The organism is Saccharothrix sabaoui (genome assembly GCF_051756985.1).
Lineage (GTDB): Bacteria > Actinomycetota > Actinomycetes > Mycobacteriales > Pseudonocardiaceae > Actinosynnema.
In genome coordinates this window covers 1-48,544 of the sequence record NZ_JBPKJK010000061.1, presented here as the reverse complement: position 1 = coordinate 48,544, position 48,544 = coordinate 1, and the positions used below count along the sequence as shown (strand labels likewise).

At 73.5% G+C, this 48,544-nt stretch carries 25 protein-coding genes; 13 read left to right on the top strand and 12 right to left on the bottom strand.

Translation table 11 applies throughout. The annotated features are described in order from the left end of the window. Positions 1–39: 39 nt before the first annotated feature. The 5 genes from ACR807_RS20345 to ACR807_RS20325 all read right to left on the bottom strand — a co-directional run bounded on the left by ACR807_RS20345 (position 40) and on the right by ACR807_RS20325 (position 3,754). Positions 40–384 (bottom strand): hypothetical protein, encoded by a 345-nt coding sequence (locus ACR807_RS20345; protein ID WP_438922939.1) that lies wholly within the window; start codon positions 382–384, stop codon positions 40–42. Positions 385–400: 16 nt separating this feature from the next. Next, positions 401–1,039 (bottom strand): Fic/DOC family protein, encoded by a 639-nt coding sequence (locus ACR807_RS20340; protein ID WP_438922938.1) that lies wholly within the window; start codon positions 1,037–1,039, stop codon positions 401–403. After that, complete coding sequence (locus ACR807_RS20335) at positions 1,036–1,626, bottom strand: type II toxin-antitoxin system antitoxin SocA domain-containing protein (protein ID WP_438922937.1); 591 nt, start codon at positions 1,624–1,626, stop codon at positions 1,036–1,038. Before ACR807_RS20335 ends, ACR807_RS20340 begins: the two co-directional genes overlap by 4 nt. Positions 1,627–1,671: 45 nt before the next feature. Further along, positions 1,672–3,090 carry a collagen-binding domain-containing protein gene (locus tag ACR807_RS20330; RefSeq protein WP_438922936.1) on the bottom strand — a complete coding sequence of 473 codons (1,419 nt, stop codon included), beginning with the start codon at positions 3,088–3,090 and terminating at the stop codon, positions 1,672–1,674. Positions 3,091–3,187: 97 nt separating this feature from the next. Then, complete coding sequence (locus tag ACR807_RS20325; protein WP_438922935.1) at positions 3,188–3,754, bottom strand: SMI1/KNR4 family protein; 567 nt, start codon at positions 3,752–3,754, stop codon at positions 3,188–3,190. A 153-nt stretch (positions 3,755–3,907) separates the two neighbouring features. On the opposite strand from ACR807_RS20325, the gene ACR807_RS20320 reads away from it, so the two are divergent. The 5 genes from ACR807_RS20320 to ACR807_RS20300 all read left to right on the top strand — a co-directional run bounded on the left by ACR807_RS20320 (position 3,908) and on the right by ACR807_RS20300 (position 7,587). Continuing rightward, complete coding sequence (locus tag ACR807_RS20320) at positions 3,908–4,231, top strand: type VII secretion target (protein WP_438922934.1); 324 nt, start codon at positions 3,908–3,910, stop codon at positions 4,229–4,231. A 1-nt stretch (position 4,232) separates the two neighbouring features. After that, the gene (locus ACR807_RS20315; RefSeq protein ID WP_438922933.1) at positions 4,233–5,411 is read left to right on the top strand and encodes a C40 family peptidase; all 1,179 of its coding nucleotides are present in this window, start codon (positions 4,233–4,235) and stop codon (positions 5,409–5,411) included. Positions 5,412–5,415: 4 nt separating this feature from the next. Continuing rightward, on the top strand, positions 5,416–5,799 hold the full coding sequence (locus tag ACR807_RS20310; protein WP_438922932.1) for a YbaB/EbfC family nucleoid-associated protein: 384 nt from the start codon (positions 5,416–5,418) through the stop codon (positions 5,797–5,799). A gap of 22 nt (positions 5,800–5,821) precedes the next feature. Next, positions 5,822–6,310, top strand: coding sequence for a YbaB/EbfC family nucleoid-associated protein (locus ACR807_RS20305; RefSeq protein ID WP_438922931.1), 489 nt, complete (start codon positions 5,822–5,824; stop codon positions 6,308–6,310). 65 nt (positions 6,311–6,375) lie between these two features. Then, positions 6,376–7,587 carry a SatS C-terminal domain-containing protein gene (locus tag ACR807_RS20300; protein WP_438922930.1) on the top strand — a complete coding sequence of 404 codons (1,212 nt, stop codon included), beginning with the start codon at positions 6,376–6,378 and terminating at the stop codon, positions 7,585–7,587. A 54-nt stretch (positions 7,588–7,641) separates the two neighbouring features. Here ACR807_RS20300 and ACR807_RS20295 read toward each other — a convergent pair whose 3' ends face one another. After that, positions 7,642–8,703 (bottom strand): adenosine deaminase, encoded by a 1,062-nt coding sequence (locus ACR807_RS20295; protein WP_438922929.1) that lies wholly within the window; start codon positions 8,701–8,703, stop codon positions 7,642–7,644. Positions 8,704–9,110: 407 nt separating this feature from the next. Between ACR807_RS20295 and ACR807_RS20290 the strand changes: the two genes are divergently transcribed. Then, on the top strand, positions 9,111–10,310 hold the full coding sequence (locus ACR807_RS20290) for a hypothetical protein (RefSeq protein ID WP_438922928.1): 1,200 nt from the start codon (positions 9,111–9,113) through the stop codon (positions 10,308–10,310). A gap of 265 nt (positions 10,311–10,575) precedes the next feature. Here the strand turns inward: ACR807_RS20290 and ACR807_RS20285 are convergent, their stop codons facing one another. From ACR807_RS20285 to ACR807_RS20260, 6 genes are all read right to left on the bottom strand, one after another. After that, positions 10,576–11,850, bottom strand: coding sequence for a thymidine phosphorylase (locus ACR807_RS20285; protein WP_438922927.1), 1,275 nt, complete (start codon positions 11,848–11,850; stop codon positions 10,576–10,578). Continuing rightward, positions 11,847–12,236 carry a cytidine deaminase gene (locus tag ACR807_RS20280; protein ID WP_438922926.1) on the bottom strand — a complete coding sequence of 130 codons (390 nt, stop codon included), beginning with the start codon at positions 12,234–12,236 and terminating at the stop codon, positions 11,847–11,849. Before ACR807_RS20280 ends, ACR807_RS20285 begins: the two co-directional genes overlap by 4 nt. Next, a complete protein-coding gene (locus ACR807_RS20275; protein WP_438922925.1) occupies positions 12,229–13,494 on the bottom strand; it encodes an ABC transporter permease in 1,266 nt (421 codons plus the stop codon). The genes ACR807_RS20280 and ACR807_RS20275 overlap by 8 nt, the downstream gene beginning before the upstream one ends. Further along, entirely contained in the window at positions 13,491–14,561 is a 1,071-nt protein-coding gene (locus tag ACR807_RS20270; protein WP_438922924.1) for an ABC transporter permease, read from the bottom strand. The genes ACR807_RS20275 and ACR807_RS20270 overlap by 4 nt, the downstream gene beginning before the upstream one ends. Continuing rightward, entirely contained in the window at positions 14,561–16,108 is a 1,548-nt protein-coding gene (locus ACR807_RS20265) for an ABC transporter ATP-binding protein (protein WP_438922923.1), read from the bottom strand. The genes ACR807_RS20270 and ACR807_RS20265 overlap by 1 nt, the downstream gene beginning before the upstream one ends. Before the next feature lie 120 nt (positions 16,109–16,228). Next, complete coding sequence (locus ACR807_RS20260) at positions 16,229–17,365, bottom strand: BMP family lipoprotein (RefSeq protein WP_438922922.1); 1,137 nt, start codon at positions 17,363–17,365, stop codon at positions 16,229–16,231. 415 nt (positions 17,366–17,780) lie between these two features. Between ACR807_RS20260 and ACR807_RS20255 the strand changes: the two genes are divergently transcribed. The 7 genes from ACR807_RS20255 to ACR807_RS20225 all read left to right on the top strand — a co-directional run. Then, a complete protein-coding gene (locus tag ACR807_RS20255) occupies positions 17,781–18,281 on the top strand; it encodes a YbaB/EbfC family nucleoid-associated protein (protein ID WP_438922921.1) in 501 nt (166 codons plus the stop codon). Between the two features lie 17 nt (positions 18,282–18,298). Continuing rightward, positions 18,299–19,951, top strand: coding sequence for a WXG100 family type VII secretion target (locus ACR807_RS20250; protein WP_438922920.1), 1,653 nt, complete (start codon positions 18,299–18,301; stop codon positions 19,949–19,951). 3,599 nt (positions 19,952–23,550) lie between these two features. After that, positions 23,551–44,931, top strand: a complete 21,381-nt coding sequence (locus ACR807_RS20245; protein ID WP_438922919.1) for a hypothetical protein — start codon at positions 23,551–23,553, stop codon at positions 44,929–44,931. A gap of 238 nt (positions 44,932–45,169) precedes the next feature. Next, positions 45,170–45,598 carry a succinate dehydrogenase, cytochrome b556 subunit gene (gene sdhC, locus ACR807_RS20240; RefSeq protein WP_438922918.1) on the top strand — a complete coding sequence of 143 codons (429 nt, stop codon included), beginning with the start codon at positions 45,170–45,172 and terminating at the stop codon, positions 45,596–45,598. A 2-nt stretch (positions 45,599–45,600) separates the two neighbouring features. After that, complete coding sequence (locus ACR807_RS20235; protein WP_438922917.1) at positions 45,601–46,011, top strand: succinate dehydrogenase hydrophobic membrane anchor subunit; 411 nt, start codon at positions 45,601–45,603, stop codon at positions 46,009–46,011. Positions 46,012–46,033: 22 nt separating this feature from the next. Continuing rightward, complete coding sequence (gene sdhA / locus ACR807_RS20230; RefSeq protein WP_438922916.1) at positions 46,034–47,785, top strand: succinate dehydrogenase flavoprotein subunit; 1,752 nt, start codon at positions 46,034–46,036, stop codon at positions 47,783–47,785. Next, positions 47,785–48,544 (top strand): succinate dehydrogenase iron-sulfur subunit (locus ACR807_RS20225; protein WP_438922915.1); only part of this gene is annotated, 760 nt, incomplete at its 3' end. The genes sdhA and ACR807_RS20225, both read left to right, overlap by 1 nt.

Here is a 48,544-nt window from a genome sequence, read left to right as displayed (position 1 = left end):
CCCGGACGAGGTTCTCGGTTTTACGTGACCTGCGTCACATCAGTACCAGCTGTTCTCCTCCGCGGTGGCGCTCGTCTCGGCCTCGGCGGTGGCCCGGTGGGACACCGCGGCGACCGCCTCCGCCAACTCCTTGCGCACGTCACCGCCGTTCTCGGTCTCGACGACGACCACGATCTCGCTCTGCCCGGCGCCGTCGTCGACCACGGTCAGCTCGCCGCGGTAGCCGTTCTCGTCCCACGTCACGACCCGGCGGTCGTGGTCGACGCCCGGGGTCGTCGCGGACAGTCCGGGCAGGTGCTGGGGCAGGCTGCCGGGGCGCGCGAGGAAGCCGAACAGCTCCTGCGCGGCCATCCCGACCGGCGCCCGGTACTCGTAGCTGGTCATGCCGCCGGGTACCCCGTCAGGCGGGCCCCAAGACCCCGTCGAACACCGCGCGCAGGGCGTCCGGCGGCCCGGTCATGCCCTCCCGGCACGCGTCCGCGAACGCCACCGGGTCGAGCCCGGCGACCGCGACGTGCCACCCCGCCTCCAGCGCGAGCTGGGCGAAGAACGCCCGCTGCGCGCGACCGTTGCCCTCCCGGAACGGGTGCAGGGCGTTGACCTCGGCGAAGTAGAACGTGAACCGGTCCAGGAGCCGCTCCCGGTCCAGCCCGCGCAGGTACAGCTCCTTGCGCAGCTCCTCGAACAGCCACCCGGCGTACCGCTCGACGTGCTGCCACCCGGCGAACGGGACCGTCCGGGCGATGTTCACCCGCCTGAGCTCCCCCGCCCACGGGTACAGGTCGCCGAAGACGTGCCGGTGGAACGCCCGCAGGTGCGCCAGGTCGTAGGGGCCGGGCAGCGGCCGGATCTCCAGCTCGCCGATGCGGATCGCGCTCAGGCGCGCCTCGGCCTCGTCGCAGGTCCGCTTGTCGGTCAGGCCGAGCTTGTTGAGCAGGACCCCCGTCACCGGGTCCGCGTACGGGTCGTCGTGGGGCGCGTAGTCCTGCGCGCCCGCGCCGTTCCGGGGCCTTTCGGCGGGTGGGTCGTCGAGGGTCACGACCCGCGCAGCGCCTCGATCTCCCGGGCGATCGCCTCGTCCACCGTCAGCTCGCCGGCCGCGATGGCGCGCATCGACGCCACCGTCTCCTCCGGCACGTCCAGCCCCTCCAGGCGGACGCTCGCGACCGCGTCGGCGAACGCCTGGTCGGGGGTGCGGGTCAGGCGGCGGAAGTAGCGGGCCATCACGTCGTGCCGCAACGCCTCGTCGCTGGGCTCGGACTCCGGCAGGTCGCCGCGCGCCACGCGCCACGGTTCCTCCGCGTGCGCCATGTCGCTCAGCTCGTGCCTGCTGAAGTGGCCGTAGCGCTGCACGACCGAGCCGACGACCGCGCGCCCCCGCTCGTCCAGCGCGCCGGGGTCGCCCTCCTCCCAGGCGAAGACCTCGGAGCGGCCCTGGTGGCGGTGGTAGACCTCGGGCACGACCGGTCCGCGCCGCCACGCCTCGATCCGCGCGTCGAACAGCGGCTCGTCGTGCTCGGCCAGGTGCCACGCCTGGGCGTAGTAGAGGAGCTTCTGGAGCTTCATCGGCGACTCGGGGCCGGTCGCGGCGAGCACGGCCGCGGCCACGTCGTGGACGTTCGCCATGCCACCTCCGCAGGGCTGTGAGCTGGGAGTACCGATTCTACCGGATCACCGGTCACGGCGGGGGCGGCCGGTCGCCGCCAGCACGGCCGCGCCTGCCAGCACGAGCAGGCCGCCGAGCAGCGGGAACCCGCTGAGCGGGGAGCCGGTGGTGGCCAGGTGGCCTGACGCGGGTGCGGTGGGCGTGACGGGGGCGGGCGTGACCGGGGCGGGGGTGGCCGGGGTGGGGGTGACGGCGGCCGGGTGGCTGCTGGAGGGGGTGGCCGTCGGCGGGTGGGTGGTGGTCGGGGGCTCCGTCGAACCGGTCGTGGTCGGCTGCGTCGTGGTCGGCTGCGTCGTGGGCTGGGCCGTGGTGGTCGGCTGCGTCGTCGTGGGCTGCGTCGTGGTCGGCTGCGTGTCGCAGGCCACGCGGTCCGCGAACGGCGCGTAGTGGATCTCGCCGCCACTGGCCCCGGCCGAGCCGTGCACGAGGGTGCGCACCACCACCGCGCCCTCGACGTTGGCCGAGCTGTCGTCGACCAGGGTCGCGTTCGGCGCGTACACCGTCCCCCACACGGTCGGCGTGCCGGCGGGCAGCGTGATCGTCCCCGAGGTGGTGAAGTTCCACAGCACGTGCCGCGACGGCCCGTTGCCCTGCCAACTCACGTTCGGCACCGACCACGAGTAGTCGCCGGTCGCGGCGACGTTGACGACCAGCCACGCCTGCTCGCCGGGCTGGAGCGCCCCGTTCAGCGGGTTGACGTTGTCCAGCGCCGCCACCTGCTCCGGGGTCAGCGTCAGCACGTTCCCGCCGGGCCGGAGGCCGATCGTGGCGGTGGGGTCGACGCCGTTCCAGGGCGCCTGCCCGTTCTGGTCGCGCAGCACGACGGTGGACGGGCAGGCGGACAGGTCGGCGTTGACCGCCCGGTAGGCGGCGAACAGCGCGGGGAAGTCGAACCCGCTCGGCCCGCCCACCGACCCGGCGGGCTGCGCGGTCTGCACCACCACGGCGGGCCGGGTGCCCTGGTCGCCGCCGGACGGCACCACGAACGTCACACCGCCCGAGGGCAGCACGCCGGCCGCCGACAGGTCGCCGATCTTGGCGTACGACCGGTCGAGCACGTTCAGCAGCGAACCGGGCGCGCTGTTCGCGAAGTCGGCCCGGCCGCCGACGACGAGGCTGGTCGGCCGGTCGTCACCGGGCAGCGTGTGGGTACCGGGGTTGTTCGCCCCCACCTGGTAGGTGCGGAACCGGAGGTCACCGCCGATCGCGACCGGACCCTCGGTCTCGTTCTCGTGCAGGACCGCGTCGCCCTCGACGAGCACCAGGAACCCGTGGCTCGGGTCGAGCGCCACGTCGTCCGGCGCCACCGGGCGCACCGGGTTGACCGCGGCGGCACGCGGGTGGGCGGGTGCCCACCCGATCGCGGCGACGGCGACGGCGAGCGCCGCGGCGAGACCGACGACTCCGGTGCGACTGGTGCGCATTCTCGGCTCCCGGGGAGGACGACGACTCCAGGGAGCCAACCGCGGCCCACGCGCGGCGGCTCGTCGGCACGCACGCGGGTTCACCCTCAGGTGTGGACTAGTTCGTGCGCCAGCCCAGCCTGCCGTCGGCGGTGACGAGCGGTTCGCAGTGCCCGAGCGGGCCGCGGTGCTCCAGGGCCGTGGCGACCAGGTCCAGCATCTCGTCGATGCTCGTCCACTCCGGCTTGAGCATCTCGCCCGCCTCGCGGTCCCACTCCACCACGCAGCCGGACAGCACGCCGGGCCGCAGGTCCACGGCCAGGGCGTCGCCGCAGCCGTCGAACGCGATCGGCAGCCACTTCGGGTGGAACCCGGTGGTCGGCGACCCGGCCTCGGTGTCGAGCTCCTCGGGCCGGAACGGCTCCTTGAGCCGCCAGGAGCGCAGCGAGTTCGACGGGCCGAGCGGCGTGTAGAACGGCGGCAGGACCTCGGCGAACGCCAGGTCGACGGTGCCGCCGCAGACCGTCCACCACGCGCGCAGGTCCTCGGGCGGGTCCAGGCCGGTGGCAGCGGACAGCGCCTCGACGGCGGCGGTGCCCTCGGGGGGCACGAACACCGATCCGGTCGAGGGGGCGTGGTCGTCCAGCCACGCCACGATCCGTTGCCAATGGCGCAAAACACCCACCCGTACATGATCAGGTCGCGATACCCCGGCGCGGTACCGCTCATCGGGGCACGATCCGCCGGAACGCCGCACGGGCGGGACCGGCATCGGGCAGGATCGTGGCCGCAGGGCGCCCTTCCGGGGCGCGAGAGGGCATCGCAGGGGGACGCGAACGTGGAACGGGGTTTCGGCGTCGACACCGCGGCGCTGTCGGCGTACGGCAGCGCTGCCTCGGGGTTGGCGGGCGAGGTCGGCGAGGTCGGTACGTCGACGTTGGCGGGCACGACGTCGTTGGCCGCCGGCAGCTTCGGCCGGATCGGCGACGAGGTGGGCCTGGGCGCGGCCTTCCAGCGGGCGGCGCAGGCCCAGGTGGACGGGGTGGCCGCCGCGGCGGCCGGGTTGACCGGGTTCGCCGACGCCGTGCGGAAGTCCGGCGAGGCGTACGTGGAGCAGGAGGCGCGCACGAGCGCCGACCTCGGCCGGACCTACCGGGTCTGACGTGGACGTCGGAGGTTTCCTCGCGGGCCTGGTCCAGCCGATGGAGGACCACCTGGCGCGGCTGGAGGGCGACACCGGCGGCGCGTCGGGCGCGGCCGACGCCTTCGGGCGGGCGTCCTCGGCGCTGGCCGAGGTCGACGGCCGGCACACCGGCGCCGCGAACGCCGCGCTGGCCGGCTGGTACGGCGAGAAGGCGAACGCGTTCCAGGAGCGGGTGTCCGCGTTCTCGACCGGCGTGGGCGCGCTGGCCCGCAACGCGACGACCACCCAGCAGGCGGTGACCACCGCCGTGGACGCGGTCACGTCCGGGCGCGCGGCGATCCGGGGGTTGATCGACGAGTTCACCGGCTGGGCCTGGCCCCGGCTCGCGGCGGCCGCGGCGGCGTCGGTGCTGGGCGGGATCGGCGCGGTGCTCGCGGTCGCGGCCGAGGTGACCGCCAAGGCGCGTGAGTACGAGGGGAAGACCGGCCGGGAGCTGGAGCGGGTCCGCACCGAGCTGACCGCCGCGGTCACCCGGTTGCAGGGGCTCCAGCAGCCGGACTTCGCCGGGCTGGGCGCGCCGTTGGGCGCGGAGAGCGGCGGGACCACGTCCACCTCGTCCGTCGGCGACGCCGGCGGCGGCAACAACGGCAACGGCAGCAACAACGGCAGCGGCAGCGGTAATGGTGGGAGCGGCGGCGGCAACGGGGCCGGTGGGGGTTCGGGTGGCGGGTCCGGTGGCGGTTCGGGCGGGGGTGGTGGCAGCGGGCCGCGGTTGCCGGTGGCCATCCCGCCCCAGCCCGGGACCGGCGTGGGCGTGAACCTGCCGGACGGCAGCTCCGCCGAGGCGCCCAACGAGACCGCGGCGCGGGCCGTGCGCAACGCGCTGTCGGCGCTGGGCACCCCGTACGTGTGGGGTGGCGCGAACCCGCCGCAGGGCACGGACTGCAGCGGCCTGACGCAGTGGGCGTACGCGGGCGCCGGGTTCGACCTGCCGCGGCCCGCGTCGTCGCAGGCGATGGGCGCGTCCGTGCCCGCCGACCAGCTGCTGCCCGGCGACCTGGTGGTCTGGGACGGGCACGTGGCCATGGTCATCGGCAACGGGCAGATGGTGGAGGCGGGCGACCCGGTGCAGGTGGGCGCGATCCGCACCGGCAACAGCGGCATGTCCTTCTACGGCTTCTACCGACCGACGGGCTGACGACGTGGACGAGGTGGACGGGGTGGGGAGGGCGGCCCGGCGGGTCGCGGACACCGGGCGGCGGGTCGCCGAGCACGTGGCGCGCACCGGGCCGGTGCTGGGCCGTGCTTCGTCGCCGGACGGCGCGGTCACCGTGGTGGCCCCGCCGGGGGGACCACCGCGCGAGGTGCGGGTGTCGCCGGCGGCGCTGGGCATGGGGCCGCGCGCGTTGGCCGACGAGATCCTGCGGGTGTCGCGGCGGGCGTCGCGGGACGCGGCGAGCCGGGCGCACCGCTCGCTGGAGCGGGTCGCCGGGCCGGAGGCGCTGGCCGCGCTGGCCGGGATCGGGTTCGAGCCCGGCCCGGAGCGCGGTGCCGACGACGACCTCGACGGGGGTTACCTGCGATGAGCTTCGACGGGAGTGGCCCGCGATGAGCGCGGAGGAGCGGCTGGCGGCCGCGGAGACCCTGACCTCGGTCCTCGCGCGGACGACGGGCAGCGCGGAGCACCCGTCGGGGCTGGCGCGGGTCACGGCGACGGCCAACGGCGACCTGGTGGCCCTCGACCTGCACCCGGCGGCGTTGGCGCGCGGACCGGGGGCGGTGGGCGCGCTGGTCGTGGAGACGGCGGCGCTGGCCACCGACGCGGCCGTGCAGAAGAGCTACGACGAGCTGGCGAAGTCGCTGGGTGACGGCGTGGCGATGGCGGTGGAGGCGTTCGCCGGACCGCCGCCGTTCGCGGTGCGCGGGAACCCGAACCGGGCGCGGGAGGCCGTGCCCACCGCACCCCCGGTGAGCCCGCCCGGCCCGCCGCCGCCCTGGGCAGGTCAGGTCGGGCGGGCCCCGCGACGGGGACGACCCGTCGAGCCGGAGGACGACGACGACTACTTCGCCGACCCTTTCCGTGGTCAACGGCAGTAGCCGGTGATCGACCCCGTAGTCTTGCCCCCGCATCGCAAAGGGGCATGGCGTGACCGGGAGGTCGGATGGCACAGGACATCGTCCCGATCGAGCTGGGGTTGACCCAGGGTGATGTCGTCACCCTGTGGGCCCCACGCTGGCGGGAAGAGGGCGAGGAGTGGGAGGCGTTCCTCGGCCACGAGGAGGACCTGTACGTCTTTCCCGACGCCGCCCACCTGGCGGCGTTCGTGCGCACGGCCGAGGAGCACGACCTGACCGACCACCCGGCGTGGCACGTGGTGCCCGCGCTGACGGTCGGTGAGCTGTCCCCGGACGACAACCACCAGTTCGACCTGGTCGGCGTGCCGGAGCTGGTCGCCGAGGAGCCCGACACCTGGGTGATCGGCGAGCTGGCGGACGTGATCTCGATCGTGCGGTCGCTGGCGGACGTGTGCGAGCTGGAGAAGGTGCACGAGATCCTGGACTCGGCGGAGGGCTTCGCGCTGCTGCCGCAGGGCACGCTGCCGTTCACCGGCCGCGAGGGCCAGGCGCTGTGGACCGAGATCGCCCAGGTCGTCTCGGACAAGTGGGACGAGGTGCTCGACGCGATCGACGAGGTCGTGACGACGCCCGACGTCGACGAGACGGTGCTGAAGGTGGCGCAGGAGGAGCTGGCCGCGTTCGAGGAGGCCAACGCCGCCGCCACGGCCGGGTCCGACGAGGACGACGAGGACGGCGACGACGAGCCGGTCGGCTTCTGGGGCGAGGTCGGCATCGACCCGATCAAGATCATCAGCGGCGCGGGCGAGTACTACACGCTGCGCTGCTACCTGGACGACCAGCCGGTGTTCCTGGGCCGCAAGGGCAAGATCGACGCGTTCGGCTCGCCGCGCGCGCTGGCCCGGTTCATCGTCGAGGCCGACGACAACGACATGACCGAGGTCTCGACCTGGGGCGAGCTGGTCACCAAGGCGACCGGCGGCGACCTGGAGGTCGAGGTCGACCCGGACAACGTCTACGTGCTCACCGGCCTGGACGAGGACATCGCCGACGGTCCGGACGCGGTGGACCCGACGCAGCTCGACCTGGTCGTGGAGCTGCTGGAGGACACCGGCGAGTGGGCCCACGACGACACCGTGAAGGTGGCGCTCAACGGGTCCGAGCGGCTGGGGTGGCTGGTCAACTACGTGCTCAAGCCGGACCCGACGCGACTGGCGCCCAGTGCGCCGTTCGACGACGAGGTGACGGCGTGGCGCGCGCTCGTGGCGCAGTTCGAGGACCGGTTGAAGGTCCACTAGCCGGGTGGTGACGCGGAACGGGGGGCGGCCTTGCGGGGTCGCCCCCCGTTCGCGTCAGACCAGCGCGTCGTAGGCGGGGTTGATCACGTTCCGGATCAGCGCGCGGCGCTCGTCGTGGGTGATGAACGCGGCCTTCGCGGCGTTGACCGCGAAGGTGCGCAGGTCCTCCCAGCCGAAGCCGAAGTGCTCGACCGCGGTGGCCAGCTCGCCGGTCATCGAGACCTGGCTCATCAGGCGGTTGTCGGTGTTCACGGTGACCCGGAAGCCCAGCTCGTGCATCCGCTTGATGGGGTGCTCGGCGAGGGAGCGCACGGCGCCGGTGTGCACGTTCGACGTGGGGCACATCTCCAGCGCGACGCGCCGGTCGCGCACGTAGGCGGCGAGGCGGCCGACCTCGTCGCCCTTGATGTCCTCGGCCAGGCGCACGCCGTGCCCGAGGCGTTCGGCGCCCGCGAGCTGCACGGCCTCCCAGGCCGACTCGGCGCCGGCGGCCTCGGCGGCGTGGATGGTGAAGTGCGCGTTCTGCTGCCGCAGGTACTCGAAGGCGGACAGCTCGCGGCTCGGCGGGAACCCGGCCTCGGGGCCCGCGATGTCGAAGCCGACGACCCCGGCGTCCCGGTAGCGGACGACCAGGTCGGCGACGCGCTGCCAGCCGTCGTTCTGGCGCATCGCGCAGAGCAGCGCGCCGACGCGGATCGTGCGGCCGGCGGCCTCCTCGCCCTTGCGGAAGCCCTCCAGCACCGCCTCGACCGCCTGCTCCATGCTCAGGCCCTTGGCGGTGAACAGCTCGGGCGCGAACCGGATCTCGGCGTAGACGACGCCGTCGGCCGCGAGGTCCTGGACCGCCTCCGCGGCGACGCGGACGAGCGCGGCCTCGTCCTGCATGACCCCGCAGGTGTGGGCGAAGCCCTCCAGGTAGCGGACCAGCGAGCCGGAGTCGGCGTTGTCGCGGAACCACCCGCCCAGCGCGACGGGGTCGGTCGTGGGCAGGCCCTGGTGGCCGGAGGCGTCGGCGAGTTCGATCACCGTCTGGGGTCGGAGGCCACCGTCGAGGTGGTCGTGCAGCAACACCTTCGGTGCGCTGCGGAGGGCCTCCTGGTTAAGCGGGGTCGGCATGGCCGTCACCGTATACGGGTCCGTCGGGTGACACGTCGTGTCGTTGCGGGCCGTGGTGATCTTGAGCCGGTATGATCACGGCTTTGACTCGGACGGGTGTGTGCAGAACCACTCGATCAGGTTCGTTTGGTTGTTGTGCAGTCGTGATGCAGAACTTTCCGCTACCTCGACCAGGGGTTCAGTCACTCGCACGGCGGATGCTCACGCGACGCAGTCAGGCACCGTCTGGCGGTTACCTTCGGGTAGGGTCGGTCGTTGTAACTCGAACGGACTACACGGAAGGTCTCTGCGGGCGGTCCCCCTCGGGGGCTGGTACAGCTCCGCGCCCCAACCTGGTTAGGCTCCCGGAGGTCTCCCCTCCCCTGGACGAAGGCACCCGAGCCGTGAACGAGAACAGCAACTCCACGATGTCCTTCGATCGGATGCGCAACATGCTCACGCGCGCCGCGGAGATCCGTGAGAGCGAACAGCAGCAGATCTTCGACGCACTGGACGAGATCCACGCGCGGATGTCCCCGCTCGAGTCGCTGGGTTCCGTTCGCAAGCGCCTGTCCGAGCTGCCCGACCGGACCGAGGTCAGCGTGCTGGCCGAGCGCCTGGACGAGGCGCTCGCCCGGCTGGAGGCGCAGGACAACGCCGTGCAGGGCATCGGCCGCGCCGTGGACGGGCTGGTCGACAAGCTCGCCAAGCCGTTCGCGCAGCTCGACGGCCGACTGGACGGGGTGGCCGGTCGGTTCGAGGGCGTCGCGGGCCGGATGGACGGCCTGGAGGACAAGCTCTCCCACATCCACAAGCGCATCGACGACCTCGACTCGCACCTGGAGAAGCAGGACACCAAGGTCGACCAGGTCCCGAACGCGATCATCGCGCCGCTGCGCGAGCGCATCGAGGCCCTGGAGGTCGCGCTGCGCGGTCGCCTGGACGAGGTCGACGAGGGCGTGCACGAGCACCTCGACGGCACCCGCGAGGCGCTCCAGCGGTCGCTCACCGACTCGACGAACGCGCTCCACGGCCGCATCGACGAGACCCGCGACAACATCAACAACACCCGCGACGGGCTGCACGGGGCGCTCACCGAGACGCGCGACTCGCTGCACTCGTCGCTGGCCGACACGCGCAGCACCGTGACCGGCAAGCTCGACGAGGCGCGCGAGGCGCTGCACGCGGCCCTGGACGAGACCCGCGACCAGGTCGACGCGACGGACCGGCTGGAGGCGCTGGCGCAGCGCCTGGAGCAGGTCACCTCGCGCCTGGACACCATGACCACGCGGCTCGACTCCGTGGAGGACGACTTCGCGACGCGGCTCGGCGAGCTGTCGGGCGTCGTGGAGCAGGGCATCGCCCGGGTCGAGGGCACGGTGTCGGCGCGTCCCGACTCGGAGTCGCTCGCGTCCATGGTGCGCCGCAGCAACCAGGAGTCGGAGCTGCGGATCGGCGGTCAGCTGGACGAGGCGATGGCCACGTTCGCGGAGCTGATCCTGGGTGGCGGCTCCCCCACCCCGCCCCCGCCGCCCACCGCGCTGCCCCGGCCGCAGCGGCGGACCCGGAAGAACGGGCCCAAGTCGGACGTCCGGGACGACGACGACCTCACGGCCGAGGGTGCTTGATCCGCATGGGGTGACGTAGTTCGGGTGCAAGGCTTTGCAGGGGTCCCCTCCCAGGGGGCCCCTGCTTTTATTTTGCCCTGGGGGTCTGACAATTTTTGTTTTGGTGCTGGTGGGGGCGGTGGCGGGGCGGGAGAAAAGAAAAAGAGGAAGAGTCCTCGCCGGACCGGCAGGCCGCCGAGGAGGGTGGGGCGCTCGCGTTCTCCCCGCACGGCCTGCCGGAGGCAACCGCGCGGGGAGAACGCGAGGGCCTGGGGTGCGGCTGCGCTCAGCCCCGGATCGTGTCGATCAGCAGGGGGGTGGGGGTGGGTGCCTCGTCGCCCACGCGGTGGGCGTCCGCCAGGGTGGCCAGGGCCGCGGGGAGGGCGTCCGGGGTGTCGGTGTACAGCTCCAGGAGGGGCTGGTCCGCCTCGACCCGGTCGCCCGGCTTGGCCAGGCAGAGGATGCCCGCGCCGGCCTGGACGGGGTCTTCCTTGCGCGCCCGGCCCGCGCCCAGGCGCCACGCGGCCACGCCCACCGCGTAGGCGTCCAGGGTGGTCAGGTAGCCGGTGGCACCCGCGGTGACGACGTGCTTGTGCTTGCCGCGCGGGAGGGGGGCGTCCGGGTCGCCGCCCTGGGCGCGGATCATGCGGGCCCACGTCTCGTACGCCTCGCCGGAGGCGAGCACGGCCCGCGGGTCGGCGGTGACGCCCGCCCTGGCCAGCATCTCCTCGGCCAGGGCGACGGTGAGGTCGACCACGTCCCGCGGGCCCCGGCCCTGGAGGACGTCCACGGACTCCTCCACCTCGACCGCGTTGCCGACCGCCCGGCCCAGGGGGACGGACATGTCGGTGAGCAGGGCGGAGACCTCCAGGCCGTGGTCCACGCCGATGGAGACGAGGGCGTCCGCCAGGGCGCGTGCGCGGGCTTCCGTCTTCATGAACGCGCCCGAGCCGACCTTGACGTCCAGGACGAGGGCTTCCGCGCCCTCGGCGATCTTCTTCGACATGATCGACGAGGCGATCAGCGGGATGGCCTCGACGGTGCCGGTCACGTCGCGCAGGGCGTAGAGCTTCCGGTCGGCGGGGGCGAGGCCCTCGGTCGCGGCGCAGACGACGGCGCCGACGGTGCGCAGCTGCGACTGGATCTCGTCCAGGGTGAGCTGGGCGCGCCAGCCCGGGATGGACTCCAGCTTGTCCAGGGTGCCGCCGGTGTGGCCGAGGCCCCGGCCGGAGAGCTGGGGGACGGCCGCGCCGCAGGCCGCGACCAGCGGGGCCAGGGGGAGGGTGATCTTGTCGCCCACGCCGCCGGTGGAGTGCTTGTCCACGGTGGGGCGGCCCACGTCGAGGTGGAGCCGGTCGCCCGAGTCGACCATGGCGCGGGTCCAGCGGGCCGTTTCGCGGGCGTCCATGCCGTTGAGCAGGATCGCCATGGCGAGGGCGGACATCTGCTCGTCCGCGACGCGGCCCTTCGTGTAGGCGTCGACCACCCAGTCGATCTGGTCGTCGGACAGGGCCTCGCGGTCGCGCTTGGTCCTGATGACGTCCACGGCGGTGTGGCTCACGGCAGGTCTCCGGGTCCGAAGGCGTCCGGCAGGACACCGGTCATCGGTGTGATGCCGGACGGGGTGTCGATCAGGCAGGTCGGGCCGCCCAGCTCGTAGATCACCTGGCGGCACCGGCCGCACGGCATGAGCAGCTCGCCCGTGCCGCTGCGGCAGGCCAGGGCGACCAGCCTGCCGCCGCCGGTGAGGAACAGCTGGCCCGCGAGGGTGCACTCGGCGCAGAGGCCGACGCCGTAGGCGGCGTTCTCGACGTTGCAGCCGGTGATGACGCGGCCGTCGTCGCAGACGGCCGCGGCGCCCACCTGGAGGTTCGAGTAGGGGCAGTAGGCGGCCTGGGCGGCCTCCACGGCCTTGGCGCGGAGGGCGTCCCAGTCGATGTCAACCACGGCGGTACACCACGCCGTCCGCCGCGGGCATCCGGAGCCGTTGGGACGCCACGGCCAGCACGATCAGCGTCACCACGTGCGGGGCGTAGGTGGTCAGCTCGGACGGCACCTCGTCGACGCTGTAGTACACCGCGTAGAGCAGGCCGGCGGCGACGAAACCGCCTGCGGCGGCGAACCAGCGGCGGCGGACGAGCTGCCAGACGACGATGACCACGAGGAGCAGGACCGCGCCGTAGACGAGGGAGAGGAACGTCTGGCCGCCGGAGCGCAGCTGGAGGCCGTCGGCGTAGCCGAACAGGGCCGCGCCGCCGAGGAGGCCGCCGGGGCGCCAGTTGCCGAAGATCAGCGCCGCGAGGGCGATGAAGCCGCGGCCGTTGGTCTGGCCCTCCAGGTAGCCGGGCTGGCCCGGGTTGAGCACGAGGGCCGCGCCGCCGATGCCGGCCAGGGCGCCGGAGGCGATGACCGCGACGTACTTGTGCAGGTAGACGTTGACGCCGAGGGACTCGGCGGCCACCGGGTTCTCGCCGCACGAGCGCAGGCGCAGGCCGAAGCGGGTCTTCCAGAGGACCAGGTAGCTGGCGACCACCAGGGCGATGGCGAGCATGGTCAGCGGGGAGACGCCGGTGATGAGGCCGCGCAGGATGCCGGCGACGTCCGAGAGGCCCACGCGCTGCTGCGCTTCGAGGTCGGCGAGCCAGTCGGAGACGCCCGGCGCGGAGTAGGTGTCGAACTTCGGCACGGCCGGGGACTCGCGCGGGTTGTTCGACAGCGGGAAGAAGATCAGCGTGGAGAGGTACTTCGTGAGGCCCGCGCCGAGCAGGTTGATGGCCACGCCGGACACGATGTGGTTCACGCCGAACGTGACCGTGGCGACCGCGTGCAGCAGGCCGCCCAGCGCGCCGAAGACGGCGGCGGAGACGAGGGCCGCCCAGGGACCCCACTGGTAGCCGGCCCAGGCGGCACCCCAGGTGCCCATGATCATCATGCCTTCGAGGCCGATGTTCACGACGCCCGCGCGTTCCGCCCACAGGCCGCCGAGGGCGGCGAGCAGGATCGGGAGCGCGAGGCGGACGGCGGTCTGGATGGTGCCGGTCGAGGTGAGCTGCGGCACGCCGGTCAGGTAGGACGTGGTCGAGAGCAGCACGACCGCGCCGGCCACGCCGAGCGCGCCGACCGCCCAGCCGGGGATCTTCCGGGACTTGCGGGGCGGCGGGACCGTGGCAGGTGCCTCGGAGGGGTTCATCAGGGAAGTACTCACGCCGCACCCACCGTTCCGAGCTGCTTGCCGACCTGGCGCTGCTGCGCGGCCAGTTCGAACCGCCGCACCACCTCGTAGGCGACGACGACGGAGAGGACGATCGCGCCCTGCATGATCGTCACGATCTCGCGGGGCACCCCGACGTTGTCCAGGGCGAGGCCCGACTTGTCGAGGAACGCCCACAGCAGGGCGCCGAACGCGATGCCGCCGGGGTGGTTGCGGCCGAGCAGCGCGATGGCGATGCCCGAGAACCCGAGACCGGCGGGGAAGTTCAGGTTGTACGTGTGGTCGCGGCCCAGGATCTCGGGCATCGAGACCAGGCCCGCGATGCCGCCGGAGAGCAGCATCGCGACGAGGACCATCTTCTTGGCGTTCACGCCGCCCGCGGCGGCGGCCGTCGAGGACTCGCCGGAGGCGCGCAGCTCGAAGCCGAAGCGGGTGCGGTTCATCATCACCCAGTAGCCGATGCCCAGCGCCGCGGCGAGGAAGACCAGGCCGAACACGGTGCCGGACGAGCCGAAGGGGATGCCGGGCACCCAGCCGCTCTCCGGGATCTCCGGGGTGCGGATGTTGTTGCCGCGCAGCTCGCCGAACACGTCGTCGCCGATCAGGTAGGCCGCGAGGCCCAGGGCGAGGCCGTTCATCATGATCGTCGAGATGACCTCGTTGACGCCGCGGGTCACCTTGAGCACCGCCGGGACCGCGGCCCACAGCGCGCCGACGGCGGCGGCGGTCAGGATGACCGCCAGGGCGTGCAGGCCGGGCGGCAGGACGATCGAGCCGCCGACGACCGCGGCCACGACGGCGGCGACCCGGTACTGGCCCTCGACGCCGATGTTGAACAGGTTCATCTGGAACCCGATCGCGACGGCGAGCGCCGCGATGTAGTAGGTGCCGGTGCTGTTGACGATGTCGACGGCGGTGGTGCCCTCGCCGACCTGCGACACCATGACCCCGAACGCCCGCAGCGGGTTGGCGCCGGACACGACCAGCGCGATGCCGCACAGCAGGGCGGAGAACAGGATCGCCAACACGGGCGGCAGCAGTTTGCCGCGCAGGATTCCCATCACTCGCCTTCCACTTCCGCACCGGCGGCGGTCGCACCCGCGCCCGCGCCGGTCATCGCGCTGCCGAGGTCCTCGGGGGTCACCGTGGCCGGGTCCGCGTCGGCCACGAGACGGCCGCGCAGCATCACCCGGATGGTGTCGGACAGCCCGATCAGCTCGTCCAGGTCGGCCGAGATCAGCAGCACGGCGAGGCCGCGCGCGCGGGCGTTCTTGATCTCGTCCCAGATCAGGGCCTGGGCGCCGACGTCCACGCCGCGGGTCGGGTGCGACGCGATGAGCAGGACCGGGTCGCCGGACAGCTCGCGGCCCACCACGAGCTTCTGCTGGTTGCCGCCGGACAGCGCGGCGGCGGCCACCTCGATGCCGAGGGTGCGCACGTCGAACTCGTCGACGATCCGCTGGGTGTCCTTCCTGGCCCCGGCGAGGTCGAGCCACTGGCCCCTGGCGACGGGGCGGCGCGTCTGGTGGCCGAGGATGCGGTTCGCCCACAGCGGCTGCTCCAGCAGCAGGCCCTGGCGGTGGCGGTCCTCGGGGACGTAGCCGATACCGGCCTCGCGGCGCTGGAGCGTGCCGGCCTTCGTCAGGTCGCGGTCGCCGAGCAGCACGCGGCCGTGGTGGGCGCGGCGGATGCCCATGATCGCCTCGACCAGCTCGGTCTGCCCGTTGCCCTCGACGCCGGCGATGCCGACGACCTCGCCCGCGCGGACCTCCAGGTCGATGCGGTCGAGGACGGGGCGGGTGCCCTCCTCGGCGACCAGGCCCAGGTTCTCGACCTTGAGCACGACGCGGTCGGTGACGGTGGACTCGCGGGTCTCCGGGCTGGGCAGCTCGCTGCCGACCATCATCTCGGCCAGCTGGCGGGAGCTGACGGCCTTCGGGTCGGCGGTGCCGACGGTGGTGCCGCGGCGGATCACCGTGACGGAGTCGGCGATGGCGCGCACCTCGTCGAGCTTGTGCGAGATGAACAGGAACGTGAAGCCCTGCTCCCGCATGCCGCGCAGGGTGGTGAACAGCTCGTCCACCTCCTGCGGCACGAGCACGGCGGTCGGCTCGTCCAGGATGACCACCTTGGCGCCCCGGTAGAGGACCTTGAGGATCTCCACGCGCTGCCGGTCGGCCACGCCGAGCCGCTCGACCAGGACCCCCGGGTCCACGGTCAGGCCGGTGGCCTTCGCCAGCTCCTGGATGCGCTTGCGCGCCCGGCCGCCGATGCCGTGCAGCGCCTCCGCGCCGAGCACGACGTTCTCCTGCACGGTGAGGTTGTCGGCGAGCATGAAGTGCTGGTGCACCATGCCGATGCCCGCCTTGATGGCGTCGGCGGGGGTGCGGAACCGGACCTGTCTGCCGGCCACCTCGATGGTGCCCTCGTCGGGCTGCTGCATCCCGTAGAGGATCTTCATCAGGGTGGACTTGCCCGCGCCGTTCTCGCCGCACAGGGCGTGCACCTCGCCGGCCCGCACGCTCAGGTGGACGTCGCTGTTGGCGACGACCCCCGGGAAGCGCTTCGTGATGCCCGACAGGACGACGGCAGGGGTGGTAGTGCTCATGGAAGCTCCGTCAGTTCTCCGGCTGCGCCGGGGCTAACCACGCACCGAGCCCTGCGAGGGTGCTCGCAGGGCCCGGTGCGCCGGAGGCCGGATGGGGTGGATCGGGTTGCGCCGGCTGGGTCAGGGCGCGGACTTGACGGTGATCTTGCCCTCGATGATCTGGGCCTTGTAGCCCTCCAGGACCGCCTGGAGCGCCGCGTCGATCTTGCCGCCGGACGTCGAGTAGCCGACGCCGTCCACCTTCAGGTCGAACACCTTCGGCAGGGCGGCCAGGTCGTTCTTGGCGACCGCGCCCACGAAGTCGTACACCGCGACGTCGACGCGCTTGAGCATGGACGAGACGATCACGTCCTTGGACTCCGCGACGGTGGTCTGGTTGTACTGGTCGGAGTCGACGCCGATGGCCTTGGCGTTGCCCGCCTTGGCGGCGGAGAAGACGCCCTTGCCGGACGCGCCGGCCGCGTGGTAGAGCACGTCGGCGCCGGCCTCGATCTGGCCGGTCGCGGCCTCCTGGCCCTTGGTCGGGTCCTGGAAACCGGTGAAGTCACCGGCCGGGGTGAGGTACTTCTCCTCGATCTTGATGTCCGGCGCGGCGGCCTTGGCGCCCTGCTCGAAGCCGGCCTGGAACTTCTGGATCAGCGGGATCTCCACGCCGCCCACGAAGCCGACGTGGCAGGACTTGGACTGGTAGGCGGCGATGACGCCGGCCAGGAAGGAGCCCTGCTCCTCGGCGAACACCAGCGGGGTCACGTTGGCCGCGCCCTCGACGGCGCCGTCGACGATGGCGAACTTGACGTTCGGGAACTCCGGCGCCACGACCTTCAGCGACTCGGCGTACGCGAAGCCGACGCCGATGATCGGGCTGAAGCCCTCACCGGCGAGCTGGCGCAGGCGGGTCTGCTTGGCGTCCTCCGCCTCGTTCGGGGCGGCGGTCAGCTCCTTGACGTTCTCCGGCTTGATGCCGTAGTCGGCCTTGGCCTTGTCCAGGCCGGCCGCCGCGGAGTCGTTGAACGACGCGTCGCCGCGACCGCCGATGTCGTAGGCCAGACCCACCTTCAGGGCGCTGCCGTCGATCTTCTCACCGGCGTTGGACGCGCTGGAGGTGGCCGAGGCGGCGGCCGGCTTGTCAGCCAGCTTGCAGCCCTCGGCCGTGTTGGTCGACCCGGACCCGGCGGTGTTGCCCCCGGTGTCCTTGGCGCACGCGGCCATCGACAGAACGCTGGTCAACGCGACCGCGGCCACCGCAAGGCCACGCATACGACGACGCACAGCTCGTCTCCCTCCCTGCTCACAGAGCAGACTTTCCCGACGGCCATGTCGGGTTCCGAGTGGCGAACCGTACCCCGTAGTAATGACGCCCGCGCACGTACCGGCCCGCCGTGACCTAATCGTTGGTGCCACCGGGCGACACCGCCACTCGACGTGATCCCGCGTGTTCCACGCGTCGTGGCCGGTCACGCAGCGTGAGCCGCTGAACGACCCGGTGGAGCGACGCGTAGTGCCTGGTGGAGGTCGGGACCAACGGCGGGGTCCCGGCCTCCGCCGCGCGTGCGGCGTTCCGCGGCGTCGTCGGCGTCCTCGGGCCGTTAGCCCGTTGGTGACGCGTTGGGCCCGCGTTGGCGGGTGGGGGTGCACTCCAGGCTGCACCGGTATCCACCCCAGGAGGTTGACCTTGGACCCCCAGCAGTGGCTCGACAACTTCGAGGCCAGGCTGGCCGACCTTCAGCGCAAGTCGGCGGACCTCCAGGAGAACTTCGAGAACTCCCAGGCCACGGCCACCAGCCCGGACGGTTCGGTGTCCGTCACGGTGGGCCCGAACGGCGGCCTGCTCAACCTCCAGCTGGGGCACCGCGCCGTCGAGCTGGGCTCCGCCCGCCTGACCGCGCTCATCCTCCAGACCGCCCGCACCGCGCAGAAGCAGGCCGCGCAGAAGGTCATGGAGGCGTTCGAGCCGCTCGGCGAGGGCACCGAGGCCATGCGGATGGTCAGCGACTCGATCCCGGACGACGACCAGCAGGTCGACGACCGCGACTACGCCGAGGCCGAACCGGAGCCGGAGCCCGAGCCCGTCCGCGCCACCCCGCCGTACGCGTCCCGGCAGATGCAGATGCCGGCGCGCCCGGCGCGCAGGTCGGCCGCGGTCGAGGACGACGACGAGAACCAGCCCTGGTGACGAGGAAGGTCTGAACCATGCCCGAAACCCCCATCGCCTCGCCTCCCGGGATGGAGATCACCGAGGAGAACAAGTTCAAGGGGTCCCTGTTCATCTCGGCCTGGGACGAGATGATCACGACCATCGGCAAGGACGCCGAGACCGAGACGGAGAAGGCGCTCGACATCACCTTCGCCGCGATCGGCACGGCGTCGTCGATGGCCATGCTCGCCGTGGACCCGTTCGGCACCATCCTCGGCGCGGGCATCGGCTGGCTGATCGAGCACGTGAGCTTCCTCAAGGAGCCGCTCGACCAGCTGATGGGCGACCCCGAGGAGATCAACGCCAACGTCGAGGCGACGAAGGCGCAGGCCGCCGAGATCCGGGTGCTGGCCGAGGACCACCGCAGCGGGCTGGCCACGTTCGACGGGTGGAGCGGCAGCTCGTCCGAGGCGTTCAAGTCGAACATGGACAGCATGGGCCAGGAGCTGGACGCGCTGGCCAACGCGGTCGAGCAGAAGGCGAAGATCGTCGCGATCTGCGGCGTGCTGGTGTCGGTGCTGCGCGACATCGTGCGCGACCTGATCGCCCAGCTGCTCGGGTCGCTGCTGGCGGGCGCCCTGATCGCCGCCGCCACCGCGATCATCACGTTCGGCGCGTCGATCGCCGCCTACATCGGCTTCGCGGTCGGCAAGGCCGTGGCGCTGGGCGTGAACATCGCGTCCCGCATCGCCCGCCTGACCGCCGCGCTCGCCCGCCAGATGGGCCGGATCAAGAACCTCGACGAGATCACCGAGAAGGTCGGCAAGGGCTGGAACCGGTTCGAGAACATCGCCGACGTCGCCGAGGTCGGCTACGAGTCGTGGAAGGCGCAGAAGGGCGTCGACCGCGAGATCGACAAGGCGCTGGCCAAGGACGTGCAGGACGACAAGGTCACCGAGGCCAACAACAGGGCCGAAGAGGCCAACAAGAAGTACGAGGACGCCAAGGCGGCGGAGACCAAGGCCGCCGAGGAGGCCAAGGCGGCCAACGAGTCGCTGAACACCGCCTCGGAGAAGGCCGCCGCCGCGAACGACAAGGTCGGCAAGGCCATCGACGAGGCCAACGCCGCCGCCGCGCGCGGTGACCAGGCCGGGTACGACGCCGCGATGGCGAAGTACGAGTCGGCCAAGGGCGAGGCCGAGTCGGCCCGCTCGGAGGCCGCGAAGGCCGCCGAGGCCGCCGCGAAGGAGAGCCGGGACGTCGCCGACGCGGCCAAGGCCAGCAACGACGCGCTGAACGCGGCGAAGCCCTCCGACGAGGCCGCGAAGGCCGCGTACGAGGAGTACAAGAAGAACAACCCGGGTCCGGAGGACCCCGCCCGCACCTCCGCCGAGACCGACATGTCGTCGAAGAACGACGCGGCGAAGGCGGCGAACGCCTCGTACGAGCGGGCCAACGTGGACTTCGCGGCGGCCAACGCGGCGGCGGCCGAGGCCAACGCCAAGGCGTTCGCGTCCGGCAGCGACGCCGACATCAAGGCCGCGGAGGAGGCGTCGAAGAAGGCCGAGCAGGCCGGCGACGCCGTGCAGCGGGCGGCGGACGACGCGAAGTCGGCCGGCGAGGCGGCGAAGTCCAGCTACGACGACTACCAGAAGAAGTACTCGCAGCCCGACACCAGCACGACGAGCACCGGTTCGGTGACGGTCTAGGTTCGGTCACGGTCCGAAGAGCGTCACGGTCCGAAGAGCGCGGAGAAGCATCCATGGCACGCGGTGGCGGCGCAGACCCCAATCCCACGGGCAACCCCTCGGGCAACCCGTCTTCGCCCCCGCCCCCCGCCCCGCCACCCCCGGCCGGTTCGCCGACCGGGGGTTCCGGCTTCGGCATGAGCAACGACTCGATGGACGGCCTCCAGCGCAAGGCCGGGGACTTCCAGGCCCGCCTCGCCGCCATCTCCAGCGGCCTGACCGGGTTGAAGCTCGGCCCGAACGCCCTGGGCCCCATCGGCATCGTCGCCGTCCCGGCCCTGAACAACTCGAACGACGCCTCGGTCAAGCAGGCGAACAACGCCTCGACCGCGATGGGCAACGTCCAGTCCGGCCTGAAGGCCACCGCGCAGACGCACGTGCAGAACGACCAGTTCAGCCGTGACCAGTTCAAGGCCATCGACCCGAACTCGAACGCCCAGCGCCAGCCGGGTTCGCCCGGCAACGGCCCGCTCGGCGTGAAGGGGCCGGGCGGTCCGCAGGTCTCGCCGAACAACGTCCAGCCCGGGGCGTCCGGGCCGAACGGGTCGGGTGGGTCGAAGACCGCCGGCGGGCCGTCGGTGAGCCCGGTGAAGAACGTGCCGGGGGCGTCCGGGCCCAACGGGTCGGGTGGGTCGAAGACGGCCGGCGGGCCGTCGGTCGGGCCGGTCAAGAACGTGCCGGGGGCCACCGGACCCACCGTGTCCGGTGGCGGGAGGACTCCCGGTGGGCCGGGCGTCGGCCCCATCGGCACTGTGCCCGGGGCTACCGGGCCCAACTCGCCCGGCGGCGGCAGGACTCCGGGTGGGCCATCGGTCGGGCCCATCGGCACCATCCCCGGCGCGACCGGCCCCAATGCCCCTGGTGGCGGCAAGACTCCGGGTGGTCCGGGCGTCGGGCCCATCGGCACTGTGCCCGGAGCTACCGGGCCCAACTCGCCCGGCGGCGGCAAGACCTCCGGCGGGCCATCGGTCGGGCCCATCGGCACCATCCCCGGCGCGACCGGCCCCAATGCCCCTGGTGGCGGCAGGACTCCGGGTGGGCCGGGCGTCGGGCCCATCGGCACTGTGCCCGGAGCTACCGGGCCCAACTCGCCCGGCGGCGGCAGGACTCCGGGTGGGCCATCGGTCGGGCCCATCGGCACCATTCCCGGAGCTACTGGACCCAACTCGCCCGGCGGTGGGAAAACCGCTGGTGGGCCGGGTGTCGGGCCCATCGGCAGTGTGCCCGGTGCCACCGGGCCCAACTCGCCCGGCGGCGGCAAGACCCCCGGTGGGCCGGGCGTCGGCCCCATCGGCAGCGTGCCCGGTGCCACCGGGTCCACCCCCGGTGGTGCGAAGGGCGCGGCCGGCGGTCCCGGTGTCGCCCCGGTCACGGGTGTGCCCGGCGCGTCCGGCAACGGCCAGGCGGTCAAGGGCGGCCCGACGCCGGGCGCGCCCCCGGTCACCGGTGTGTCCACGCAGCCCGGCGCGAACACGGCGGCGTCGAAGATCACCACCGCCCTCGGCGGCGGCACGCCCTCGCCCACGACCACCGCGCCGCCGATGGCGGGCGGCCCCATGGGCGGTGCGGCACCGGGCGCGGCGGGTGGTTCGGACCGGTCGAGCAGGTTCACCGGCGGCCCCGGCAAGGGCACGTTCGACGCGCCCAAGGCACCCGGCGGCGACGGCACGATCACGAAGTCCCCGCCCACCTCCTCGTCCACCCCGCCGCCGGCACCCAAGCCCACGGTCACCGTGCCGAGCAGTCCTGGTGCGGGCACCCCCGGCATCAGCACCCCGACCACCGGTGCCACCCCGACCGGCACCCCGCCGTCGACCACGGCCACGGCCCCGCCGGCGACGCCGAAGCCGACCGCCGGGACGCCGTCGATCGCCACCCCCGGCGCGGGCGTACCCCCGATGGCGGGCGCACCGGTCGCGGGGGCACCGGCAGCGGGTTCCACGGGCACGGACCGGTCGAGCAAGTTCACCGGCGGGCCGGGCAAGGGCACGTTCGACGCGCCCAAGCCCCCGGTCGCGGACGGCACGATCAGCAAGGCCCCGCCCACCTCGTCCTCCACCCCGCCACCGGCCCCCAAGCCGACGGCCGGCACCCCCATCACCACCCCACCGCTCACCACCCCACCACCGAGCACGGCCTCCCCGGCGGTCACCCCTCCCCCGGCGACCCCGGCCGCGACCACCCCGTCGCCGACCCCGACCCCGAAGCCGACCGCCACCACGCCCACCGCCACCCCACCGCCGCCGAGCGCCGCCTCGCCGTCGGTCACCTCGCCGTCGGTCACCCCTCCGGCGGTCACCCCGCCCCCCGCGGCCCCGGGCGTGACCACCCCGCCAGCCACCGCTCCCACCGCGAGCGGCACCGCGAAGCCGAGCGGCCCGAGCGGTGTCTTCGACGCGCCCAAGCCCCCGGCGGGCGACGGCACGGTCAAGTCGGCCCCGCAGTCGCCCCAGGCACCCCCGGCGGCCACGCCGAAGCCCACCATCACCCCGCCGATCACGGCACCGCCGATCACCACGCCGCCAGTCACGGCACCGCCAGTCACGCCGCCGACCACGAACACGCCGGCTGCGAACACGCCGGCTGCGAACACCCCGCCTGCGAACACCCCGCCGCCCGCCGCCGCGAACCAACCGGCTCCCGCGCAACCGGCGGTGAAGACGCCCCCGGTCTCGGCACCCCCGATTTCCGCGCCGCCGGCGAGCGCGCCGCAGGTCAGCACCCCGCCGGCCACGAGCCCCACCCCGCCGCCGGCCGCTCCCCCCACCACGACCCCGTCGACGAAGACGCCGCTGGTCTCGGCACCGCCGATCACCACGACGCCGGTTTCCACGCCCCCGGTCTCATCGCCGCCGGTCTCATCGCCCCCGGTGTCGACGCCCCCGGTCTCGGCACCGCCGAGCCCTCCGCCGACCACCGCCCCGGTGAACGCGCCCGCGGCCACCACCCCACCGGTTTCCACGCCCCCGGTCACCGCACCCCCGGCCGCCCCACCGGTCACCCCGCCGCCGGCGAACCCGCCCGCGGCCACCACGCCACCCGCCGCGAACACACCGCCGGCCAGCACGCCCCCGCCCGCCGCGCCGCGCCCCACCACGCCACCGGCGGTCCCGCCGGTGGTGAGCACGCCGCCGGTCACCCCGCCGCAGGCAACGACGCCGCAGGTCAGCACGCCCCCGACCGCGCCGCCGGTGAACACGCCGTCCGTCACCGCACCGCCAGTCGCTCCGCCGGCCGCCGCACCGCCGGTCGCTCCGCCGCCCCCGTCCGCGGCGAACACCCCGCCGCCCGCAGCACCGCCCGCTGCCGCACCGCCGGTCGCTCCGGCGTCCCCGGCCGTGGCGAGCACCCCGCCGACCACGGCACCCCCGGCCCCGAGCACGCCGTCCGTCACCGCACCGCCCGTCACCGCACCGCCGGCCGGTTCCCCGGTGGCGAACGCGCCCACCCCACCGAACACCGCGCCGAACACCGCGCCGCCGGCGGCCACGCCCGTCACGAACAACCCGAACACGGCACCGCCCGCCACCCCGGCGGCCCCGACGGCTGCCAAGGCGCCGGTGGCCGACCCGGCCGCCACCCCCGGCACGCCGCCGAACTCCGGCGCGCCCACCGCCACCGCACCGCCCACCGCCACCGCACCGCCCACCCCCGGGACGCCGCCGGCCCCCGCCCCCCGGACGCCGGCGGCCGACCCGGCTCCCGCGCCCGAGGTCAGGACCCGGCCGTCGCCGGACACCCAGGTGCAGACGCCCGCCGTGGCCGTGGTCATGACCCCGCCCGCGAGCACCACGCCCTCGGGCACTAAGCAGAAGAAGGTGCGCGGCGGCGGGGCTCCGCCCAAGTTGGACGCGCCCACCGGCCCCCGCGGCAAGGACGTCCTCGCCGACGAGTCCTGGCGGCACGACCCGGCCAGGACCGCCGACTGGTTCGCGCCCTCCGACCCCGTGTCACCGGACGTGTGGGCACCCCGCCGGGACGGCGCGCACGTCAGGACGGTGAACACGGAGGTCGCCGACGTCACCACCGACAGCACGCCGTCGAAGATCAAGGCCTACCAGGGCCTGATCAACTACGACCTGCGCCGCATCGAGGTCGCGCCCGGCAGGTTCGTGCAGGACTACACGGTCAAGGTCCACCTCAAGCCCGGCAAGGTCCCCCTCGGCCCCGGCGTGGACGTCGACGTCGACGCGCAGACGATCGCGGACGTCAAGGCGAACGCCCAGGCCGGCGTGGACACCCTGCTCAACCAGGGCTTCCGCCTCCCCAGCGGTGACCAGTTCCACCTGAACCTGGAGTTCACGAACGACCCGAACGACGCCCACGCCACCATCGAGGTCGGCAACACCGGCACCGACCAGAAGCACTGGAACCCGAACTCCAGCCCGAACGTCCTGGCCCACGAGACCCTGCACTACCTGGGCGTGCCGGACGAGTACAAGGACTCCACCCGGGTCTTTCAGCAGCACGACACGAACTCCGGCGTGCACGCCGACGACGGCGGCATGATGGGCCGCGGCATCCTCGGCGACGACCCCGGCCTGCGCCCCCGCCACCTGTGGCTGGTCGAGCGCGCCGCCCTCAGCCAGGTCGCGGTCCCGGACACGCTGCTCAACGACCCGGGCCCCGCGATCCCACCCCCGGCCCCGATCCCTGGCACCACCGCGCCGGGCACCGTCGCGCCGAGCAACCCGAGCCCGCCGAACGCCGACAGCCCGAACGCGCCGAACCCGAACGCGCAGCCCCCCGCCGAACCCGGCAGCCGGCCCGCGCCGAGCGACGGCAAGCGCAAGCGGGACGACGGCGGCGACCTCGACGGCGAGATGGACGTCGACACCGAGGTCCCCGGCGGCTCGAAGCGCACCCGCTTCGACGGCGAGTTCGACCCGGACGTCAACACCCCGCTCGACCCGCCGGCCGACGTCGAGATGACCGACGCGAACACCGCCGGCGACACCGACGCGGACGCGAGCACCGACACCGGCGCGCCCGCGCCGACCGGTCCGGTCGTCGACCTCCAGAGGGACGCGACGACCAAGTTCAACGACGCCTTCAAGGACCTCGCGAACGGCAGGCCGGTCCACGCGCCCACGCCGGGCGGCTACCTGGCCGACCTGGAGGCGAACGTCGAGAACGACCAGCCGGTCGCCTTCGTCGTCAACGCGATCGTGCCCGCGAGCGGCATCGACGCCGATTCCCTGCGGAACGTGATCGGCCAGATCACGGACGGTGCCACGGGCTTCGACGGCAAGGTCGCGTTCGTGATCGGCGTGAACGCCCGCGGCGACCTGGACCCGATCGCCGCGCAGGCCGACGTCGAGGCGAAGCTGGCCGAGCTGGAACCGGCGCTGGCGGGCCTGGACGTCCCGGTGGCGCTGACCGGTTTCACCTGGAACATGCCGTCGAGCAACAACCTGCCGTACGGCACGATGCGCAACGAGACGCTGACCAGCACGCCGAACCAGTTCGCCGTCTCGGCCATGGCGAACAACGGCAACCACCCGTACATCGCGGTGCAGGACTTCGACGAGGGCTCGCGCAGCGTGCCGTCCGGGCAGCACATCTTCAACCACGTCGTCGACAGCATGAAGAACCCGGACGGCCTCCCGCCGTCGCGCCCGCTGATGTTCAGCGGCGGCTACCGCACCCCGCCCGACCTCGACGCCCTGGTCCGCGACGCCGAGGCCAAGCGCGTCGAGACGATCGCCAAGCTCCGGGACAGCAACGACAGCAAGGCGCCGGGCGAGATCGCCAAGCTGGAGAAGGCCGGGCCGAAGCTCGCGAACGCGGAGAAGTTCAAGAGCGACTTCGCCCGCGAGATCACGCAGGACATGGACGCCCGCGTCGAGCAGGCCAAGACCAGCCCGATGCTGCCGTACACCCCCGAGCCGAACCTGTTCTTCGACGGCGTCGCGCCGATGGTCGACCCGAACGTGCGGTTCGGCGACGGCGGCGCGGAGTTCTCGATGCTCGGCAGGTCGCTGAACAACTTCTTCGCCAACGAGATCGGCACCGTCTACGACCAGAAGATCGCCGACATCGAGGCGAACGCCGACGCGGACGTCGACATGGACACCGACGTCGACGTGGCCGACCTCAAGCCCGACCCGAAGGCCGACCAGATCTCGAAGCTGTCGATCGACGCCCAGACCTACGGGCACCCGATCCGGACCGAGGCGTTCATCTCGGACTTCAAGGGCGCGGCGGTCGAGACGGACCTGACGCGCATCGCGCTCGGCTACGCCAAGACCGGCACGCTCCCCCAGACGCACGCCTCGCTGGGCGGCGTCGCGGACCGCTTCTTCGACACGAAGGACGACAAGGGCGGCACGAGCCTCGGCGGTTTCCGGGACAAGTTCCCGAAGCTCGCCGACATCAACCGCGACCCCACCACCCTCTCGGCCGCCCCCGACCCGGCGCTGAACCCGAACCCGGCGCCGACGCTCCCGCCCAAGGGGGACCCGACCGCGCCCCCGCCCCGGCCGACGACCGCGCCCCAGTTCAAGGAGAGCACCAAGGTCGTCAAGGATCTGGGCGTCGGCCGCGGGCACGACATCGACCAGGCGATGTCCAAGCCGGTGCCGAACCACCCCGGGATCACCGCGGGCATCGACCAGTCCAACCGGACGGCCAAGGCCGCGGCGGCGATCAACACCGCGACGTCCGGGCCGGAAGCGTCGATGCAGCGCAGGTTCGGGGCGATGAACAACATCGTGAACCTGCCCTCGACGCGCCCGCCCGCCCCGACCGGCCTGTACCAGGCGGTGAGCGACGTGAACGGCGTCGACCCGGCGACGCTGCGCAGCGGCCTGACCCAGTACGTGTCGTCGCTCAGCGCCGAGACGGGCAAGCTCAAGGGCCCGGCCAAGAAGGCGGCCGAGGCGGAGATCGAGATCCGCGAGCAGCTCGCGGACTTCATCACGAACAACCCGACCACCAACGGCGACCTGGTCAACTCGGTCGTGCAGCCGGGCCCGAACCCGGTGTTCGACCCGTCCACCATGCGGCCGGTCCCCGGCGCGGTGTCGCGCGACGTGATGGCGGGCAGCGACACCGCCCCGGGCAGCGGGCCGGTGGACACGGACCCGCTGCCGGACGTGCCGGACCCGGCGCGCGCGGAGGCCGACGCCAAGAGCGCGGCCAACGCCGACCACATCGCCGCGCAAGCGCTTGCGACGCAGCTCAAGACGCCGATCGTGGTGCACCACCCGAGCGGTCCGCCGACGACCTACGCGCCGTTCGGCAAGAACCTGCCCGAGGTGCCCCCGATCCGGGTCGACGCGGTCCCGGGGCCGGACGGCCGGAGCACCTACACGGCGCGCACCGCCCCGGACGCCGCGCCGAACGTCGTGGGCAGCCGGCCCGCGCCGACGCCGGACGTGCCCGGCACCCGACCCGCACCTACGCCGGAAGTGCCGGGCACCCGACCCGCACCCACCCCGGACGCCCAGAACACCCGCTCGGCACCCACCCCCGACGTGCCCGGCACCCGACCCGCGCCGACCCCGGACACCACCTCCCGGGCCGTCGACGCCGACGTCAGCACCAGCACGAACACCGACACCGACACCGACGCCGACGTGCAGCCGCCGAACGCGCCGCGCCCGCGCTTCCGGCCCACGCCGAACCCGGTCATCCCGATGGCCACGATCACCCCGCCCAGCCCGGGACCGGTCCTCACCACCAAGGCCCTCCCGGACTTCTTCCAGGGCAACCAGGCGCTGGGCACGATCGCCCCGGTCGAGGTGCGGGGCGCGGCGAAGGTGACCGAGGTCGTCAGCGGCCTGCGCGCCGACGACAAGGCCGCCATCGAGACCGCCCTGACCGCGGACTTCGAGTCGTTCCTCGGCAACGGCCGGAACTTCCAGGTCAAGATCGGCGGCAACTGGTTCGAGGCCAACGTCCAGGCCACGATGATGCCGCCGGCCGACCCGGACGCGGCGGTGACGACGCCGACCACGACCACCAAGGTCGACATGGCCGCGCAGAGCGGCGCGGCGACCTCCACCACGACCAACCTGACCACGGCGAGGGACGTCGGCGGCGCGGTCACCGCGGGCGTCGCGACGGGCCCGTACGGCTCGGCGGGCGGCAAGGCGCAGCTGGCGGCCCCGGCGACGAGCACCTCCAGCTCGACGTCCACCACCGACCAGCGGGTGATCCGGTCCGGCGAGGGCTCGACGACGGCGAAGGTGCCGGTCAGCTACCAGGTCACGCTGACCGACGCGCGGGGCGACGCCCGGCCGCCGATCACGGTCGACTCGGAGCCGGGCAGCCCGGTCGACGTGACCCTCCAGATCCCGGACGACCTGTCCACCATCGTGAACTCCGCCCCGACCCTCGCGACCAACCCGAACGCGCCGGGCGCGGACTGGGGCGCGCGCATCGAGCACCCGGTCCCCGAGGCCGTCACGAACGTCGACACGACCAAGGCGTTCGCGGACGTCGCGGCGAAGCTGCACCCGTCCATCACCAAGATCGGCTCGCCGGGCCGCACGGCGCTCCAGGCGTTCCTCAGCCCGACCACGATCCGCGACAACATGGGCGCGATGCTCACCGGCTGGGTCACCTCGCCGGACCTGGTCAGCCCGCACGCGAGCAAGGGCGCGGCGGTCCAGGCGCACGCGACCCTGAAGGACGCCCGGCTGATCGGCGTGCACGACTCGGCGCAGCTGCGCCTGCACGACTCCACGTCGTCCGGCACCGGCGTCACGGCGACGACCAAGGCCGGGTTCGACGCCACCGGTGGGTTCGGCGGCAACATCGGCCAGGCCGGCGTGCTCGGCGGGCAGGTCGGCGCGACGCTGACGTACTCGGCGCGCACCGCGGAGAGCTCCAACGCGGGCACGAACACCGTGAACAAGACCGGCATCCAGCTCAAGGGCGACACCGGCCTCTACGAGGTGACGGCGGACGTCGAGGTGCGCACGCCCAGCGGCGCGAACGTCACCGTGCCCGTCACCACCTACGTGCGGCTGGGCCTGCCGGAGGCGGCGGCGCTGAACCTGCCGGTGCCGGAGAGCACGCGCGCGGGCACCACCGAGCCGACCGCGACGAAGCGCTACGCGCCGCCCTACCTGGACGGCGCGTTCGCCGCGGGCAACGCCCGGGTCGGCGACTTCGAGCCGGCGAGCCGCGTGCAGGCGCAGGTCGAGGCCGCCATCAAGGGCGTGCCCGGGTTCAAGGACTTCCTGCCGAGCTGGAACGACCCGACGGCGAACCCGCGCAGCGGCAAGGGGCAGCACTTCTCGGACGTCGCGCAGCAGCTGGCGAACCAGCGCAAGCTGAACCAGCTGTCGCCGACCGCGCTCAAGTCCAGCATGGACAGCCTGATGGGACCGGGTGTCCAGGTCCAGCTGAAGAGCTCCGACGCCACCACGAACACCTACGTCAACATCACGGTCAAGGCGAAGGTCAGCGACCCGGAGCACCTCGGCCAGGCCGACAGCCGCAACGTGCGCGGCGCGTCGTCCAGCGGCCCGAAGCTCGACAGCTCCACCGCCACCACCAAGGGCTGGAGCGGCGGCGTCGAGGGCAAGGTCGTGATCCCGAAGAAGACCGGGGTCGCCGCGGTCACGCCCGCGCCGCAGGTGGGCGCGAAGTACAACCACTCGTGGACGACGAAGAACACCGGCGGCCCGTCGGTCAACTCGACGTCGCTGAACGTCGGCAGCCCGAACGCCCAGGTGTTCCGGGGGGACGTCGAGTTCGAGGTCGAGATCACCACGTTCACCCGCCCGCGCTCGTGGGTGCAGCGGGTCACGCCCGGCCTGCCCGGTCAGCACGCCCCGCAGCCGCGCCTCGTGGCCCGCACGGTGGGCGCGTCGCTCGACCCGAACGCCCGCGACAACCCGACGATCCTGCCCGCGATCAGCGGCAAGGTGAACGTGTGGGTGTCGGACGGCTCGGCGCTCACCGTGGACCCGAAGGGCTTCAAGCCCGGCGACCCGCAGGTCACGAAGCTCACCGACGCGCCCACGGTGAAGGACCTGCTCACCGGGCCCAAGCGGGAGTCGCCGGAGTTCCTGCACGTCGAGGCGGTCGCGAACACGACCGCGCTGCGGGACGAGGCGATCGACGCGCTCAACCGCGCGGCGAACGGCGACTCGGCGCTCACCGTGCCGGGCACCGAGTCGCGCAACCAGATCGACCGGATGTTCAGCCCGGAGAACATCAAGGCGAACCTGCGCAAGCTCGTCGAGACGGGGATGCAGGAGCAGGGCCTCAAGTACGACCGGCGGGTCACCGACCGCACCGGGTCGATCGGCGTGTCGATGTCGCTGGGCAACCCGAAGCTCGTGTCGATCTCCGACACCACGGCCACGGAGAACGCCGCCACCGGCGGCTACAAGGCGGGCGACTCGTCGTCCACGAGCCGGTCGGTCGACCTGACCGCCGGGGTGAACGTGCAGGTCAGGCCGAACCTCGCGCCGCCGCCCGCGGGCGAGCCGACCCCCGCGACGGGTGTCGGCGGCGTGGCCGCGGTCGGCAAGGTCACGCCGTGGTCGGACTCGACGTCGCACGCCCGCGAGGTCAGCGGCAGCGTGGACCGCAACGTGGTGACCCCCGGCGACGCGCGGACCGTGCTGATCCAGCTCGACGCGGACGTGACGATCGTCGGCGAGAGCCGCGCGGGCAACCTCGTCCACGGCGGCACGCCGCGCGCCGAGGGCGCCACCGTGTCGCTGCCCAAGTCGGTGTTCGTGCGGGTCAGCGAGGACGTGGCGCGCGAGCTGGGCGTGCTGCCGAACGTCGGCGCGACGGTGACGTCGCCGGAGTTCGGCGAGCTGGCGCCGCCGAAGACGGTCGCCGAGGGCGAGCCGGGCTCGCTCGGCCTGTCCGCGGTGGACCGGGTACCGGACCTGTCGGCCGCGGTGGACGACCTCGTGGCGCAGGTGAACGCGAAGACGTCGAAGCGGTTCGGCGACCCGCTGGTGCCCGACTCGGTCCTCAAGGACTCGATGAACAACCTCCAGCGCCTGGTCGACTTCTCCTCGCCGACCTCGGTGAAGGCGATGATCGACAGCGCGCTGGACGGCGGCGTGCCGCTGCTGGTGCACCAGCCGGGGACGTTCGGCAAGGACACGTTCCAGGTCACGCTGCGCGCGAAGGCGGGCGAGCCGAAGTTCGACCGGGTGGTCAACGACGGCGTGGACGTGGAGCACACGATCGCCGGGGCCGAGAAGGTCACCGACGGCCGGGGCCGCGGCAAGGGCTGGGGCGTCGGCTTCAAGGCGCCGGGCCTGGGCGCGCCGGGCAGCGCGAACCCGAACGTGTCCGGCACCGCGGGCGTCATCGCCTCGGTCAACTACGGGCACGCCACGTCGAACACCGTCACCGACGCCACGACGCGGCAGTTCGGCCACCTGCGGGCGGGCGGCGGCCCGGCCGCGAAGTACACCGTGCCGGTCGAGTTCGAGCTGGTCGTGGAGCGCGGCGACAAGGAGGTCGCGCGGGCGACCAGCGGCGCGCAGGAGATGGGCGTCCGGCTGCACGCGGACAACCAGCGCGTCGCCGACACCGCCGGGCCGAAGCAGCCGTACATGGCGGCGGCCATCAAGCGCGGCCCCGAGTTCGGCACGCCGGCGCAGGCGCGGTCGTGGCAGCGGGCGGGGTCGCCCACGTCGCTGCCGCCGACCGCGTCGGTGGAGAACCTGCGCGGCGCGAAGGACCTGCGGGACGCGGCGGTGAAGGCGCTGACCGACGCGGGCGCGAAGCCCGGCATCACCGGCAAGGGCAGCGGACCGCTGAACACCCTGCTGTCGACGCTCAGCTCGGAGAACCTCCAGCCGAGCCTGCCCGGGATGCTGGACGGGCCGCTGGACGTGCCCGGCCTGCACGAGGCCGCGCTCACCTTCGGCCAGGACGCCGACGTCAAGGTGTACGCGAAGCTGGTCAACCCGCGGCTGGGCGCGCTCAGCGACGGCGTGAAGCTGGAGAACCCGACCTCGACGGTCAGCACGACCAGCGGCGAGGCCAAGGTCAGCGAGAACGCCGACGTGTCGCTGGGGCTGGGCACCGGCGGCGCGGCGGTCAAGCAGGGCGCGGACCCGAAGGACACGATCAACTTCAGCGCGGGCGGCGTCGAGGTCCGGCAGGCGGCCGAGGACTCGATCGCGGTGTCCGGCGGCGCGACCGACAACAAGACCAACAACCTCAAGGCGCAGGGCCGCACCGGCCTGGTCGAGTTCGACGTCGAGTACCGGGTCGTCGCCACGATCGGCGGGAAGACCGGCGTGGTCGACCTGGCCGTGCCGGGCTCGGCCGCGGTGCGGATGCCCGCGCCCGAGGCGCAGGCCGTGCTGGGCAAGGACTTCGACCCGGAGCTGGCCAAGGCGCAGGACGACGTCAAGGACGCGGCGAAGAACTGGCGGGACGCGGAGGTCGAGGTCGACCAGGCCCGGCACGCCGCGCAGGACACCGTCAACGACGCCGCCGCCGAGCTGGCGAAGACCGACGCCGAGGTGAACGCCCTGTCCAACGACCTCAACGGCGTGATCACCGGCGACATCGCCGAGTCGGGCAAGGTCGACGGCCTGGCGAAGGCCGTGGACGACGCGCGCGGGACCGTGACGGACCTCCAGCAGCAGGTCAAGGACCTGAACACGCAGGTCGGCGAGCTGGACATCGCCGCGCAGAACGCCGACGAGGCGCTGCGCGACGCCACCGCGGACGTGGAGTCGTCCGCCGACACCGTCGCCGACCTGGAGCACCGCCTCGGTGAGGCGCGCACGAAGCTGGAGACCGCGGAGAAGGCGCTCGCCGCCGCCGGGAAGGCCCTCGCCGACCACCGCGCCGCGCCGCCGCCCGCCGAGGGCGCGCCGGCCGTCGACCCGGCGGTGGAGCCGGGCCTGGTCGGCGCGGTGGAGACCGCGACGACCACCCGTGACGGCGCGCTGGCCGACGTCGGCCGCCTCGGCCGCGAGCTGGACGACGCGAAGGTGCGGCACACCGCCGACCTGGACGTCCGGCGGGACGCGAAGGACGCCTCGGAGCGGGCCAACGAGGCCCTGGAGGTCGCCGAGCGCGACCTCGCCACCGCCCGGGCCGACCTGGAGACCGCGCGCGGCGGCCTCGACCAGGCCAAGACCGACCTGCGCGACCAGCAGCGGACCGTCCGCGAGACCAGGGCGGACCGCGACGCGAAGCAGGCCCGCTACGACGCCCTGCTCGCCGAGCGGAACGCGCACGAGGCCAGGATCACCGCCGCCGAGGTGCTGCTGAACGACCGCCGGCGGGCGGCGGACGTGCGGCAGCAGGCGTGGTGGGACGCCAAGCGCGCCGTCGACCTGCGGGTCGACACCTACAACGCGACCCCGGCTCCCGTCCCGGCTCCCCCGGACAGCGGCACCCCGCCGCCGCCCGGCACCGGCACCACCGCACCCGGCACCGACGCGGGCACCACCGCCCCCGAGGTCGGCGCGGACACCACCGCACCTGCGCACGACGCGAGCACCACGGCACCCGGGACCAGCGCGAACACCCCGGCGCCCGGGACCAGCGCGAGCACCGACACCGCGCCGCCGTCCGGGACGCCGCAGGTCTCGCCGCCGCCCGGCACCGGCACCACCGCACCCGGCACCGACGCGGGCACCACGGCCCCCGAGGCCGGCACGGACACCACCGCACCCGCGCACGACGCGAGCACCACGGCACCCGGGACCAGCGCGAACACCCCGGCGCCCGGGACCAGCGCGAGCACCGACACCGCGCCGCCGTCCGGGACGCCGCAGGTCTCGCCCCCGCCCGCCCCGCCGCTCGACCGCACGGCACCCGTGACCCGACCGGGCGTGCCCGAGGTGTCCCCGACGCCCCCGGCCGCGCGTGAGGTGCGCGGTCCCCGTCCCGAGCGGTCGTTCGACCTGCCGCCCGGCGCGGCGGACCTGCCCCCGGCCGACCGGGCGGTGCTCGACGGCCTGGCGAAGGACCTGGTCGAGCAGAACGCGACCCGCGACCGCAACGGCTACCAGCGGCCCACCGTCGAGGTCAGCGGCCCGGACGCCCGGCTGGTGGCCGACGCCCTGTCCGCGCACGGCATCGACGCGACCATCCGCGACACCGCGTCGCCGACCACGGACGTGCACGTCGACTGGGAGCTCAAGCGCCCCGACGGCTGGACCCCGCCGCCCGCGCCGGTCGGCGAGAAGGTCACCGACACGGTGATCACCTCGCCCGAACCCGCCGGACCGCACCCGGTCCTCGACGACCCGTCCTGGCGGCACAGCACCGCCCCCACCGCCGACTGGTTCGCCAACCCCGCACCCGCGGCGAACACCGACATCGAGACCGCCCGCGCCGACGCCCCGATCACCAGCCGCGTCCGCGGCGAGGACGGCGGCGTCATGAACACCACCACCGTCGGCCCCGACGGCGTGAAGATGAAGGCGTGGCGCGGCCCGATCGCCTACGACACCCGCGTGCTGGACGTCAACGGCACGCCGGTCCGCGACTTCACCGTCAGGGTGCACCTCGACCCCGCCGGCAACGCCGACCCCGCGCAGCTCACCGACGTGCGGAGCCGCACCCGCGAGGGCGTCGCGCACCTGTTCAACCAGGGCCACCGGCTGCCGAGCGGCGAGCAGTTCCACGTCACCGTCGAGTTCACCGACACCCCGGCCGACGCCCACGCCACGGTGAAGGTCGCCGCGCCGGACGGCCGCGCCAACCAGCTCAGCTGGCCCGTGGACACCGACCCGCGCCGCCTCGCGCACGAGGTCGGCCACTTCCTCGGCCTGCACGACGAGTACTTCGAGACCGGCAAGGTGCGGCCGATCTTCCAGCACCAGGACGGCAAGGGGCGCGTCGTCGCCGACAACGCCCCCATGACCGACGGCATCGACGAGGCCGACGCGAGCCTCAAGCCGCGCAACCTGTGGCTGGTCGAGAACCGGATGCACGCCCTGGAGCCCGCCCCGGCGGCCTCCGTGTGGACGGACCCGGGCGCCGTGCCGGACAGCGCGCCCCGGATCGACCACGAGCCGCCGCGCGTGTCGGACACCTTCGCCAAGGAGGTCTTCGACGCGGTCCAGTCGGACGTGGAGGCCGCCCCCCGGCCGCCGGCCCTGCGCGACGCGTGGGAGTCGCCGCGCCCCGACGGCGCGACCCCGTTGACGCCCGAGGTGCTCAGCGGCGAGTACGGGATGCCCGAGGTCAACCAGCGGCGCTTCCAGGACCTCGCCGACCGGTTCAACCTCACCTACGACGTGCGGCCGACGAACCCCGACTCGGTGCGGTGGCTGGAGCAGGGCGCGGTCCCGAAGCCGAAGGACATCAAGGCCAAGACGATCAACGAGCTGGACACGTACCTGGGCGCGTCGCCGGAGCACATCGGCCTGGTCGGCTACTTCCCGCCCGGCGCGCCCGACCCGGCGGTCCTGGCGACCCTCGACGAGGGCAAGCGGGCGCAGGTCGAGCAGCGGTACGCCAACCGGCAGCGGGAGTTCGCGGAGCTGGCGCCGGAGTTCGCGAAGTTCGCGCAGGACGGCGCGTACTCGGTGGACCCGGCGACCGGCGTGGTGCGGAAGTCCACCCCGGACGGTCCGAAGGACATCACCGGCGACCACGACGTCTACCACATCCGGCAGGCCGACGGCGGCGCCGCGCTGGCCGGCTACGACTACGAGCTGGACGTCTGGCGGCTCACCAAGCGCGACATGGGCGTGCAGCACGGCGCGCACATGTACTGGGAGCCGGAGGGCGACTTCCAGCACAAGATCTTCAACGACATCGTCGACCGGCACCAGCGGGCCGAACCGCTCATCCGCTTCAGCCCCGGCGAGCCGCCGAGCCTGGTGTTCGCCGACCCGCCGCCCGTCCGGGACCGGGGCGGGGCGACGACGCCCCCGCCGCCGATCGGCCCGGACAGCCCGACCCCCGCGGTGCTCGACCACGAGGCCCACGGCCGCCCGCTGCCGGACCTGGCGGCGCAGCGACCGGAGTTCCCGCCGACCAGGGCCGCCGCCTGGGACGCCTACACCCGCGCGAAGCGGGAGCTGGAGGGCGCCGCCCACGCGCGGGACGTCCTGGACGCCGCCGCGGGCGGGCCGAACGCCGACCGCGCCCGCGCCGCGCTCGACCAGGTGTGGCGCGAGGAGGCCGTGGCCCGGGTCCGGCTCGACCGCGCCGCCTCGGACCTGCGCACGTGGGGCAACGACCCCGCGCGCGTGCAGGCCCTGCTCGACGCGCAGCTCGACCGGTCGACGGCCCCGCCGGCCACTCCGGCCACCGCCCCGACGACCGGCCCGGCCACCGACACGACCGCGGACGCGGACGTGGACGGCGACGTGCAGCCGCCGAACGCACCGAGGTTCCACCGCGCCCCGGCGCCCATGCCGATGCAGATGATCGCCCAGTCGGTCACGCCCCCGGCCCTGCTACCCGGCAACGCCCCCGCGTTCCTCCAGCGGAACCAGGCGCTCGGCAGCGTCACCGCCCGCGACCCGCGCGGCGCGGACCGGGTCGTCACCGCCGTGGAGGCCCTGCTCCCGCAGGTCCCGGGCGCCACGCCGCAGGGCACGGCGAAGATCGGCGAGGAGATCACCGCCAACCTGGAGTCGTTCCTCGGCCACGGCCGCCGGGTGCAGGTGCGGGTCGGCAACCGGTTCTTCGACGCGCACGTCACCGCGGTCCTCAGGCCGCCCGCCACGGCACCCGCGCCGACCGCGTCGCCCAAGGTCGACATGCAGGTCAACACCGGTGCGACCAGCTCCACGACGACCACCCTGACCACGGCCGACGACGTGGGCGGGTCGATCACCGCGTCCCAGGGCCTCGGCGCGTACGGCCAGCTGGGCCTCAAGGCGCCGCTGTCCACCCCGGCCGTCACCGCGACGAACTCCAGCTCCACGGTCGACAACCGGATCATCCGCTCCGGCGGCGGTTCGGCGGACGTCGACGTGGACGTGGAGTTCACCGTCAACCTCTACGACGACGCGGGCCGCGTGGTCGGCTCCGACACGGTCCGGTCGACGCCGGCCGACCCGGTGGCGGTCACCCTCCAGGTGCCGAACGACCTCACCACCGACCTGGACACCGCGCACGCGTCACCGGTGGTCACCCCGCCCGCCGGGTGGGGCGCCGGGCTGGAGTTCCCGGTGCCCGAGGCCGTCACGGACGTGGACACCCAGGCCCTGTTCAACGACGTCAGGGCGACCCTGCACAACTCGCTCACCAAGCCGGGCGCGCCCGGCCGGGACACCCTGCGCGAGTTCCTCAGCCCCACGTCGATCCGGGACAACCTCGGCGCGATGATCGGCGGCTGGGTCACCTCGCCGGTGCTGACCAGCAAGAGCGACAGCTACGCGGGCTCGGTGCGGATGACCGCGTCGCTGACCGACGTGCGGCTGGTCGGCACGCCCGGCGCGTCGCAGCTCCGCCTGCACGACTCGGCCGTGACGAGCACGGGCGTCAGCGCGGGCACCAGCAGCGGGTTCGACCTCTCCGCCGCCGTCGGCGGCGGGATCGGCGCGCCCTCGGTGGGCGTCGGCTCGGCCGGCGTCTCGGGCGGCTACTCGGTGAAGAAGACCGAGTCGGTCTCGGCGGGCGCGTCGACCACGAACCGCACCGGCGTGATGATCAAGGGCAACACCGGCCTCTACGAGGTGGGCGCGGACGTCACCGTGGTCGGCCCGACCGGGCGGCCGGTGACCACGCGCGTCACCACCCACCTGCGGCTCGGCCTGGACGAGGTGGCCGCGCTCAACGCCCGGCTGACCGCCGCCGACCCGACCGCGCAGCGGCTGCCGGTGGCGCCCCTGGCGAACGGCGCCCAGCCCGGCCTGGTCGTGCCGCCCGGTCCGCTGACCCGCCACCAGCCGCCGTACCTGGAGGCGGGCCTGGCCGCGGGCAACGTGAAGGTGGGCGCGTTCGAGCGCGCCCAGGAGGTGCAGGCGCAGGTCGAGCAGGTCCTGCGCGACCGCCCGCAGCTGGCGTCGTTCCTGCCGGGCAACGACCCGGACGCCCGGCCGAACCGGTCCGGCAAGAACTTCGCCGAGCACCTGGAGCAGCTGGCCAACCAGCAGGTCCTGACCTCGAAGCTGTCCCCGACCGCGCTGCGCGCGCAGATGGACAGCCTGCTCGGGCCGGGCGTGCCGGTGGTGCTCAAGCAGCGCGGCAGGGCGCACAACCACTACGTGACCGTGCTGGTGAAGGCCAGGGTCGCCAACCCCGACTACAAGGGCGAGGCCGGGCTGCACTTCGTGCGCGGCTCGTCGTCGGCCGCGCCGAAGCTCGACGCCACCACCACGACCACCAGGACGTGGAGCGCGGGCGTCGAGGGCAAGGGCGGCGCGAACGTCAAGCCGGGCACCGCGAGCCTCACCCCGCAGGCCGGCGCGGGCGCCAGGTTCACCCGCGGCGACGCGCTGAAGACGACCTCGGGCCCGACGGTCGCCGGCACCTCCCTCAACGTCGGCAACGAGTTCTCGCACGTGTTCGAGAACGACGTCGAGTTCGACATCGAGGTGCAGACCCACAGCAGGCCGCGGGCGTGGGTGCAGCGGTCCTGGTTCGGCTCGCCCGGCGCGCAGGCGCCGCAGCCCACGACCGTCGCGAGGACCGGCACCGGGCCCGCCGACCTCCCGCCGATCGGCGGCAAGGTCAACCTGTGGTTCACCGAGGGCTCCACGATGACCGGCGACCCGGCGCAGTTCGCGCCCGGCACGCCGTCGGCCACCCCCGTCCCGGGCTCGACGAAGACCGTCAAGGACCTCGTCGACCCCGGCGACCGGGCGCCGAACGAGCACGACTGGCTGCACGTCGAGGCCGTGGTGAACTCGGGCAGGCTGCGCGACGAGGCCGTGGCCCTGCTGGACGACGCCGCCGACGGCGACCGCTCGCTGACCACCCTCGGCACGATCTCGCGGGCGCAGGTCGACGCGATGTTCAGCCCGGAGAGCCTGAAGGCGAACCTGCGCCGGATGACCGAGACCGGCGTCCAGGACGCCGACCTGCGCTACGACCGCCGCGTCGCCGACCGCACCGGCGGCCTGGGCGTGAAGGTGCGGCTGGGCGGGGCGAAGCTGGTCAGCGTCTCCGACGCCACCGGCACGGAGAACTCCGCGCAGGGCGGCGCGAAGGCGGGCGGCGGCACGTCGAGCACCAAGTCCGTCGACCTCACCGCCCAGGCCGGGTTCGGCGGGCGGCCCAACGCGAAGGACCCGAAGGGCGCGAGCGGTTTCCAGGCGCTGGCCAAGTGGACGCCGTGGTCGCGCACCAAGGGCACCGCGACGGAGCTGGCCGCGTCGGTCGACCGCAACGTGGTGACCGCGAACGCCACCCGCACCGTGCTGGTGCAGCTGGACGCGAGCTTCACCGTCGTCGCCGAGAGCCGCAACGCCAACGCGGTCGTCAACGGGCGGCTGCGCACCCGCGAGACCGTGGTCGACCTGCCGGGCGGCGTGTTCGTGCGGGTCAGCGAGCAGGTCGCGCGGGACATGAAGCTGCTGCCGGACGTGGACCCGCCCGCGCCGGCGGTCACCGACGCCATGCAGGCACCCAAGCGGGTCACGCCCGGCGCGCCCAGCGCGCTCGGCCTGAGCGCGGTGGACCGGGCGCCCGACGTGGGCGCGCTGGTCTCGGACCTGATCACCCAGGCAAACCGCCGCACCGGCGACTGGCGCGGCGGCAAGCTCGTGCCGGACTCGGTGCTGGACGACTCGATGCACAACCTCCAGCGCATGGTCGACCTCACCTCGCCGACCAGCGTGCAGGCGCTCGTGGACAGCGCCCTGGACGGCGGCGTGCCGCTGCTGGTGCACAAGCCGGGCGCGCTGTTCGGCAAGGACTCGTACCAGGTCACGCTCAAGGCGGTCGTCGACAGCGCCCCCGCGTTCCGGGGCGCGGTCAACGACGGCGTGGACATCGAGCACACCGTCAGCGGCTCGGTGAAGGACAGCGGGAGCCGCGGCAAGGGCCACGGCTGGTCGGTCGGCGCGAAGGTCCCGGCCCTCGCCCTGCCCACGCCCGCCGCGGGCAACCCGCTGTCCGGCAACATCGGCGGCCAGCTCGGCGCGTCCGTGGGCCGCGCCCACGCCTCGACCGTCACGGAGAGCACGACCACCCAGTTCGGCCACCTGCGCGCGGGCGGCGGCCCGGCCGTGAAGTACTCGGTGCCGGTCAAGTTCGAGCTGGTCGTCGAACGCAACGGGCAGCAGGTCGCGCGGCAGCAGTCGCCCACCGCCGTCGAGCTGGGCGTCCGGATGCACGCCGACAGCGTCCGCGCCACGCCGCGCCCGGACCCGGTCACCGCCCCCGACCGGCAGGTCACCCGCACCGCGGCCGAGGCGACGGACCAGGCGCTGACCGACTTCCGGACCGGCGCCACCACCACCGGCACCGTGGCGGACCTGCCGCCGACGGCGTCCGTCGAGGGCCTGCGCGGCGCGGACGCCCTGCGCAACGCCGCCCTGGCGGCGCTGACCGGGGCCGGCGCGGGCGCGGGCATCACCGGCCACGGCACGGGCTCCCGCGCCGCGCTGCTGTCCGCGCTCAGCTCGGAGAACCTCCAGGCGAGCCTGCCCGGGATGCTCGACGGGCCGCTCGACGTGCCGGGGCTCGCCGAGTCGTCGCTGACCTCCGGCAAGCGGGCGGAGGTCAGGGTCCACGCCCGCCTGGTGAAGCCGAGGCTGGACGCGCTCAGCGACTCGGTGAACCTGGAGAGCCCGCGGACCACCGTCCACGCCACGACGACGGACTCGAAGGTGTCCGACACCGCGGACGTGTCCGTGGCCGTCGCGACCGGCGGGTTCACCAAGAAGGCCGTGGACGAGCAGGGGCAGCCCGACCCGGTGAACACGCCGAACTTCGGCGCGTCCGGCCTGGAGCTCCAGCACAGGAGCGAGGACGGCACGACCAGGTCCGGCGGACCCACCGGCAACGAGGTCGACAACCTCAAGCCGGTCGGCCGCACCGGGCTCGTCGAGTACGACGTGGAGTACCGGGTCGTCGCCACCTACGACGGCACCACCTCCGTGGTCGACCTGGTGCTGCCCGGCTCGGCGGACGTGCGCGTCCCCGAGGCGGACCTCCAGGGCCTCCTCGGCAAGCCGGTCGACGCGCCGCTGGCCCGGGCGCAGACCGCCGTGAAGGCCGCGGCGGACGCGTGGCGGGCCGCCGAGGTCGCCGCGAACCAGGACCGCTACCGGGCGCAGGACCTGATCAACGGCGTGGCCGGCGACGTGGCGAAGTCCGACCGCGACCTGCCGGCCCTCCGGACCCGCATCGACGCGGCCACCACCGACCTGACCAGGGCCGAGGCCGACGTCAAGGACCGCACCAACGCCTTCACCGCCGCCACCGCGCGGGTCGAGCAGGCGCAGCGCGACCTCGACACGCTGACCGCGCTCGCCGAGGTCGACCCGGTGGCGCGGGACGGGCTCCCCGCCGCGCGGCAGCGCGTGCTGGACGAGCAGGCGGCGGCCGACGCGGTCGAGGCCGAGCTGGACGCGGCGGCGCGGGCCATCGGCCAAGCGCGCACCGACCTGCTCACCGCGAGCCAGGAGCAGGTCGCGGCCATCGAGCAGCGCAACGGCCTCGACCAGCGGGTGTTCGACGCGGAGCGCCGCGTGGCGCGCAGCCGTGCCGCCGCCCACCAGGCCGAGCTGGCGTGGTGGCAGGCGAAGCGGGTGGTCGAGGCGCAGGTGGACCGGTTCAACGGCAACACCCCGGCGCCGGGCTCGGTGCCGGTCGTCACGATCACGCCGCCGAGCGCACCACCCCCGGCGGGCACCGCGCCGCAGCCGCTCGCCGCGCCCGTGCCGCCGACCGGCCCGGCCACCCGTCCCGAGCGCGGCCCCCGGCCGGAGCGGTCCTACGCGGACCTGACCCCGGAGGCCCTGGCCGACCTCGACGTGCTGGTGGCGGACCTGGTCGAGCAGAACGCGATCCGCGACCAGAAGGGCTACCGGCGGCCGACCGTCGAGGTCACCGGCCCGGACGCCCGGGCGGTCGCGGACACCCTGGCGTCGCGCGGTGTCGAGGCGACCATCCGCGACACCGCGTCGCCGACCACGGACGTGCACGTCGACTGGGAGCTCAAGCGCCCCGACGGCTGGACCCCGCCGCCCGCACCGGTCGGCGAGAAGGTCACCGACACGGTGATCACCTCGCCCGAACCCGCCGGACCGCACCCCGTCCTCGACGACCCGTCCTGGCGGCACAGCACCGCCCCCACCGCCGACTGGTTCGCCCACCCCGCACCCGCGGCGAACACCGACATCGAGACCGCCCGCGCCGACACGCCGATCACCAGCCGCGTCCGCGGCGAGGACGGCGGCGTGCTCTCCAGCTCCACGACCACGCCCACGAACGTGGACCTGCACGCCTGGCGCGGCCCGATCGCCTACGACGTCCGCACGTTCGACGTCGGCGGCACCCCGGTCACCGACCTCACGGTGAAGCTGCACGTGGAGCCGGGCGCGGCCACGCCGGACCAGGTCGCCGCGCTCCGCGACCGGGTGCGCCAGGGCGTCGGGCAGCTCTACAACCGGGGCCACCGGCTGCCCACCGGCGACCAGTTCCACGTCACCGTCGAGTTCACCGACACCCCGGCCGACGCCCACGCCGCGGTCGCGGTCACCGCGCCGGACGGCCGCGCCAACCAGCTCAGCTGGCCCGTGGACACCGACCCGCGCCGCCTCGCGCACGAGGTCGGCCACTTCCTCGGCCTGCACGACGAGTACCTGGAGACGGACGCGGTCAAGCCGGTCTTCCAGCACCAGGACGGCCGCGGCCGGGTCGTGGGCGACAACGCGCCGATGACCGCGGGCATCGACGCCGCCGACGCGGGCCTCAAGCCGCGCAACCTGTGGCTGGTCGAGAACCGGATGCACGCCCTGGAGTCGTTCGCCCCGCCGGTGGCCGACGCGCCCGCCGTGCGGGACCCGGGCACGCGGCCCCCGAACGCGCCGAAGCGCAAGCGACCGGCGGCGGACGAGGGCCCGGCGCTGCCGGCGCCGCCGGCCCGGCTGCTCGCGGCCCTCTCGCTCCAGGACGCGGCCATGGACGTCGACGACGCCGAGGTGGCCGAGCCCGCGCCGCCGGTCGCGCTCGCCAACGACGGCGGCGTGCACAACGCGGCGTTCGCGTCCCTCGGCCGGGACCGGACCCTGACGCCGGTCGACCGCGGCAACTACCTGTCGCTCACCGACGAGAGCATCAGGAACGACGAGCCGCCCGCGTTCGTCGTGAACATGATCGTGCGCGCGGCCGACCTGGACGCGCAGAGCCTCCAGGACGTCCTGACGAGCGTCCTGGCGGGCGCCCCGGCGGACGTGCTCGGCAGGGTCGCCTTCGTCATCGGCGTCAACGCCGCCGACCAGGGCTCGATCGACGACGCCCTCCGGCGCGGCGCACCCGTGGTCGACGGCCGCCAGGAGCCGATCGCCCTGGTCGCGCTGCCGCCGCACGGCGGGTCGTTCAAGTTCGGCACGACCCGCAACCAGGTCCTGGACAGCAGCGCCCACCAGTTCGCGGTGACCGCGATGGCGCACAACGGGGCGCACCCGTACGTGGCCGTGATGGACTTCGACGTGGCCGACCGCCGCGTGCCGGACGGCCGTCACGTGTTCCAGCACGTCGCGGACGGTTTCGAGGTCGTCGACCAGGACGGCGTGAGCGCGCCGCTGCGCCCGCTGGTCGTCGGCGGCGGCTACCGGGTCGGCGACGTGGCCCGGCTGCGCGCCGACCTGCACCGGCGGGTCGACGAGGACGCCGCCACGTCGCCCGAGCACAAGCAGGAACTTCACGAACGGGTGAACGGGGAGGAGTTCGTCGCCGAGTTCGAGCACCAGGTCGCGGCGGACATGCACACCCGGCGCAACCAGGCGGCGGTCCACCCGCTGCTGCCGTACACGCCGGAGCCGAACCTGTTCTTCGACGGCCTGGCGGCGCTCGCCCACCCGCACGTGCGGTTCGGCGAGGGCCAGGCCGAGTTCGGGATGCTCGGCCGGCGCCTGAACGGCGTCAACGAGGTCGAGCTGACCAGCCTGCACACCACCCTCGCCGCGGGCGACCCGGCGCGGGCGCGCGAGGCGCTGAAGGTCGACGGCGAGAACAACCGGCACCCGCTGCGCGGGCAGTCGTTCACCGTCGACTTCGTGGACGGCGCGACCGACACCGACCTGTCCCGCCTGGCCCACGGCCTGCTGACCACCGGTTCCCTGCCCCAGTCGCACATGGGCTTCACCACCGTCACCGAGCGGTTCGTGGAGGGCAAGAGCGGCAAGAAGGGCACCAGGTTCGCGGGGCGGCGGGCCGCGCTGGGCACGAGCGCCTACGCCGACGCGGAGCCGCTGCGACTGCCCCCCGCCGGGGGCGGTCCGGTGCGGTGGGACCCGAACCCGGCCACGCGCCGCGAGATGGGCGGGTCGAGCGCGCTCAACCCGGCCATCTCCACCCCGGCCCGGGGCTTCCCCGGCGTCGACGTGGGCGTGTCGCGGCGGCACCAGGTGCTCGCCGCGCACGCCCTGCTGGCGTCCGACCACGTCAGCGAGGCCGTCCGGCACCTGCGGTTCATCACCGAGGACCTGCTGCCGACGGCCGCCCCGCCCGCGCCGGGCGGGCTGTACGAGGCGGTGGCGCGGGCACGCGGCCTCCAGCCCACCGCCCTGCGCCACGACGTGGTGGCGCAGGCGTCCGCCATCCCCGAGGAGGTGGCGCGGTTCACGGTGGACAACACCATGCGCAAGGGCCACCTCTACCGGGCGCTGGTGGAGAGCGACAACTGGGCGCTGAAGGGCGGCGACGAGGACGCCATGGCGGCCAACGCCCGCGACCTCGCCGGCCGCCTCCTGGCCACCCGACTGGGTGAGAACGTGGTCGTCTTCCGGCCCGGCGACCCGCAGCCGCTGCGCCGGTTGGCCCCGTTCGGGCCGGCGGTGCCGGGCGAGGTGCGGGTGGAGGTCGCCATCGTCGACGGCGTCGCGACCTACCAGCCGCTCTGACCCGGGGACGTCCCAGGTGGACGGTGCCGGTGACACACCCGTGTGACCGGCACCGCACAGCCCGCCCCCCGGGCGGGTGAGGCGAATCGATCCAGTGCCCGCCGGGTGTCTCGTCGCTCACAGACGGGTCGGGCCGTTGGGTCGGCCGATGTTCACGGGACTAGCATCGGATGGTCAAGGATTCCGGGTACCGACGTACCGGAGACCAGTCCACCACTGACGCTGGAGGCCGTAGCTCATGGCCGGCACCACCGCACCCGAGCGGGCGGGCAGCAGCTCCACAGGGGGCGGAACGCTCTACCGCGGCGACCTGGGCATGTGGTCCTGGGTCGCCCACCGCATCACCGGCGTGCTGACGTTCTTCTTCCTGTTCGCGCACGTCCTGGACACCGCGCTGGTGCGCGTGTCGCCGGACGCGTACGACAAGGTCATCGAGACCTACAAGAACCCGGTGGTCAACCTGTTCGAGGTGGGCCTCGTCGGCGCGGTGCTCTACCACGCGCTCAACGGCATCCGCGTGATGCTCGTGGACTTCTGGTCGAAGGGCACCAAGTACCAGCGCCAGATGCTCTGGGGAATCCTCGTCGTCTGGGTGCTGGTGATGATCCCCGGTACCTACTTCATGATGGTCCGCACGATCACGGACATGTTCGGCGGGGGTCACTGACCATGAGCGACCTGATCCTGGACAAGCCGCGCTCCCCGCGCCGCCCCGCCGCCCGCCGCAACAACTTCGAGCTGCACAGCTGGCTGTTCATGCGCATCTCGGGCGTCGCGCTGGTGGTCCTCGTGCTCGGCCACCTGTTCATCATGAACATCCTCGACGGCGGCGTGCACCGCATCAACTTCGGCTTCGTCGCGGGCCGCTGGGCGTCCCCCTTCTGGCAGGTCTGGGACCTGGCGATGCTCTGGCTGGCGCAGATCCACGGCGGCAACGGCCTGCGCACCGTGATCAACGACTACGCCCGCAAGGACGCGACCCGGTTCTGGTTGAAGATGCTGCTCGTCGTCTCCATGGTGCTGATCCTGTTCACCGGGACGTACGTGATCTTCACCTTCGACCCGAACATCACCGACTGACCCGCCGCGGGAGCAGACAGCCATGCAGTTCCACAAGTACGACGTCGTGATCATCGGCGCCGGCGGCGCCGGTATGCGCGCGGCGATCGAAGCCGGCCAGCGCGCCCGCACGGCGGTGCTCACCAAGCTCTACCCCACCCGCTCCCACACGGGCGCCGCGCAGGGCGGCATGTGCGCCGCGCTGGCGAACGTGGAGGAGGACAACTGGGAGTGGCACACCTTCGACACGATCAAGGGCGGCGACTACCTGGTCGACCAGGACGCCGCCGAGATCATGGCGAAGGAGGCCATCGACGCGGTCCTCGACCTGGAGAAGATGGGCCTGCCGTTCAACCGCACGCCCGAGGGCAAGATCGACCAGCGGCGGTTCGGCGGGCACACCCGCAACCACGGTGAGGCCGCCGTGCGCCGGGCCTGCTACGCGGCCGACCGCACCGGCCACATGATCCTCCAGACGCTGTACCAGAACTGCGTCAAGCACGGCATCGAGTTCTTCAACGAGTTCTACGTCCTCGACATCTGCCTCACCGAGACGGAGGACGGCCCCGTCTGCACCGGCGCGGTGGCCTACGAGCTGGCGACCGGCGAGATCCACGTCTTCCAGGCCAAGTCGGTCGTGTTCGCGACCGGCGGCTTCGGCAAGGTCTTCAAGACCACCTCGAACGCGCACACCCTGACCGGCGACGGCATGGGCATCGTGTTCCGCAAGGGCCTGCCGCTGGAGGACATGGAGTTCTACCAGTTCCACCCGACCGGCCTCGCGGGCCTGGGCATCCTGCTCACCGAGGGCGCCCGCGGCGAGGGCGCGATCCTGCGCAACGCCTCCGGCGAGCGGTTCATGGAGCGCTACGCCCCCACCATCAAGGACCTCGCGCCGCGCGACATCGTCGCCCGCTCGATGGCCCTGGAGGTCCTCGAAGGGCGCGGCGCGGGCCCGAACAAGGACTACGTCCTCCTCGACTGCACCCACCTGGGCGCCGAGGTGCTGGAGACGAAGCTCCCCGACATCACCGAGTTCGCCCGCACCTACCTCGCGGTCGACCCGGTGAAGGAGCCCGTGCCCGTCTACCCGACGGCGCACTACGCGATGGGCGGCATCCCCACCAACGTCCACGGCGAGGTGCTGCGGGACAACGACAACGTCGTCCCCGGCCTGTACGCCGCGGGCGAGTGCGCGTGCGTCTCGGTGCACGGCGCGAACCGCCTGGGCACCAACTCGCTGCTCGACATCAACGTGTTCGGCCGCCGCGCCGGCATCGCCGCCGCCGAGTACGCGAACGGCACCGAGCACGTGGACCTGCCGGAGAACCCGGCGGCGAACGTCGAGGCGCAGGTCGCCCTGGTCCTGTCCGAGCACGGCGAGGAGCGCGTCGCGGACATCCGCACCGAGCTCCAGGCCACGATGGACGCCAACGCGTCCGTCTACCGCACCGAGGACACGCTCAAGCAGGCGCTGCACGACGTGCAGGCGCTGAAGGAGCGCTACCAGCGGATCACCGTGCAGGACAAGGGCAAGCGGTTCAACACCGACCTGCTCGAAGCCGTGGAGCTGGGCTTCCTGCTGGAACTGGCCGAGGTCCTGGTCGTCGGCGCCCTGGCGCGCAAGGAGTCCCGCGGCGGCCACGCCCGCGAGGACTACCCGAACCGCGACGACACGAACTTCATGCGCCACAGCATGTACTACAAGCAGGGCGAGGGCCTGGCGTCCGACATCCGGCTCGACTACAAGCCCGTGACGTTCACCCGGTACCAGCCGATGGAGCGCAAGTACTGATGACCGCAACCGCTGAAGCGACCACCGGTTCCCGCGGCGACCAGCCCCCGGTGCCGGACGGCGCGATCACCGTCACGCTGAAGGTCCGCCGGTTCAACCCGGAGTTCGACGACGAGCCGCGCTGGGACAGCTTCGAGATCCCCGCGCTGCCCTCGGACCGCGTGCTGAACCTGCTGCACTACGTGAAGTGGTACCTGGACGGCACGCTCACGTTCCGCCGCTCCTGCGCCCACGGCATCTGCGGCTCGGACGCCATGCGCATCAACGGCGTCAACCGCCTCGCCTGCAAGGTGCTGCTCAAGGACCTCCTCGCGGGCGGCGGCAAGCGGACCGAGATCACCATCGAGCCGATCAAGGGCCTGCCCGTCCACAAGGACCTCCTGGTGGACATGGAGCCGTTCTTCGAGGCATTTAAGGCCGTCAAGCCGTACCTCATCACCTACGGCAACGAGCCCACCCGCGAGCGCGTGCAGTCCATCGCCGACCGGGAGCGCTTCGACGACACGACGAAGTGCATCCTGTGCGCCGCCTGCACCACCTCGTGCCCGGTGTACTGGACCGAGGGCAGCTACTTCGGCCCGGCCGCCATCGTCAACGCGCACCGCTTCATCTTCGACAGCCGCGACGAGGGCGCCGAGGAGCGGCTGGACATCCTGAACGACGTGGACGGCGTCTGGCGCTGCCGCACGACGTTCAACTGCACCGACGCGTGCCCGCGCGGCATCCAGGTGACGAAGGCGATCCAGGAGGTCAAGCGCG

Coding starts and splice junctions, on each gene's coding strand:
- ACR807_RS20345 (WP_438922939.1), bottom strand. CDS start 384: ATGACCAGCTACGAGTACCGGGCGCCGGTCGGGATGGCCGCGCAGGAG.
- ACR807_RS20335 (WP_438922937.1), bottom strand. CDS start 1,626: ATGGCGAACGTCCACGACGTGGCCGCGGCCGTGCTCGCCGCGACCGGC.
- ACR807_RS20330 (WP_438922936.1), bottom strand. CDS start 3,090: ATGCGCACCAGTCGCACCGGAGTCGTCGGTCTCGCCGCGGCGCTCGCC.
- ACR807_RS20305 (WP_438922931.1), top strand. CDS start 5,822: ATGAGCGCGGAGGAGCGGCTGGCGGCCGCGGAGACCCTGACCTCGGTC.
- ACR807_RS20300 (WP_438922930.1), top strand. CDS start 6,376: ATGGCACAGGACATCGTCCCGATCGAGCTGGGGTTGACCCAGGGTGAT.
- ACR807_RS20295 (WP_438922929.1), bottom strand. CDS start 8,703: ATGCCGACCCCGCTTAACCAGGAGGCCCTCCGCAGCGCACCGAAGGTG.
- ACR807_RS20290 (WP_438922928.1), top strand. CDS start 9,111: ATGTCCTTCGATCGGATGCGCAACATGCTCACGCGCGCCGCGGAGATC.
- ACR807_RS20270 (WP_438922924.1), bottom strand. CDS start 14,561: ATGGGAATCCTGCGCGGCAAACTGCTGCCGCCCGTGTTGGCGATCCTG.
- ACR807_RS20265 (WP_438922923.1), bottom strand. CDS start 16,108: ATGAGCACTACCACCCCTGCCGTCGTCCTGTCGGGCATCACGAAGCGC.
- ACR807_RS20260 (WP_438922922.1), bottom strand. CDS start 17,365: ATGCGTGGCCTTGCGGTGGCCGCGGTCGCGTTGACCAGCGTTCTGTCG.
- ACR807_RS20250 (WP_438922920.1), top strand. CDS start 18,299: ATGCCCGAAACCCCCATCGCCTCGCCTCCCGGGATGGAGATCACCGAG.
- sdhC (WP_438922918.1), top strand. CDS start 45,170: ATGGCCGGCACCACCGCACCCGAGCGGGCGGGCAGCAGCTCCACAGGG.
- ACR807_RS20235 (WP_438922917.1), top strand. CDS start 45,601: ATGAGCGACCTGATCCTGGACAAGCCGCGCTCCCCGCGCCGCCCCGCC.
- sdhA (WP_438922916.1), top strand. CDS start 46,034: ATGCAGTTCCACAAGTACGACGTCGTGATCATCGGCGCCGGCGGCGCC.